Annotated in this window: 46 protein-coding genes (1 of these 46 cut by a window edge); 19 read left to right on the forward strand and 27 right to left on the reverse strand. The window is 42.5% G+C overall.

The genetic code is table 11. The annotated features are described in order from the left end of the window. The 4 genes in view from J0L83_02060 to guaA are tightly spaced (at most 26 nt apart) and all read right to left on the reverse strand, a layout consistent with a single transcriptional unit that may run on beyond the window. Window positions 1-352 carry the beginning of a ligase-associated DNA damage response exonuclease gene (locus J0L83_02060; GenBank protein ID MBN8663326.1) on the reverse strand. It extends 653 nt beyond the left edge of the window, so the window shows 352 of its 1,005 coding nt (coding positions 1-352); it begins with the start codon at window positions 350-352; the stop codon falls past the left edge of the window. Then, the gene (locus J0L83_02065; GenBank protein ID MBN8663327.1) at window positions 352-516 is read right to left on the reverse strand and encodes a DUF2256 domain-containing protein; all 165 of its coding nucleotides are present in this window, start codon (window positions 514-516) and stop codon (window positions 352-354) included. Before J0L83_02065 ends, J0L83_02060 begins: the two co-directional genes overlap by 1 nt. 26 nt (window positions 517-542) lie before the next feature. After that, entirely contained in the window at window positions 543-1,694 is a 1,152-nt protein-coding gene (locus J0L83_02070) for an ABC transporter substrate-binding protein (GenBank protein ID MBN8663328.1), read from the reverse strand. Window positions 1,695-1,718: 24 nt separating this feature from the next. Beyond that, the gene (guaA, locus tag J0L83_02075; GenBank protein MBN8663329.1) at window positions 1,719-3,254 is read right to left on the reverse strand and encodes a glutamine-hydrolyzing GMP synthase; all 1,536 of its coding nucleotides are present in this window, start codon (window positions 3,252-3,254) and stop codon (window positions 1,719-1,721) included. Window positions 3,255-3,326: 72 nt separating this feature from the next. Between guaA and J0L83_02080 the strand changes: the two genes are divergently transcribed. Continuing rightward, window positions 3,327-4,274 carry a phosphodiester glycosidase family protein gene (locus J0L83_02080; protein MBN8663330.1) on the forward strand — a complete coding sequence of 316 codons (948 nt, stop codon included), beginning with the start codon at window positions 3,327-3,329 and terminating at the stop codon, window positions 4,272-4,274. A 2-nt stretch (window positions 4,275-4,276) separates the two neighbouring features. Here the strand turns inward: J0L83_02080 and J0L83_02085 are convergent, their stop codons facing one another. Continuing rightward, entirely contained in the window at window positions 4,277-5,389 is a 1,113-nt protein-coding gene (locus tag J0L83_02085) for a lactonase family protein (protein MBN8663331.1), read from the reverse strand. Between the two features lie 363 nt (window positions 5,390-5,752). Between J0L83_02085 and J0L83_02090 the strand changes: the two genes are divergently transcribed. The 3 genes from J0L83_02090 (at window position 5,753) to J0L83_02100 (ending at window position 7,342) form a co-directional block, all read left to right on the forward strand. Continuing rightward, window positions 5,753-6,067, forward strand: coding sequence for an RNA-binding protein (locus J0L83_02090; protein MBN8663332.1), 315 nt, complete (start codon window positions 5,753-5,755; stop codon window positions 6,065-6,067). A gap of 69 nt (window positions 6,068-6,136) precedes the next feature. Continuing rightward, entirely contained in the window at window positions 6,137-6,718 is a 582-nt protein-coding gene (locus J0L83_02095; protein ID MBN8663333.1) for a Crp/Fnr family transcriptional regulator, read from the forward strand. 63 nt (window positions 6,719-6,781) lie between these two features. Then, window positions 6,782-7,342: a DinB family protein gene (locus tag J0L83_02100; protein MBN8663334.1), complete on the forward strand. Its 561-nt coding sequence runs from the start codon at window positions 6,782-6,784 to the stop codon at window positions 7,340-7,342. Here the strand turns inward: J0L83_02100 and J0L83_02105 are convergent. From J0L83_02105 to J0L83_02115, 3 genes are all read right to left on the reverse strand, one after another. Next, window positions 7,337-7,807 (reverse strand): YdeI/OmpD-associated family protein, encoded by a 471-nt coding sequence (locus J0L83_02105; GenBank protein MBN8663335.1) that lies wholly within the window; start codon window positions 7,805-7,807, stop codon window positions 7,337-7,339. The genes J0L83_02100 and J0L83_02105 overlap by 6 nt on opposite strands. 87 nt (window positions 7,808-7,894) lie before the next feature. Continuing rightward, complete coding sequence (locus J0L83_02110) at window positions 7,895-8,860, reverse strand: ROK family protein (GenBank protein MBN8663336.1); 966 nt, start codon at window positions 8,858-8,860, stop codon at window positions 7,895-7,897. A gap of 53 nt (window positions 8,861-8,913) precedes the next feature. Further along, window positions 8,914-10,518, reverse strand: a complete 1,605-nt coding sequence (locus J0L83_02115; protein MBN8663337.1) for an MFS transporter — start codon at window positions 10,516-10,518, stop codon at window positions 8,914-8,916. 135 nt (window positions 10,519-10,653) lie between these two features. Between J0L83_02115 and J0L83_02120 the strand changes: the two genes are divergently transcribed. The 5 genes from J0L83_02120 to J0L83_02140 all read left to right on the forward strand — a co-directional run bounded on the left by J0L83_02120 (window position 10,654) and on the right by J0L83_02140 (window position 17,772). Further along, on the forward strand, window positions 10,654-12,081 hold the full coding sequence (locus J0L83_02120; GenBank protein MBN8663338.1) for a glycogen synthase: 1,428 nt from the start codon (window positions 10,654-10,656) through the stop codon (window positions 12,079-12,081). 30 nt (window positions 12,082-12,111) lie between these two features. After that, the gene (locus tag J0L83_02125; protein MBN8663339.1) at window positions 12,112-13,395 is read left to right on the forward strand and encodes a glucose-1-phosphate adenylyltransferase; all 1,284 of its coding nucleotides are present in this window, start codon (window positions 12,112-12,114) and stop codon (window positions 13,393-13,395) included. Window positions 13,396-13,491: 96 nt separating this feature from the next. Beyond that, window positions 13,492-14,832: an SLC45 family MFS transporter gene (locus J0L83_02130; GenBank protein MBN8663340.1), complete on the forward strand. Its 1,341-nt coding sequence runs from the start codon at window positions 13,492-13,494 to the stop codon at window positions 14,830-14,832. A gap of 44 nt (window positions 14,833-14,876) precedes the next feature. Continuing rightward, a complete protein-coding gene (locus J0L83_02135) occupies window positions 14,877-15,914 on the forward strand; it encodes a hypothetical protein (GenBank protein MBN8663341.1) in 1,038 nt (345 codons plus the stop codon). 10 nt (window positions 15,915-15,924) lie between these two features. Continuing rightward, window positions 15,925-17,772 carry a glycoside hydrolase family 13 protein gene (locus tag J0L83_02140; GenBank protein ID MBN8663342.1) on the forward strand — a complete coding sequence of 616 codons (1,848 nt, stop codon included), beginning with the start codon at window positions 15,925-15,927 and terminating at the stop codon, window positions 17,770-17,772. 67 nt (window positions 17,773-17,839) lie between these two features. Here J0L83_02140 and J0L83_02145 read toward each other — a convergent pair whose 3' ends face one another. Together J0L83_02145 and J0L83_02150 are read right to left on the reverse strand one after the other, a co-directional pair. Continuing rightward, a complete protein-coding gene (locus J0L83_02145) occupies window positions 17,840-18,577 on the reverse strand; it encodes a GLPGLI family protein (protein ID MBN8663343.1) in 738 nt (245 codons plus the stop codon). A 12-nt stretch (window positions 18,578-18,589) separates the two neighbouring features. Beyond that, window positions 18,590-21,355, reverse strand: a complete 2,766-nt coding sequence (locus J0L83_02150; protein MBN8663344.1) for a TonB-dependent receptor family protein — start codon at window positions 21,353-21,355, stop codon at window positions 18,590-18,592. A gap of 155 nt (window positions 21,356-21,510) precedes the next feature. Between J0L83_02150 and glgB the strand changes: the two genes are divergently transcribed. Next, window positions 21,511-23,475, forward strand: coding sequence for a 1,4-alpha-glucan branching protein GlgB (gene glgB / locus J0L83_02155; GenBank protein ID MBN8663345.1), 1,965 nt, complete (start codon window positions 21,511-21,513; stop codon window positions 23,473-23,475). Here the strand turns inward: glgB and J0L83_02160 are convergent, their stop codons facing one another. The 4 genes from J0L83_02160 to mutS form a co-directional block, all read right to left on the reverse strand. Continuing rightward, complete coding sequence (locus J0L83_02160; GenBank protein ID MBN8663346.1) at window positions 23,476-24,051, reverse strand: Crp/Fnr family transcriptional regulator; 576 nt, start codon at window positions 24,049-24,051, stop codon at window positions 23,476-23,478. Window position 24,052: 1 nt separating this feature from the next. Continuing rightward, entirely contained in the window at window positions 24,053-24,703 is a 651-nt protein-coding gene (locus J0L83_02165; GenBank protein MBN8663347.1) for a gluconate 2-dehydrogenase subunit 3 family protein, read from the reverse strand. A gap of 2 nt (window positions 24,704-24,705) precedes the next feature. Then, on the reverse strand, window positions 24,706-26,445 hold the full coding sequence (locus J0L83_02170) for a GMC family oxidoreductase (protein MBN8663348.1): 1,740 nt from the start codon (window positions 26,443-26,445) through the stop codon (window positions 24,706-24,708). 105 nt (window positions 26,446-26,550) lie between these two features. Next, on the reverse strand, window positions 26,551-29,178 hold the full coding sequence (gene mutS / locus J0L83_02175) for a DNA mismatch repair protein MutS (GenBank protein ID MBN8663349.1): 2,628 nt from the start codon (window positions 29,176-29,178) through the stop codon (window positions 26,551-26,553). Between the two features lie 114 nt (window positions 29,179-29,292). On the opposite strand from mutS, the gene J0L83_02180 reads away from it, so the two are divergent. From J0L83_02180 to J0L83_02200, 5 genes are all read left to right on the forward strand, one after another. After that, the gene (locus tag J0L83_02180; protein MBN8663350.1) at window positions 29,293-29,808 is read left to right on the forward strand and encodes an RNA methyltransferase; all 516 of its coding nucleotides are present in this window, start codon (window positions 29,293-29,295) and stop codon (window positions 29,806-29,808) included. Between the two features lie 3 nt (window positions 29,809-29,811). Beyond that, window positions 29,812-30,684, forward strand: a complete 873-nt coding sequence (locus J0L83_02185; protein ID MBN8663351.1) for a UbiA family prenyltransferase — start codon at window positions 29,812-29,814, stop codon at window positions 30,682-30,684. Next, a complete protein-coding gene (ruvX, locus tag J0L83_02190; protein ID MBN8663352.1) occupies window positions 30,684-31,097 on the forward strand; it encodes a Holliday junction resolvase RuvX in 414 nt (137 codons plus the stop codon). The genes J0L83_02185 and ruvX overlap by 1 nt, the downstream gene beginning before the upstream one ends. 66 nt (window positions 31,098-31,163) lie before the next feature. Then, a complete protein-coding gene (locus J0L83_02195) occupies window positions 31,164-31,742 on the forward strand; it encodes a peptide deformylase (protein MBN8663353.1) in 579 nt (192 codons plus the stop codon). A 35-nt stretch (window positions 31,743-31,777) separates the two neighbouring features. Next, the gene (locus tag J0L83_02200) at window positions 31,778-32,671 is read left to right on the forward strand and encodes a hypothetical protein (protein MBN8663354.1); all 894 of its coding nucleotides are present in this window, start codon (window positions 31,778-31,780) and stop codon (window positions 32,669-32,671) included. A 56-nt stretch (window positions 32,672-32,727) separates the two neighbouring features. Here J0L83_02200 and J0L83_02205 read toward each other — a convergent pair whose 3' ends face one another. From J0L83_02205 to J0L83_02225, 5 genes are all read right to left on the reverse strand, one after another. Beyond that, complete coding sequence (locus J0L83_02205; protein MBN8663355.1) at window positions 32,728-33,753, reverse strand: hypothetical protein; 1,026 nt, start codon at window positions 33,751-33,753, stop codon at window positions 32,728-32,730. 37 nt (window positions 33,754-33,790) lie between these two features. After that, window positions 33,791-35,182, reverse strand: coding sequence for a hypothetical protein (locus J0L83_02210; GenBank protein MBN8663356.1), 1,392 nt, complete (start codon window positions 35,180-35,182; stop codon window positions 33,791-33,793). Then, window positions 35,182-35,718 carry an RNA polymerase sigma factor gene (locus J0L83_02215; protein ID MBN8663357.1) on the reverse strand — a complete coding sequence of 179 codons (537 nt, stop codon included), beginning with the start codon at window positions 35,716-35,718 and terminating at the stop codon, window positions 35,182-35,184. The genes J0L83_02210 and J0L83_02215 overlap by 1 nt, the downstream gene beginning before the upstream one ends. 140 nt (window positions 35,719-35,858) lie before the next feature. Continuing rightward, on the reverse strand, window positions 35,859-36,968 hold the full coding sequence (locus tag J0L83_02220; protein ID MBN8663358.1) for a carboxylate-amine ligase: 1,110 nt from the start codon (window positions 36,966-36,968) through the stop codon (window positions 35,859-35,861). Between the two features lie 15 nt (window positions 36,969-36,983). Further along, window positions 36,984-37,937: a hypothetical protein gene (locus tag J0L83_02225; protein MBN8663359.1), complete on the reverse strand. Its 954-nt coding sequence runs from the start codon at window positions 37,935-37,937 to the stop codon at window positions 36,984-36,986. Window positions 37,938-38,078: 141 nt separating this feature from the next. Here J0L83_02225 and J0L83_02230 point away from each other — a divergent pair, with 141 nt between their 5' ends. Beyond that, window positions 38,079-38,897, forward strand: a complete 819-nt coding sequence (locus J0L83_02230) for an esterase (GenBank protein ID MBN8663360.1) — start codon at window positions 38,079-38,081, stop codon at window positions 38,895-38,897. Between the two features lie 67 nt (window positions 38,898-38,964). On the opposite strand, the gene J0L83_02235 is transcribed toward J0L83_02230, so the two are convergent. Both J0L83_02235 and J0L83_02240 read right to left on the reverse strand, forming a co-directional pair. Continuing rightward, window positions 38,965-42,321, reverse strand: coding sequence for a carboxypeptidase regulatory-like domain-containing protein (locus J0L83_02235; GenBank protein ID MBN8663361.1), 3,357 nt, complete (start codon window positions 42,319-42,321; stop codon window positions 38,965-38,967). Between the two features lie 164 nt (window positions 42,322-42,485). Then, complete coding sequence (locus tag J0L83_02240) at window positions 42,486-45,758, reverse strand: TonB-dependent receptor (protein MBN8663362.1); 3,273 nt, start codon at window positions 45,756-45,758, stop codon at window positions 42,486-42,488. A 181-nt stretch (window positions 45,759-45,939) separates the two neighbouring features. Between J0L83_02240 and J0L83_02245 the strand changes: the two genes are divergently transcribed. Next, window positions 45,940-47,145 (forward strand): bifunctional 3,4-dihydroxy-2-butanone-4-phosphate synthase/GTP cyclohydrolase II, encoded by a 1,206-nt coding sequence (locus J0L83_02245; protein ID MBN8663363.1) that lies wholly within the window; start codon window positions 45,940-45,942, stop codon window positions 47,143-47,145. Between the two features lie 39 nt (window positions 47,146-47,184). Here J0L83_02245 and J0L83_02250 read toward each other — a convergent pair whose 3' ends face one another. From J0L83_02250 to J0L83_02265, 4 genes are all read right to left on the reverse strand, one after another. Next, window positions 47,185-48,015, reverse strand: coding sequence for a hypothetical protein (locus tag J0L83_02250; GenBank protein MBN8663364.1), 831 nt, complete (start codon window positions 48,013-48,015; stop codon window positions 47,185-47,187). Between the two features lie 151 nt (window positions 48,016-48,166). Next, entirely contained in the window at window positions 48,167-49,135 is a 969-nt protein-coding gene (locus J0L83_02255; GenBank protein MBN8663365.1) for a PhoH family protein, read from the reverse strand. A 164-nt stretch (window positions 49,136-49,299) separates the two neighbouring features. Beyond that, on the reverse strand, window positions 49,300-49,950 hold the full coding sequence (locus J0L83_02260; protein ID MBN8663366.1) for a ribulose-phosphate 3-epimerase: 651 nt from the start codon (window positions 49,948-49,950) through the stop codon (window positions 49,300-49,302). Between the two features lie 49 nt (window positions 49,951-49,999). Continuing rightward, window positions 50,000-50,809, reverse strand: coding sequence for a tetratricopeptide repeat protein (locus tag J0L83_02265; GenBank protein MBN8663367.1), 810 nt, complete (start codon window positions 50,807-50,809; stop codon window positions 50,000-50,002). 92 nt (window positions 50,810-50,901) lie between these two features. Here J0L83_02265 and J0L83_02270 point away from each other — a divergent pair, with 92 nt between their 5' ends. Both J0L83_02270 and J0L83_02275 read left to right on the forward strand, forming a co-directional pair. Further along, the gene (locus J0L83_02270; protein ID MBN8663368.1) at window positions 50,902-51,975 is read left to right on the forward strand and encodes a PD40 domain-containing protein; all 1,074 of its coding nucleotides are present in this window, start codon (window positions 50,902-50,904) and stop codon (window positions 51,973-51,975) included. A 123-nt stretch (window positions 51,976-52,098) separates the two neighbouring features. Then, window positions 52,099-52,533 carry a hypothetical protein gene (locus tag J0L83_02275; protein MBN8663369.1) on the forward strand — a complete coding sequence of 145 codons (435 nt, stop codon included), beginning with the start codon at window positions 52,099-52,101 and terminating at the stop codon, window positions 52,531-52,533. Between the two features lie 47 nt (window positions 52,534-52,580). Here J0L83_02275 and J0L83_02280 read toward each other — a convergent pair whose 3' ends face one another. Continuing rightward, window positions 52,581-56,921 carry a PAS domain S-box protein gene (locus J0L83_02280; GenBank protein MBN8663370.1) on the reverse strand — a complete coding sequence of 1,447 codons (4,341 nt, stop codon included), beginning with the start codon at window positions 56,919-56,921 and terminating at the stop codon, window positions 52,581-52,583. A gap of 72 nt (window positions 56,922-56,993) precedes the next feature. Then, window positions 56,994-57,491 (reverse strand): metallophosphoesterase family protein, encoded by a 498-nt coding sequence (locus J0L83_02285; protein ID MBN8663371.1) that lies wholly within the window; start codon window positions 57,489-57,491, stop codon window positions 56,994-56,996. Window positions 57,492-57,671: the final 180 nt, after the last annotated feature.

A 57,671-nucleotide genomic window follows, 5' to 3' on the forward strand; every position in this document is an offset into this window, starting at 1 on the left:
TAATACCATCGTTCTCAGTTTTATAATCGCCACTTACTACCCATACTTCGCCTTTATACTCCACACGAATTTGTGCTGCACCAATGATATGTCCGGATGGATGCAGGCTGATACGCACGCCATTGATCCATACGGACTCATTCCAATCCACGCTTTGATAAGCGTACTGCCCCAATCTTAGCTGTAGAATGGGTAAGGTTAAATGATGGCAGAGATAATGTTTGCTACCAGCCCTTGCGTGATCGCTGTGTGCATGGGTAATCACCGCACGATCTACAGGGCGCCAGGGGTCGATATAGAAATCACCTGCGGCACAGTAAAGGCTTTTATCCGTAAAATCAATCAATGCCATCAGTTAGCAGATTTGGCTTTTTGGCTTCTGCATTTATCGCTGCAGTATTTTACCGATTCCCAATTTTTCGCCCAGCTTTTACGCCAAGTCATGGGCCTGCCACAAGTTACACAAAGCTTCTGTGGTAAAGATTGCTTATTGCCTTTGAAACCAGATTGTTTCATGGCTCAATAACAGGTGAGAAGGAGAATTAGTTGACAGATTTAATAGCTCCATTCAGTTTCCGAACAAAGTAAACTTTCTTGTTCTCGAAATAGTCAACGGTATTGCTGCGTTGATTCATATTGGGCTTAAAATCGTATTCATGGAAAAAGCTGAACGACTTATCTGAGAGATTTTGTTTCAGCTGACTGCCATGATACAAGAGCAGTTTGGTAAAATGATAAGTATTCTCGAAACCTCGGAAATACATATCGCTTGGGCGGCCATTGTATCTTCTTTTGTATTGTTCATTCAGGTATTGATAGAATTTGCCACTTCTCGGCAGATTGAAAGGAGTTGAGTATATTAATTCTACATCCCGACAGTCTTCCTTATTCAATTCGCGCAGGGTTTCCCAGGTAGGCATGCCAGTGATGCTGGTTTTGTATTGCTTATATGGACTCACTGTACGTACCAGCTTTAAACCAAAGGATTCATTTAAACTGCCACAAATAATCAGGTTTTCCTTTGTGCTGTCGAGCAGTGGTAAAAGATCCGGTGTTTGAAAGCTGTCGATTAGCTCTACCATTTTTATTTTTAAAGGTGCAGCAGGGGTGTTTTTATTCAGCTCAGTAAATGTTTGCTTGATTAGATCCTCACTACTGCCTTTGCGTGTTACATAAATGGTATTGTGTAGCGGAAAATAGCGTTGTAAAAAGCGATGCATGGCTTCTACATGGGTATTCAGTGTAGAATTGATCATGTAGAAGTATGGATTTTCAGCAACACCTCCATCATTTGGATAAGTAGCTGAAATGAGTGGTATACCCAATTGTTTTGCATAATCAGCCAAGGGCTTAACCTCATTACGTGTATTGAATGCGGCAATGATGAGCTGTACACCCTGCAGTTCATTTTTACTAATAATGGTATTGATAGGCTTTGTGACACTTTTGGTATCATAAAACAATACCTCAACCTGTGTCTTCTCCGCATTCAGTGAATCAATGGCGGCGATCATCCCATTGTAAAAGTCCAAGCCAGGCAATAATTGCTTGGGCAGGTAACTGTTGCCCAATTTGTATTGTTCTCCATTGAATGCAGAATCCAGATATACTGGTGCGAATACTGCAATCTTCGGTATTTGCCCAAATGCTTGATGAACTAACAAAAAGAGCACTATCGTAACCAAACGCTTCATGGAATCAAAATACGATTATTTGATTTATTCCCATTCAATGGTGGCGGGTGGTTTACTGCTGATATCGTACACCACACGGTTGATGCCTTTTACATTATTAATGATCTCGTTGGAGATGTGTGCGAGAAACTCATAAGGCAGGTGCGCCCAATCGGCCGTCATGCCATCAACAGAAGTTACAGCACGCAAAGCAACTGTAAATTCATAGGTTCTTTCATCGCCCATTACACCTACACTTTTTACTGGAAGTAAAATTGTTCCTGCTTGCCATACTTTATCATACAAACCATGTTCTTTCAAGCCCTTGGTGTAGATATGATCTGCTTCTTGCAAGAGGGTTACTTTTTCTTCTGTAATCTCACCCAGAATTCTGATGGCCAAACCTGGTCCGGGGAATGGGTGACGATACAATAATTCATATGGTATACCCAATTCCAAACCTACTTTGCGTACTTCATCTTTAAACAAGTAGCGGAGTGGTTCTACCAAGCCTAATTTCATGGTATCTGGTAAACCACCCACATTGTGGTGCGACTTGATGGTCTGAGAAGGGCCATGTACACTTACGCTTTCAATTACATCTGGGTATATGGTGCCCTGACCCAGCATTTCAATGCCTTCCAGTTTGTGTGCTTCCTGATCGAATATTTCGATGAAAGTGCGACCAATAATTTTACGTTTTTCTTCAGGATCAGTTTTGCCAGCAAGCTTGGTATAAAAATGCTCGCGGGCATCTACGCCTTTTACATTCAGATCAAGTTGACGATAAGTATCCAACACTTCCTGAAATTCATTCTTGCGCAACACGCCATTGTCTACAAAAATGCCAAACAGATTTTTGCCGATAGCTTTGCTGATCAAAGTAGCAGCAACAGTACTGTCCACACCACCACTTAAAGCCATGATCACTTTTCTGTTGCCGATGGTTTCTTTTAATTGTGCAACTGTTTCACTCACAAAATGCGCAGGTGTCCAATCGCAGCTGCAACCACAAACATGTACCAGAAAATTCTTGAGTATTTGTTTGCCCTCAGTAGAATGATACACTTCCGGGTGGAATTGTAAACCATACAAAGGCTTTGTATCAGTTGTTGTTTTTCTAAAAGCTGCTACAGGAATTGAATCGGTGGTAGCAGTTACTTCAAATCCTGATGGCAGTTCTACAATGGAATCGCTATGGCTCATCCATACTTGTGTTTTTTCCGCCACATCGCGCAGCAAAACATCTTGTTGCTGTTGTTGCAGAATGGCTCTTCCGTATTCTCTTTTATTGGATTTGTCAACACGTCCGCCAAAAGTCTTGGCAGTTAACTGTGCGCCATAGCAGATGCCCAAAACTGGGCGCTGCTGAATGAATGCAGCAATATCTACAACAGGCGCTTTTTCTTCATTTACACTGAAGGGAGAACCGCTTAGGATGATTCCTTTCAGGGAGCTATCTACTTGAAATGACTGGTGGTAGGGGATGATCTCGCAATACACATTGGCTTCGCGAACTGCACGGGCGATCAGCTGGGTGTACTGACTGCCAAAATCGAGAATCAGGATTTTTTCTGTCATGGGCGCGAAGTTAACTGAAATTTGCTCGGTGGCAAGGATGTGCAGCCTCTTTGGAAACCGTATCTTTAAATCATGCGAATAGGATTGATTGTAAGCTTGTTATTGCTTTGTTCCGCCGTTCAGGCTCAGAAAATACAGTGGCAGAATGTGGATAGCCTTTTTGGCCCCTTGCCGGCATCTGTACATGTATTTAAAACAACCACTCCGCTGGAGAAGGGTAAGGCCAATCTGGCTTTTTATGTGGTTGCAGATTTAAAAGATCCGTCCTTGGTTTTTACAACCGATACAACAGATGGCAGAAGGTTGTCGCCTGCGGGATTTTATGCCAAAAATGAACAGCCATTGGTGGTGATGAATGGTACTTTCTTTTCCTTCGAGACTAACCGAAACCTGAATCTGGTCATTAAGGATGGGAAAGTGGTGGCGCATAATATTGGCTCGGTGTATGATAAACGCGATGAAGTTTATTACTATGTAACCAGATCAGCCATAGGCATTGATGCATCAGGTAATGCGGACGTGGCCTGGATTTATTCAGATAGTGCCAAAGCACAGGCTTATGCGCTTCGTTTTCCTGCCAATCGCTGGGGTAAAACGCCTGCTCGTTCTGTTAAAGAGATTGCTGCTAAAACAGATATTCAAAAATGGTCCATGCAAACTGCGATTGCCGGCGGGCCATCCTTGATCCGTGATGGACATATTTGTATTAGTAATGAGCAGGAGCGGATGTTTCGTGGAAAGCAGATTGATGATAAGCATCCTCGAACAGCCATGGGATATACTGCTGACGGGAAACTGATTTTACTGGTTGTTCAGGGCAGGATGCCTGGTGTGGCTGAAGGGGCTAGCTTGGGAGAGCAAGCCAGAGTCTTAAAAGAATTAGGTTGTTATGAAGCGCTTAATCTTGATGGCGGTGGCAGCAGTTGTTTATTAGTGAATGGTAAAGAAACGATTCAACCCTCCGATAAAGAAGGGCAAAGGCCTGTTCCTGCAGTATTCATGATCAAACAAAAGCGTTGAGCTTAACGCATTTTTGCCCATTTCAAACACACAGGACTGGATACAGGAATGCGTTGGTCGGTATCCGTTAGCATACCTGTTTTGGAATCTCTTTTGAAGATGACAATTTCATCTGTTTCCTGATTAGCTACTAATAAGAATTTGCCACTGGGATCTATGGTGAAGTTTCGTGGTTTTACTCCCTTTGTGTCCTGATGGTTCAATAAAGTAAGCATACCACTTTTTTCATCAATACGGAATATCGCCAACGTATTAGATGTCCCTCTGTTTGATGCATACAGAAATTTACCGTCATTACTTATGTGTACATCGGCACCACCAATACTACCTTTAAATGCAGGTGGCAGGGCAGAAATTCTTTGTACACTTTTTAAACCACCATCTTGGGTTCTTCTAAATGCATGGATGTGTCCGCTTAATTCTTCTACTGCATAAACAAAAGGAGCAGAGGGGTGAATTTCTACATGCCTTGGCCCAGCACCTGGCGGAGATATGCCTGGTTGATACATTACCCATGGTTTGCCGTTTTTAGCATCAAAGCGATAAACCATTATTTTATCAATGCCTAAATCTGGTACTAATAGAAATGCATTGTCAGGTGTAAAATAAGTTGCATGCACATGCGGTGATTTTTGGCGAGTGGTATCTGGTCCGCTGCCTTTGTGCTGAATGGTATAAGCTGCTGTGTCGATACTGCCGTTTGCCAAAACTTTGAATATGCTGAAATTGCCACTGCTGTAATTGCCTGCTGCAACCCATTGTCCTGTTTTATCTGTGGCGATATAGCAGGGATGATCTCCTTTGCTGTCTCGCTTGCCAAGAAATTGTAGTTTGCCATTCGCTTTATCAAAACTGTATGCACTTACCGCGCCAAGGCCATTACCATCTTCATTAACAGCATACACAAATTTTTCATTTGGAGATACTGCTAGAAAAGAAGGATTGGAGCTATTGATACTACCGCGTTCCTGAAAACTACCATTAAGGCTGTTGAATTCGTAAACATAAATGCCTTTACTGGCTTTCTGTGTGTAAGTGCCAACAAGCAGATAGTGTTTGTTCTGAGCTGAACTGCTAAAGCAGATAAAAGCTAAGAGTATTGAAATGAAACGCATATAAGGGCTATTATAGCTTGAAATTACAGAAAGCTGCAAACAAAAAGTGCGACCGAAGTCGCACTACTGAAAGTCCTTAAACGACCCTTAAGGAGGTTCTCAGCGATGCAAAACTGCAAAATATGACTGATTTTTTGTGTCATAAATTTGTCAATGCTTAACTGTAAGCTGAGAGAATTAACATTTGAGATCTAAATAAAATAGGTGGTACCGACTTTATAGCATAGCTTTGCTTGGTCAATTTGAGTTAATCAGTTTTTGGTCAGTACAATTATATATCTGCTAAGTTTTTTCCGCCGATAGTTAGTTCAGTCCCTGCCTCTGCATTGTCTCAAGTATTTTTCAAATTTTAAATGTTTCAAAATGAACATTTACGTTTCTAATTTAAGTTATGCCGTTCAGGACGAAGACCTGAGAGGTTTTTTCGCAGAGTATGGTGAAGTTAGTTCTGCAAAAGTTATCATGGACAAATTCACTAACCGTAGCCGTGGTTTCGGTTTTGTTGAAATGTCTGATGACGAAGCAGCTAAGAAAGCTATCGCTGAATTGAATGGCGCTATGGTTGATGGTCGTAGCATTTCTGTAAACGAAGCTCGTCCTAAAGAAGACAGACCCCGTACAGGTGGTGGCAATGGCGGTAACCGTCCTCGCCCTTCTTACAACAACAGTCGCTGGTAATTTTTAGCAGTGCACATTTTTGATCCCTCCGTAGTAATGCGGGGGGATTTTTTATTGTACATTCCCTCTATGGATGCGCTGCAGCAATTAAAGCAGATGATGGATGCGCGGTTTCGCCTTCCTGATGCCGTATGGCAGGATTTTTCTGCTGCCTGGCAGCCTGTTGCTTTCAAGCGAAAAGCAGTGATTACAGCAGCAGGCGAGGTGGAGCGGTATCTCTATTTTGTAGTAGAAGGTATTCAGCGGGCTTATTATCTCGCAGAGGATGGAACGGATGTAACTGTTGTGTTTACATATCCGCCATCATTTTGCGGGGTGCCGGATTCTTTGCAATTGCAAACACCTGCACATTATACGGTAGAAGCTTTAACTGCAAGTTCCATGCTGCGCATGGGCTATCAGCAATTGCAGGATTTGATGGATCAGCATCGCTCACTTGAGCGAATGGTTCGGCTGGCTACAGCTGCGGCTTTATATGGGGTGATGCATCGTCAGGCAGAGATTATGGCTTTCAGCGCAGAACAAAAATTCACCACCTTCCTCCAGCGAAGTCCGCATTTGTTGAATATGGTGCCACACAAGTACTTGGCTTCTTATCTGGCTATTGATGCCAGCACTTTCAGTAAATTATTGAGTAGTGTACGCATATAAATCTTGGTCTGCACCAAGATTTTTGGGTTTCAGGTCCTGGAATTTTGTTCAAAATTGATCGATATGCCACAATACAGCATAGCTTCAGAACAAAAGCGATTATTAGAAATTGTACAACAAGTACAGCAGTTTATTAATCGTATAGACACACTTAGTGAATGGCAGTTATTACAGCAGCCAAGTTTTGGTGGTTGGAGTCTTGCTCAGGTAATGGAACACCTGAATGTTTATTGCAGACATTATTTACCCCTGATTGATCAAGCAATCCAGGAGGAGCGAGGTAATAGTGGTAATTACCATTCAGGTTGGCTGGGGGAGTTCTTTGCCAAACTGATGCAGCCTCTACCAGATGGAACGCTATCTAAAAAAATGCAGGCTCCTGCCAAAGCGCAACCTGTGCAAGCATTGAATGCTGTTGCGGTGAAAACTGAATTCCGATTACATCAGGAAAAATTAATGCTGTTGCTGCAAAATGCACATTTCGCCAATTGGCAAAAGCAAAGAATCCCTACTTCTCTGAGTAAATGGATCAGCTTGCGTTTGGGTGATACACTTCGTTTCTTTGTAGCGCATGAATACAGGCATTTACTGCAGATGCAACGCATATTGCTGCAAATGTCATAGCGTTTTCTTGAGGATGATTCTTGGATCGTTGATGCCTGCTTTAATTCTGCTGGCAATTAGTAAAGCCCGCTCAATTTGTTTGTCTGTAGATTTTACCTGTTGTACCAGATAGATTAGGCTGCGTCTTTTGCCTGGAGTAAAGGCTTCGAAAATGGCTTTGGCTCTTGGGTCTGTTTGCAACACTTCATCCAATACCTCAGGCATCGCGAATTGATGCTCGGTGTTGTCTTCCTCAAATTGTATAGCTACCTGATCTCCTGTTTTTAAATGCAGTTTTTTCAATAAGGGTTTACTGAGGTGTACATAAAAATCTCCCGACTGAGTTGGCTGAACAGCAGCGTGAATGGTTTCTGCGCCAATGATGCAGACAAGCCTTTTAGGCTTACCCATTTTGGCTACTTGTTTTGCAGGAATGATGGCACCATGAATGCCTGCATAAATATGTTCTATTCTGTACTTAGCCATGCATGCATGACAATTCAAATGCGTATTGGTTGACAAAAAAAGGGAACAGTAATGTTCCCTTTCGGTTGAATATCTTTTGAATAATCTTTATTCCCAAACCAAAGCACTGGCACCTAGAATGGCGGCATCCGCTTCTTTCAGGTCGCTGAAAATCAAATTCACCTTATTCCTGAAAATAGGGAGCACATTTGCTTCCATGGCCAACCTCGTTGGTTTAATCAGCATTTCGCCTGCAGCTGTAACACCACCAAATAAAACGATGGCTTCAGGTGAGCTGAACATTACGAAATTAGCCAGAGCCAATCCAAGTATATTGCCTGTGTATTCGAAAACTTCCTTGCATAAGCCGCAGCCCTGCATGGCAGCATCGTATATAGCTTTGCTATCGATATCTTCTGCTTTGATTTTGCGTAAAGGGGTATCTACATCAGGATTTTTTTCCATTAATTCCAAAGCAGTTAAGCGCATGCCTGTTGCACTGCAATAGGCTTCTAAGCTGCCCTTCATGCCGGTACCCCAATGCTCACGGCCATCTGGAATTACAGTAACGTGACCAAGTTCGCCTGCAAAACCATCATGGCCATAGACGAGTTGTCCATTCACGATGATGCCGCTGCCAACACCCGTTCCCAATGTGATTACGATAAAGTCTTTCATGCCCTTGGCAGCACCATACATCATTTCACCTTGCGCTGCAGCATTGGCATCATTGGTGAGGATTGCGGGTATGCCAAATTTTTCGTTTACGATAGTCGCAATGGGCACAATGCCTTTCCACTTAAGATTGGGCGCATATTCAATAGTGCCTTTGTAGTAGTTGCCATTGGGGGCGCCCATGCCAATACCTTTAATCTTATCGATACCGCCAACTTTTTCAATCATGGGCTGCAGCTTTTCGTAGAGTTCTTCCACGAATGTGCCTACCTGCTCATGGTCTGTTGTACGCATCCTGTCCTGATACCAGATATTACCACGCTTGTCTACTAATCCAAATTTGGTATTGGTACCGCCTATGTCTACACCTATGGCAAAAGAAGAAGGTTGTTCTGTCATATACTTCAAATTCAACAGGTAGTCATGCACTACCTGTTACTGTGAAAAATCTATTAATGTCCTCCTCCGATTTGTTTATCGAAATCAAGTCCCTGGCTCTTAAGTACACTTTTCAGCTTGAGCGCTAATAAAGCCAGTAAGCCAAAGCATGCTGCAGCAATCAGGTAACTCTTATGCAATCCTAATACGCCATCGCCAAAAGCTCCCTGCAATGGAGGAATAACTGCACCACCCAAGATCATCATGATCAGCAGGGCAGAGCCTTCGCTAGTGTATTTGCCCAATCCACCAACACCCAATGAGAAGATGCATGGCCACATAATTGAACAACACAGACCGCCTGCAATAAACGCGTATACTGACACAATACCTGTGGTAAATGAACCAATCAGCATGGCTACAGCGGCAAGAACAGAAAGTGTAAGCAAAGTTTTTACCGGCTTTTCTTGACCGTAGAAGAAAGCAGCAATGGCAATAGCAATGCAAATCGCATAAGGGAGCAAATTGCTTACATCGCTACCGTGTAAACTGTTGGCTGCGAGTACCACTGCAAATGCGATGAATGGAACAACGATGGTCGCGATTCTTTTGCTGGCTGCAGAAAGGTTAAACACAGAGATGGCTCCGGTCCAGCGACCAATCATCAAACTACCCCAATACAAGGAGATATATTGTGATATCTGGCTTTCATCCAAACCTGTTTCGTTGAAATAGCCCGGTTGCTTTAACAGCGCACCAAAATTGTTATCGATGGTTACTTCAACACCAACATACACGAAGATGCCGATCATACCATAGATCAACTGTGGGTATTTCATGGCACCCCAGCCTTCACTGGATTGTTCAGCCTTGCTATTACTGTAGAAGAGAATTAATATAACAACTAGCATAATGGCAATCAGTAACCAGAGTTTGGGTACTTCTGTAAACTGTCCAACTGCGATGATACCCAAGATAAGCAAGGTCATTACGCTCAAGGAGCTGGCCGCTTTGCCGGCTTTTTCAAATGGTTCATTGTTCTTGCCTTCCGGTAGTTTGGAGAACTGGAAGAATAATGCAACAGCTGCAAATACCACTGCAACAATCAGGTATAGATTATTGATGTTTTTTACGGTTACTTCTACATCAGAAGATCCTACTGAGCCAAATAGGAAAAAGCTGACGATGATTGGTCCGAGTGTAGTACCTAATGAATTCACTCCACCACCCAGATTCAACCTGTGTGAACCTGTTGCGGGGTCGCCAAGTGCGATGGCAAATGGCTGAGCGCAGGTTTGCTGGAGCGAGAAGCCTAGCGCCACAACGAATAATGAACCCAAAATGGCATTGAATGAATTGGCGTTGGCTGATGGGATGATCAGCAAAGCGCCAACCACAGAAATGGCCAGACCATAAATAATGCCCTTTTTGTAGCCAATATGGTTTACAATATCATAGCCCAAGAAATTAGAAAGAATAAACAGGATAAGCGAGCCGATGAAATAGGCGCCATAGAAAGCAGAGCCTATTAATTGCGACTGTAATTGAGTGAGCTCGAAATGGGTTTTACAGAAAGGAATCAAGATACTATTAGAAGCAGCAATGAATCCCCAAAAGAAGAATACGGTAACGAGTGTAGTTAGCGCGCCCTTGTTGGTTTCTTGGGTAGCAATGTTCATGGCGATCGTTGGTTTGATTTTGAATGCTGAAAGTATAAAAAATTATGCTATGAAAATTTTTATCCTTCCATTGCAAGTAATTGTTTTTCATCCTATCTTGACACCTGTAGCTGGTTTTTCCCCTAAACATTCATTATGGAAATTGTACACATCAGTGCAGAAGCATATCCCATGGCAAAAGCAGGTGGCTTGGGCGATGTGGTAGGTGCTTTGCCAAAGTACCAGACAAAAGCAGGGCATGTGGCCAAAGTAGTGATGCCCATGTATCGTACTAAATTCTTGTACGATAACCAGTGGGATGTAGACTTTAAAGGAAAAGCCTGGCTGGGCGACTGGCAATTTGATTTCACCATAATCAAACTCTCGAGTAAGGATCTTGGGTATGATTTATTTCTGGTAGATATCAATGGGCTGCTCGATAGACAAAAAGTATATGGCTATGATGATGATGCCGAAAGATTCACGGCTTTTCAGATAGCTGTACTGCAATGGATGGTGCAGTGGCAGCATGTTCCGGATATTGTGCACTGTCATGATCATCATACAGGCCTGATTCCTTTTATGATGAAACACTGTTATGCTTACAGAAATAAGTTAAGCAATGTGCCCAGCGTGCTTACCATCCATAATGCACAATACCAGGGTTGGATGGGCTGGGATAAAAGCAAGTACATACCTGAGTGGGATAGCTGGCGCTGGGGCGATCTGGACTGGGCCAATAGTATCAACCCACTTGCTAGTGCGATTAAATGTGCCTGGCGTGTTACTACGGTTAGCCAGAGCTATATGGATGAACTTCGTTACAACAGCAATGGATTAGAGGCTTTGTTTGAGTATGAAAAGGGGAAGTGCAGCGGTATTCTGAACGGTATTGATTATGATGTCTGGAATCCGGCAGATGATAAATATTTGACGACACATTACGATACCAATAGTATTCAGAAAGGTAAACAGGCCAATAAAGAGCAGCTCTGCGAGCGCTTCCGATTGGATGCATCCAAGCCTTTGTTTGTATTTATTGGCAGACTTGTTGGAGAAAAAGCTGCTGAAATACTGCCCGATACCATTGCGACAGCCATTCATCAAAGTGCAGGGGCGGGACAGTTTCTGGTGCTGGGCAGTGGTGACCCAACTGTAGAAAGACAGCTGAATGACCTGAAGTTCGATTCATTTGTTGCACAGCACTATAATTGCTATATTGGATACGACGAAGCGCTAAGCCATGTGATGTATGCCGGGGCTGATTTTCTACTCATGCCCAGTCGAGTGGAGCCATGTGGCTTAAATCAAATGTATGCACTCCGTTATGGTACAGTACCCATGGTGAGAAGTACCGGAGGTTTACAAGATACAGTAGTGGATATGGGTGATTGGGAAGGCTTTGGTATTCGTTTTACACATGCTACAACCAGCGACCTCCTCCATGCAATTGGTAGGGCTTTGGAAGTGTATGGCGATAAAGAACAAATGGATAGAATGCGTCAGTACATGATGCAGATTGATCACAGCTGGGAAAGCTCAGTTAATGCTTACCTGCAGTTGTATCAATCCTTAAAAGCTTAAATAGTTTTTCAAATCATATAACAGGATATTATGCAGAATATTTCAAGTCAGGTACTAGCAGTGATTTTGGGTGGAGGAGCAGGTACTCGTTTGTACCCACTTACCGCAAGCAGATCCAAGCCGGCTGTTCCGATTGCCGGTAAATATCGTTTGGTGGATATCCCCATCAGCAACTGTATCAACTCCAACATCAACAGGATGTTCGTCTTGACGCAGTTCAACTCTGCTTCACTCAATAAGCACATTAAGAATACGTATCAGTTTTCCGTATTCAGCTCGGGTTTTGTTGACATCCTTGCTGCTGAGCAAACACCTGATAATCCAGGTTGGTTTCAGGGCACCGCTGATGCAGTAAGACAATCTCTTCGCCATATTTCTAATCTGGATTTTGAGTATGTACTCATTCTGAGTGGTGATCAGTTGTATCAGATGGATTTCACAGACATGCTGGCCGCACACAAAGAAAAGGGAGCTGATATCAGTATCGCTACTATTCCGGTAGGCGACAGAGATGCGCCTGAATTTGGTATCATGAAAACAGATGAAGCCAATAATATCACTGCATTCGTAGAAAAACCAAAGAAAGAAGTGCTTGGCGAGTGGGTCAGTGATACTGGTGCAGAAATGAAGGCACAGGGGCGTCATTACCTGGCATCTATGGGTATTTACATCTTCAATAAGCAAGTGCTGAAAAACCTCTTGTTGGAAGTACACCCGAATGCAACAGATTTTGGTAAAGAAATCATTCCTAACTCTATTGAAAGCGGTAGGGTTGTTAGCTTCCAGTATGATGGTTATTGGACAGATATCGGTAATATCTATTCTTTCTATGAAGCCAACCTGGCACTGACTGATGAGATTCCTCCATTCAACCTGTTCGATAATAATAAGCTCGTGTACAGCCGTGCACGTATGTTGCCTCCGGCCAAAATAAGTGGTACTACTTTAGAAAGGACAGTCATTGCTGATGGCTGTATCATTCATGCTTCCAGACTGGAGAATTGCGTAGTAGGTATTCGCTCCAGAATTGGTCATGGTACAACGGTTGTAAGCACCTATATCATGGGTAACGATTATTACGAAACCATAGAGCAAATGGCTGAGAATGTGAGTAAGGGTAAACCGAAAATCGGTATCGGTGAGCGCTGCTATATCAAAGATGCGATTCTGGATAAGAATTGTCGTATTGGTAATGATGTTCGCATCAACGGCGGTAAGCACTTGGAAAACACAGATCATGCCCTTTATGCCATTAAAGATGGTATTGTTGTAGTGAAGAAAGGAGCAGTACTTCCGGACGGTTTTGTGATCTAATCACACACCCAAAAAACTAATTAAGCATCTCGTAAGGGATGCTTTTTTATTGTACTTTTAGACATCATGTAATTTGTACATATTCAATCGATTGCTATGGCCCTTGGACAAGCCCCCAATAACACTTCATCCGCCAATAAACCCCTCTTAAGTTTCTGGCAGATTTGGAATATCAGTTTCGGTTTCTTAGGTGTTCAGATTGGTTATTCTTTGCAGAATGCCAATACCAGTCGTATCCTCTCCGCTTTGGATGCTGATCCGCATCACCTGAGTTTGTTCTGGCTGGCAGCTCCCTTAGCCGGATTGATTGTCCAGCCAATTGTTGGTTTGTCCAGCGATAAAACCTGGACCAAGCTTGGCCGTAGAATTCCGTTTATTCTGGGCGGTGCCATTGTCTCAGCAGGAGCCATGTTCTTTATGCCCAATTCAGAACACTTTGCCGCTTTACTGGCTCCATTGATCTTTGGCGCCACCATGTTATTGCTCATGGATACTTCTTTCAATGTAACCATGCAGCCTTTCCGTGCTTTGGTAAGCGATATGGTACCAGATAGCCAGCGAAACAAAGGCTATTCTATTCAAAGCTTTTTGATCAATGCCGGTGCAGTAGTGGGTTCACTCTTGCCGTTTATTTTAACCAGCATCGGTGTAGCCAATGAGCCTGCTGAAGGACAGAAAGTGGCACCTACGGTTATTTGGTCGTTTTACTTTGGTGGTGCTGTATTGTTGTTAAGTGTGTTGTGGACATCCTTCCGTACCAAAGAATATCCTCCCGAAGAATATGCGAAGTACAATAACATCTCAACAGAGCAGGAAGAGAAGAAAAGCTTTATGCAATTGCTTGCCAATATTCCCACAGCTATGTGGCAATTGGCAGTAACCCAATTTTTCTCTTGGTTTTCTTTATTCCTGATGTGGGTGTATACTACGCAAGGTATTGCACAGCATATCTGGGGTGTAACGGATCCAAAATCAAAAGAATTCAACGAAGCAGGTAACTGGACAGGTGTGATCTTTGCAGCCTACAGTGTATTTGCGGCTTTGTACTCTTTGGTCTTAACACCGCTTGCGGATAAGTTTGGCAGAAAAAATACTTATGCGGTGTCTTTGCTGGCAGGTGGTTTGGGATTGATTTCTATGGTATTTATTGAAGACAAGAATCTCCACTTTCTTGCAATGGTAGGTGTTGGCGTGGCTTGGGCGGCTATTCTGGCCATGCCTTATGCTATTTTATCTTCATCGTTGCCCGCAAAGCAAACCGGTGTATACATGGGGATATTTAATATCACCATTACTGTTCCACAGATAGCTGCAGGGTTATTAGGTGGTGTGGCATTGAGTTTATTGAACGAACAAGCCATTAACGTGATTGGTTTGTCTGGTGTGTCTATGTTGCTGGCAGGCATTTTTGCAAAACTTGTAATCAAATCTGAGTAATAACTTTGTATAGCAGTCCCCCGGCTTCACTTAAACCCATAATCATGAAAAAAATTCTCTTTTCTGTTTTAATGCTGACCGGTGCTTATACTTCGCAGGCACAAGATTTTGATGTTATCATAGCAGGCTCTAAGCCTGATGCAAACAAGTATCTGGAAGGGTACCTAAGACCATTCGGTGAAGGCCAGATTTATAACATGGCTCGTGGCTGGAGCAGTACAGCAAAAGCCCATAAATTTCTAGGATTTGATATCTCAGTTAATATGCAGGCGGCAATTGTGCCGGATAAGTTGCAGACATTTAATTTCCGCAACAGCGATTATTCTACCTTCTCTTTAGCAGGAGGAGCTACGAGTACAAATCTGCCTACTTTCCTTGGTGGTAAAACAACACAGGATATCAATGTAACCACTACTATAAACGGTCAAACAGCCAGAACAACTTTTCGTGCGCCAGACGGTATTGGTCAGGATATGAAAGATGCTATTGGCTTTGTAGCAGTGCCTCTTCCTGTGGCACAGGTTGGTATTGGATTTATTAAGAATACTGATATCAAAGTGCGCTACTTTCCACAAACCAGTTTTGATGGGGTAAAAGTAGGTGTGTTTGGTGTGGGTTTGCAACATGAGTTTTCTTATTTGCCGATTATTAAAAAAGCACCATTCCTGCGCTTGGCTGGTTTATTGGCCTACAATAAAGTAAGCTCAGAGTATGATTTGTCTGATGGTGGATTATCTGGTAGTAATCAACGTGCGCAAGTAGATATTTCAGCTTTAACTATTCAGGGTATGGCTTCTGTGAAGTTTCTGATTTTTGAAGTATATGCTTCAGCCGGCTTTATTGCTGGTAACAGCAATATTGGAATTAAAGGAAGTTATACGGCAACTTATACTGGTCCGCCACCAGCTAACTTACCTGTTACATCAACCATTGTGGATCCTGTGGATTTGAAGTATACCCAAAGTGGGTTTACCAATACTTGGGGGCTTCGACTTAACCTCGCATTCTTGAAAGTGTATGCCGATTATACTTTTGCAAAGTACAATGGAGCAGGCGCTGGTATTGCATTGAGTATTCGTTAAAAACAATCATATGTTAGGGAAAAGAGCAGGCATTATCTTGTTGGCATGTTTGCTAACAGGGGGGCTGTATGCCCAAATCAGTGTATATCCAACCAATTGGTGGGTGGGTATGAAGTGGAATAAAGTGCAGTTGCTAATCAAAGGCAGCAGTAAAGATTTTGCCGCTTCCAAATTTAGTGTGAATTATCCCGGTGTGCAATTGAATAAAGTATACCAACTGGATAATCCATTGTATATCGCAGCGGATATTACGATTAGTCCTGCTGCAAAACCGGGAATAGTGAATCTGGAGTTTGCCGGTAAACAAGGCAAGCAAACTGTTTCGTGGGAGTTGAAACCACGCCGTGCAGGTAAGGGAACAGCATTTGCGCAAGGTGTACAACAGAAAGATTTTGTTTACCTCATCATGCCCGATCGTTTCCGTAATGGAGACTATAGTAATGATCGTATTGCTGGCTTGCGCGATCAAACCCTGAATCGTGATTCTGTGTATCACAGACATGGAGGCGATATCCAGGGTGTTATTGATGGTTTAGATTACTTGCAGCAGCTGGGTGTAACAACAGTATGGATGACGCCTGTGCTCGAGAATGATATGCCCGACAGAACAGAGCATGGCTATGCGATTACCAATCATTACAAAGTGGATCCTAGGCATGGCGGTAATCAAGCGTATAAAAAATTAAGTGATGAACTGCATAAGCGCGGCATGAAATTGATTCAGGATGCGGTGTACAATCACGTTGGTGTGGAACATGAGTTTGTTATTGAACAGCCAACAAAAGATTGGTTGAATCAATGGCCTCAGTATACCAATACCAATTATAAGGATCAGGTATTTTTTGATCCCTATGTGGCACCTTCTGAAGCAGCAATCATGGAAAAGGGTTGGTTTACCAAGCAAATGCCTGATCTGAATCACAACAACCCCCTGGTAGCTAATTTCCTGATTCAGCATGCACTTTGGAGTGTGGAAGAATTTGGTGTAGACGGATGGAGAATAGATACCTATATCTATAACAATCTCGCTTTCATGAATCGTTGTAATAAAGCTTTACTCGATGAATATCCTAAGATGACCATGTTTGGTGAAACCTGGGTGCATGGTACAGCCAATCAGGCATATTTTGCAGACAACAATTTTCAAACTGCATTCAAGAGTAATCTTCCGGGTGTAACAGATTTTCAAACGCTCTTCTATGGGATACTGCCTGCTTTGAATCAGCCATTTGGGTGGACAGAAGGGGTGAATAAGCTCTATACTACATTGAGTAATGATTTCCTGTATAAAGATCCTTCTCTGAACTGCATATTCCTGGATAATCACGATTTGAATCGTTTCTTTTCAGAAGTGAAAGAAGATGTAGGTAAGATGAAGATGGGATTAGCCTGGCTGCTGACAAGCAGAGGTATTCCGCAAATGTATTATGGAACAGAAGTGCTGATGAAAGGAGAGAAGAATCCGAATGATGGTTGGGTGAGATTGGATTTCCCGGGCGGCTGGAAGGGCGATCAAAAAAGCGCTTTCTCCGGTACCGGTTTAACTGCTGACGAACTAGCTGTTCAGCAGTATACAGCCAAGTTGGCGAATTTCAGGAAGCAGTCGAGTGCGATCACAACCGGTAAAATGATGCAATATCTGCCCGTTGATGGTCTGTATGTTTACTTCCGGTATGATGCAAAGCAGACTGTAATGTGTGTGATGAATACTGCGGATAAAGAAATGAAAGTAGACTTTGCAAAGTATGCTGAAAGAACCAAAGGATTCAGTAGTGCAAAAGATGTGGTAACAGGAAATACACTTGGTAGCAGTTTTAGTATTCCTGCCAAGCAAATGTGGGTATTGGAACTGAAATAGATGAATACAACCTTACATAGAAAAGCCCCGCAATCGCGGGGCTTTTCTTATTTGTATCGTGATTAGGTTATAAAGAGAACTTCCACATAAATGCGGCACCCTCCTTGCCCCAATCTTTGATCGCTTTCTGCATATCATTACTCATTTTGGCCCAGGTGGTTTTCTTGCCTTTCTGCACGGGGTTTAATTGTGGACTGGTAGGCGTGGTTAATTCCACCTTGGTGGCAAACCATGTAACGGCTAATCTGGGTACAGCCAAACCGAGAATCATACCCGGCAAACCGCCAAAGCTTTCGGGGCCGCTGCTAACCAATATTTGATCTGTGTAGAAAGCAACGATATAAACGGAGTCGCAGATTTTGGTTACAGCTTTTCTACACTCAAAACCAGCAATCTCTCTGGTTTCTTCTGTAATACGCCATTCAAGGTTGCGCGCACTATCCTGTAAAAGATAGGTTTGCTCAAACACATCTCTTTGTATCGATACTTTCTTATTATTCAAGTCCTGCACCAATACATCGGATTCACTAGGCTTGGCATTCCAGAGATATTTATTATCTGTATTCTCTTTTGCCAATTTATACACAGACTTATCGGTAGTAAACTGCAACTCAAATACGTCAGAAACAAATTTGGGTATGGTTTTCTTAAGCTCTTTTATCCACTCGTTGTCGCCTTCAGCATCCAATGCGCGGTGCTGATTGGTTTTTCTTTCATACTCAATTCTGCCACTACCGATAAACCTTGATTGTGCACTACTGATAAGTGCAGTAAAGAGACATAATGAAATGAATAAGTATTTCATAATAAGCTTGATTTAGAATCCTTTTGGCTCAGCACCGTTTTTATTGAAGTTGTAAGTAAGCGAGAGTATGCCGAATCTTCTGATGGATTGTTGAGTGGTTTCAGAAATAAAGTTGCTGCTGATATTACGGTTGATGCCCAGGTTCTGATTCAGGATATCATTGACCCTGAACTGTATCTGCCAGTTCTCTTTTTTATCAATGGATTTTCGAACAGAACCGTTTAATAAAACAACATTACGCTGATTGGCAAATACCGTAGTTCTTTGATACATCTCAATATCAGCTTCGAAATTAACATACCACTTCTTTGGAAGCTTCATCTCTATATTGGCATTGGTATTGTAATTCCAGAATCGGGTAGTATTGTTTGGATTGATTGAAGATTTAGAGAAATTATTGGTTGCACTGAGGTCGAACCAGTAATTTATCCATTTGTCACCCCAATAACCCGATCCAATGCTGAAGCGCATATTTCTACTGTCGTTAATATTCTCCTGTCCGTCTACAATATTGATGAAGCGATTAATTGACGGATTGAAGTTGAAGTTCAGGTTAAATGAAGGAAAGAGTTCAAATCCGTAGCTTGACCACATGTTAAAGTTGTAATTGCCATTTACATTCACCGCCTGATTGATACGTTTACCTGTTGCTTTGTCAATTGTATTCGCATTGGTGATGGCATTGTTTACATAGCTGTAATTTGCGCTGAGGTAAATGTTTTTACTCTTCAATACCTTGTAATCGCTGAAGTATAATTCAAAGTTGTTTCGGAATTCCTGACCCAAATTAGGATTACCAACCGTTAGGTTTAACGGATCAATATTATCAATAATTGGGTTGATCTGCTGCAGACTTGGGTTTCTGGTACTACCGTTATACCTAAAGCCCAGCCTGGTTTGTTTTTTCAACTGGTAATTGAAATTGGCTGATGGTAGAAAGTTGGTGAAATTGGCTGAGCGATTTCTTGCCTTTCGCAAGTCTTCAATATTGAACTGTACATTACCAACACCTGTTCCTACGGAGAAATTAATTTTCTTGTAGTTGTATCGGATATTGAAGCCACCTATATGTCCGTAATTGTTGAATACAAAGTGATTACTGAGTGAATCAACCATAGTCTCATACTTACCTGCACCATTCACACCGCCTTCCAATGTATTTCTTTCTGCGTTGTTCCGGTTGTTCTCAAAGCGGTAGTTTAATTCCAGTGTAGTTGTTTTTGAAAGTGGTTCAGTATAAGACACTTTAGTACTCAAGCCAGAGATGTTTTCATCATTGGTCTTTTTCTGATCAATTCTTGTTGTGGTTGTGGCGCCCGTAAAGAAGGTATTGGTGGCAAACAGAAAACCATCACCAGTTCTCCTGGTACTGTTCACATCAGCTGTAATTGAAATAGTTCTGCCTTTTTTCTTGAAGCGTTTCCGCCAGAAAATATTGGCAATCAGGTTTTGCTCATCCGACTCGTTGATGGTCTGTCTAGATGTTTCATTTAATTTAAAGCCCTTGCTATCCAATGAAGCACCTTGGAATATACTATTGCTTCTATTATTAATGATAGAGCCTGTACCAATAATCTTAAGGTTACTGGTAGAGTCAATCTGCCACTCATAAGTGCTTCTTAAGCGGTTTCTTCTTCTAAGGTTATCAAACTTCTGGTCACTATTGTTGACAAAGAAACTACCATCAGGTAAGAGAGTTTGTGTTGTACTGGTATTCTCACCAGTTACACGCAAATCGTTGAATTGGTAAGTGTTTACACTGTTGTGTTTGTCTTGATTCCATTTATTACTGAAATGCAGACCTCCAGTAGTAGAGTTTGGTAAACCACGGCCCCAGCTGAATTCATCTCCGTTAGACCATATACTAACGCCACCATCATCAGAAATCTGGGTTTGAGTATTCAAATCCTCGCCATAGTTACGTCGCTCATTCCAGTTGAGCGTTTCATAGCGCGTATTGTCTGTTGTTATATAGGCGGCAGCTTTTTTCTTTCCTTTAAATGAATTCAGCATGCCTTTTCCATATCGGTATTTACCAAAATCACTGCCGGCTTCCAATTTGCCGAAATAGCCTTTCTTCTTGTCTTCTTTCAATACAAGGTTTAATGTTTTGGTCTTCTGACCATCATCAATACCTGTAAATACGGCTTGGTCACTTTTCTTATCAAAGGATTGCACTTTCTCCACTGCATCAGCCCTAAGATTTTGTGTTACAACTGCTGGGTCATCACTGAAGAACTCTTCACCATCTACCAGCACTTTTTCAACCTTTTGTCCCTGCGCAGTGATTTCTCCCTTACCATTTACGGATATGCCCGGTAGTTTGCGTAATAACTCCTGCACATTGGCATTCGCGCTTACTCGAAAACTATCTGCACGATACTCAGTAGTATCGCCGCGCATTCTAATGGCAGATATTTTCTGTTTTACGATTACTTCTTCAAGTAGCTTGGCTTTTGTAATCAGCGGAATATTACCTAAGTCTTTGGTTGCATTTGCATCAACTGTAAGCTGATCCAGATAATCAGCGTAGTTGGGGTAGCTGACCAGTATCAATAGTTTCCCTGATGGTATACCACTGATTTGGAATCTTCCTTGCTGATCGGTTCGCACATATTTGATGAGCACGGAATCTTTTGGTCTTAATAGCGACACAACTGCATTGTGCAGTTGTTGTTTGTTGAGTGTATCGGCTACAGTGCCTTTTAACACAGTTTCCTGTGCGCTAGCTGTCAGCACGACGCCGAGCAGCCATAATAATGCAGCAGTTTTTCGCATAAGCAGGTTTAACTAAATAATTAGTTTAGTGCAAAATGCACAAATAATCTTTAGATTACATACCGTTAATCAGATTTAACAAAAAACTGTAGGTATATTTCTAACAGGTTTTGCCAAACATGGCCATACGGGTTTCAACACAAAGAGTACGAATCATGAAAAAAGTTGCAGAGAAAGCACCAAAAAAATTTGAAGAGCTGCATTTTGTAGATACACAACAGCCTGTTTGGAACTATTCCTTATTTACGGAAGCGGATATTCGCAATTTTCAGCAGGGTACACATTATCGACTTTATGAATTATTTGGTAACAAACAAATAACGGTGTTGGATACAGCAGGTACTTACTTCGCTGTTTGGGCACCCAATGCAACAGCAGTATCCGTCATTGGTAATTTCAACAATTGGACACCTGATCTGCATCCGTTGAAAGTACGCCTAGACAGTTCAGGTATTTGGGAAGGTTTTATTCCAAACATTGGGAGAGGAGAGTCGTATAAGTACCATATACATGGATATAAGGGTATTAAGCTGGATAAAGGCGATCCATTTGCACATTTTTGGGAAAAGCGTCCTTTAACAGCCTCTATTACCTGGGATACATTTTATGCATGGAAGGATGAAGACTGGATGAAGACCAGGAAAAAGCACAATGCTTTGAATGCGCCTTACTCTGTGTATGAAGTGCATTTGGCTTCCTGGATGCGCCCCAATAAGCATGATGAAGAAACTTATAACAGTTATCAGGAAATAGCCGCTAGGTTAGTGCCCTATGTGCAGGATATGGGTTTCACACATGTAGAGTTTCTACCTGTTATGGAACATCCTTTTGATGGAAGTTGGGGCTACCAAGGCATCGGTTTTTTTGCACCTACCAGTCGCTTTGGTGCACCACAGGATTTCGCTTTTCTGGTAGATGCTTTGCATCAGGCAGGTATTGGGGTTATTCTGGATTGGGTTCCCTCGCATTTTCCGTATGATGCACATGGGCTGTTCATGTTCGATGGCACACATACTTATGAATATGCAGACATGCGTAAGGGGTATCATCCCGATTGGAACTCCTATATTTTCAACTACAAGCGTGGTGAAGTAAAAAGTTTCCTGATCAGTAGTGCTCGCTTCTGGTGCGATCGTTTTCATGCAGACGGCTTGCGTGTGGATGCGGTAAGTTCTATGCTGCGTTTGGATTATAGTCGTAACGAAGGTCAGTGGGAGCCGAATGAATTCGGTGGTAATGGTAATCTGGAAGCCATTGCTTTTATTAAAGACCTGAATGAAACATTGTATCGCGATTTCCCCGATATCCAAACCATTGCAGAAGAAGCCACCGATTGGCCGGGTGTAAGTAAACCAACGTTTGAAGGTGGTTTGGGTTTTGGTATGAAATGGATGATGGGTTGGATGCATGACACTTTACGCTATTTTAAGCGTGATCCAATCTTCAGACAGTTTCATCAGGATGAGTTTACTTTTAGCATGATGTATTTCAACGATGAAAACTTCATGCTGCCGCTAAGTCATGATGAAGTAGTGCACGGAAAGAGTCCAATGCTCTATAAAATGCCGGGCGATGAATGGCAAAAGTTTGCAAATCTCCGTTTGCTCTACACCTATATGTTTACGCATCCAGGTGCCAAGCTCTTATTTATGGGGGATGAGTTTGGTGCAACTAGTGAATGGAATTACAAGAGTGAATTGCAATGGGAGCTATTGGATTTTGTTAGCCATGGTGGTATGCGCTTTTGTGTGAAGCAGTTGAATGAATTGTACAGAAACGAGCCGGCTTTACATGAAAAGCAGTTTGATCCGGAGGGTTTTGCTTGGTGCGATCTGAATCACAGAAGTGATTCAGTGGTGTCTTATATCAGAAAAGGCTTAAAGCCAAAAGACGACGTATTAGTGATTCTTAATCTTACACCAGTTGTGCGTAATGATTGGGAAGTGTATGTGCAGGGCAAATCAGCGTGGAAAGAAGTCTTCAATAGTGATCGAAAGGAATACTGGGGTACAGGTGATGTGTTTAACCCATCAATACCTTCCAAGCTGCACGATAAAGCTTCCAAGACCTATCAATTGAAAGTGCATTTACCCGCGCTCTCTGCTGTTGTATTGCGATAATCATTTTACGGCTGCGCGCATACGGCTGAGCGTTTCCTGAGTAATGCCCAGAAATGAAGCAATATAGGAGAGTGGAACCCTTTGAATCAACTCGGGTTGTTCTAGTAGCAAGCGCTCGTAGCGTTGTTGTGCTGTCTCAAACAAAATACTGTCCATTCTTTCTTGTGAGAGTATTAAGGCGCCACTCATGGCATGCCTGAACCAAGTTTCTATAGCATGGTGCTTGGCTGCCATTTTCATCAGTGTATCGTGGTGTATACCATAGACTCTGGAAGGTTCCAGCACATGAATGCCCAATCTGCTGGGTGTTCGATGAAAAAAACTGGTGATGGATAAAAAGAATCCGGGCGACATAGCAATCCATTCGGTGATTTCCTTGCCATGCTTGTTGTAATAGATACGTGCTATGCCCGTTGCTGCAAAATAGATATGGTTAGATACTTCACCTATACGCAACAAGCTGTTATCATTACCTGCTTCTTGCACTTCCCAGGCATCTGTAAAAGCAGTCAGCAGACTTTGGTCTGTAATCGGACTGATTTTTTGAATATATGTTTCCAGTAAGCTCCGGATCATTTTATGGGAAGCTGATGCATTCTTTGAGTTCCTTCTCCGTATAGGCTAGGCCATATTGCTTGAGTACATCTTCGGGTACTCCATTCCATTGATTAGGTGTATTACCCACATAACCCACATCTTTCACGCCAATTTCTGATGTGTAAAAACCGGTAGCCACCAAATTGCGAATAGTATTGAAAAAGCTAACACCCTGTGCCATCTCTGGCTTGGCTTTCTCTGGATAGGCAATCTCGTCCACCATCTCAATTTGCTCTTTGGCAGAACAGTCAACAAAAGCTTTATTGAAGCGCTTGAAGCACTGAAGATCTAGCCAGCGCAAGCCACCACGCATGGGTGTTTGGTGCGATGGCATATCTTTTACAATAAACTCTATAAACTCTGGCACTTTTGCATCACTGGCACTGCCACTCACTTCGTCTTTAGGTATGATGATATCGCCCAATACAGTAATGGTAGCCATTTCATGTGGCGTAAAGAAAGTCTTGCTAGTTACTTCGTTGTAACGGGCAATTTCTTCAGGCTGACGATCAATAGTGAAATTGCCAGCTGTAATAGCTTCTTTTTTCTCTTTTGGCTGGCAGGCTTCAACCAACACACCGCTGGCCACACCGCCAATCAGTAAAGCTTTTAAGGAACTTCTTCTATCCATGACTAGAGGTTTTGCTTTTTGAGTTGATCAATGATGTATTCACTGGCACGCATACTCAAGGCGAGGATGGTCCAGGTGATATTCTTATCGGCCTGACTGACAAACTGTCCACCATCTACACAGAACAGGTTTTTGCAATCATGGGCCTGACTCCATTTGTTCAATGCAGAACGCTTAGGATCATTACCCATACGAACAGTACCTGCTTCGTGAATAATTCTGCCGGGTGCTTCCAGTCCATAATTATTGTCTGGTCCATCATCGCCCCAGGTTATCACAGCCCCCATATTGTGCATGATCTCTTTGAAGGTTTCTTTCATGTGTTTGGCCTGATTGACTTCATGCTCAGACCATTTGTAATGAAAGCGCAAAACAGGAATGCCATATTTGTCAACCACATTCGGATCAATCTCACAGTAATTAGATTCCAAAGCAATGGCTTCACCTCGGCCGGCCATCCCAACGCCTGCACCCCAGAAATGACGATAGTCTTCTTTGAGTGAAGCTCCATATCCACCAGCAGGTTTTTGTTTGCCATTCACTACGTATTTACCATTGAGGTTTTGAATATCCCAGCCAAATCCATAAGCAGGCTGGCTCATGCCACCCCAATACTCAATATGATAACCACGAGGGAAATCCAGTTTCTTATTATCCAACCACCAGGGACTGTACACGTGCATACCGCCTACGCCGTCTTCATTGTAGCGCTTTCGGCCAAACAGGCCAGGGATGATGCCACCCATGGCAGCGCCGGTAGAATCATGTAAGTACTTGCCAACCACATTGCTACTATTGCCTAATCCGTTGGGATGTCTTTGTGATTTAGAGTTGAGCATGAGTCGCGCACTTTCACAGGCGCTGGCAGCCAGGATCACTACGCGGCCACTCACCTGATACTCCATCATGTCTTCCTTATTCACATAGCTCACGCCAGTTGCCAAACCTTCCTTATCTGTCAGCACTTCTCTTGCCATCGCATTAGCTACTACATCAACATTGCCTGTTTTTAAGGCAGGGTAGATGAGTACATTGGATGAAGAGAAATCTGCTTTTGCCATACTGCAGTTACGGTTACACTGTCCACAGAAAAAGCAAGCACCACGATCTTCATTGATCTTCTTGGTAAGAATTGATAAGCGTGATGGAATTACCGGCACACCTGCACCTACTGCTGCTTTCTTGATAAACAGTTCGTGTAGTCTTGGTTTTGGCGGAGGCAGAAAATAACCATCGGGATCATTTTCCAAACCCTCGTTGGTGCCGAATACACCAATCATTTTATCAATGCGGTCGTAATAAGGCTTGATGTCTTCATACCCGATTGGCCAATCGTCGCCAAGGCCATCAATACTTCTGCGCTTGAAGTCTTTGGGGCCAAAGCGCAGCGATATTCTTCCCCAGTGATTGGTTCTGCCACCAATCATACGGGCACGCCACCAATCCCATTGGGTATTGTCTTTGTGTGTATAGGGCTCGCCATCAATTTCCCAACCCCAGTAACAGGCATCGAAATCGCCGAAGGGACGAAACTTGGTACTGGCACCGCGGCGGGGCGATTCCCATGGATTTTTTAACTGTGTGATATTCTTTTGCGGATCATACATGGCACCTGCTTCTAGCAGACACACTTTTAATCCTGCATTTGCCAATACATATGCAGCCATACCACCTCCGGCGCCTGAGCCTACAATAATGGCATCGTACTGCTTGCTTTGTTTTTTGATTTGAAAATCGCCCATGCAATCGTTTTTGTTGGGTTGAAAATGCGCCAACAATTTAAGTAATCTGTTCGGCTAATTGCAAGTATGTGTATGGGCGGGGGAAATTTTTTCTCCAGCTGAAAACTATTTCAATTTGCCTTTGATTTCATTTAGTTTCATCAAGGCTTCTACAGGTGTAAGCCTGTTGATATCGATGCCATTCAACATGGTTCTAATTTCATCAAAGGTTTCAGAATGCGCATCAAAAATGGATAGCTGCATTTTAGGTGCACTTAGTTGCTGCACTGCTTTACTGAGGTCTTTGGTATGTGGCTGACCCGATGTTTGTGCATCGCCAACATGCTTATCCTCCAACTGCTCCAAAATTTCATTGGCTCTTTGAATTACCGCAGGCGGCATACCGGCCATTCTGGCTACGTGGATACCGAAACTGTGCGTGCTACCGCCCGGCGCTAGTTTACGCAGGAAGATGATTTTGTTGCCAATTTCTTTGTTGGTAATATGGTAGTTCTTTACCCGTGGTAACTGCGCCTCCAGTTCATTTAATTCATGGTAGTGTGTAGCAAACAGAATCTTGGCATGGAATTGATGGTTGTGTAAATATTCCACCATGCTCCAAGCAATGGAAATACCATCATAAGTAGATGTGCCTCGGCCAATTTCATCTAACAGGATTAAGCTTCTGGTAGATACATTGTTGATGATGCTGGCTGTTTCATTCATCTCTACCATGAAAGTAGATTCACCACCGCTCAGGTTATCCGATGCACCTACGCGCGTAAAGATTTTATCCGTCAAAGGAATTTTCGCACTGGCTGCTGGCACAAAGCTGCCCATATGCGCCATGAGGGTGATCAAAGCAGTCTGACGCAGGATTGCGCTCTTACCACTCATGTTGGGTCCGGTAAGGATGATGATTTGTTGTTGATCTGGATCTAAACTGATATCGTTTTCAATATAATTTTCACCGGCAGGTAAATGCTGTTCAATTACCGGGTGGCGACTGGCTATTAATTCCAATGCCAATCCATCATGCAGTTCCGGCTTTTTATAATTGAAACGAATAGCGTTATCAGCAAAGCAGCAAAGACAGTCTAAGACAGCTAGTACATGTCCGTTTATCTGAATAGCCGCGATATAATCTTGCAGTGCCAGTAATAATTGATCGTATAGCTCAGATTCGATGCGCAAGATTTTCTCTTCAGCACCGGTGATCTTTTCTTCGTACTGCTTTAGTTCTGGAGTGATGTAGCGCTCAGCATTGGTGAGTGTTTGCTTACGGATCCAGTCTGCAGGCACTTTGTCTTTATGCGAGTTAGTTACCTCAAGAAAATAACCAAATACATTGTTGAAGCCAATCTTTAAAGAACTGATACCTGTTCTTTCTGCTTCTGCTTGTTGTATGCGAACCAAGTATTCCTTACCACCTGATGCAATGCTGCGCAGCTCATCCAGTTCAGCATGAATGCCTACTTTAATTACATCACCCTTATTCACCATGGCGGGTGGATTCTCTTGAATTTCGTTCAGAATTTTCTGCTGAATAAAGTGACAGGGATTAATGGCGTCGGCTAAACGCAAGAGATAAGGATTGCTTGCCTTTTTACAAGCTTCCTGAATCCATTCTACATGTTGTAAACCCTTTGCGAGGTGTAATACTTCACGCGGGTTGATTTTCTTTAGCGGAATCTTACTCACTAAACGTTCTACATCACCACACTGCTTGATCCAGGGCTGGAGTTGTTTGCGTAAATCTGTTTCTTTGATCAGGTAGGCAACAGCTTCCAGTCTTTCATTGATCTTCTGTTGATCGCGTAGCGGCAATACAATCCATCTTCTCAACAAGCGTGCACCCATGGGAGAGATGGTATTGTCCAGCACTTTTAGCAATGACCAGCCCTGGTCATTACCTGTATGGAGCAACTCCAGGTTGCGGATGGTGAATTTATCCATCCACAAATGTTCCTCCTGCTCAATACGCTGGATATTGGTGATATGCTGTAGGTTGGGGTGCTCGGTTTCTTTGAGGTAATAAAGAATCGCGCCTGCCGCAATAATGGCATGTGCTAAGTGCTCAACGCCAAATCCTTTGAGTGAATGGGTTTGAAAATGCTTGAGTAAACTTTCTGTTGCGAAGGGCAAATCAAAAATCCAGCTCTCTAGTGTGTAGGTATAAAAACGGGTGCCAAAAACTTCTTTGAAAGTTTTTTGATGACTTCTTTGGAAAATTACTTCAGCAGGTTTCAGACTCTGCAGCAGTTTGTCTGCATATTCCTGATTGCCTTCGGCTACAAAAAATTCACCGGTGGAGATATCCAGGAAAGCCAGGCCAAAACGATCTTCATCCATATGCACAGCAGCCAGAAAATTATTGCTGTTGTGTTCTAGCAATTTATCGTTGGTGGCTACACCTGGCGTCACCATTTCAGTAACACCTCTTTTCACAATACCCTTTACCATCTTGGGGTCTTCCAACTGATCACAGATGGCTACGCGATAACCGGCTTTCACCAGTTTATGTAAGTATGTATCTAATGCATGATGCGGGAAACCGGCCAATTCAGAAGAAGCTGCAGCGCCATTGTTGCGCTTAGTGAGTGTGATACCCAATACACGGGCAGCAATAATGGCATCTTCGCCAAATGTTTCATAGAAATCGCCCACCCGAAATAGGAGCACGGCATCCGGGTATTTCTGCTTAATTGCCCGGTGTTGCTGCATTAATGGGGTATCTGCTCCTGATTTAGCCATGGCCGACAAATTTAATCGCCCTCAGCCAAGGAAGCGGGTTTTAGTAGGAAAGATTTTCCCCGCTTGTGGATACTGATGGCAGTCCTACATTTGCTTGATATGCGCAAACTAAGCATGGATGAGCTGGGCCGTAAATCGGTGGACGAGTTTAAATCGGCCAACAAACATCGAATTGTAGTGGTGCTGGATAATATCCGCAGCATGCACAATGTGGGCTCGGTCTTTCGTACCTGCGATGCTTTCCTTATTGAAGCCATTATGCTCTGTGGCTACACGCCCCAGCCACCGCATCGGGATATTCATAAAACTGCATTAGGTGCTACTGAAACGGTGGATTGGTTATATTTTCCATCCACCAAGGAAGCTGTGCTCGCGTTGCAGGAAAAAGGCTATGCTTGTTATGCTATTGAGCAGGTAGAGAATAGTACTATGTTACAGGACATGGTCTTAGGAGATACACCCATTGCACTGGTGTTTGGAAATGAAGTTGAGGGGGTAGATGCCGAAGTCTTACCCCTGATGCAAGGCAGTATTGAAATTCCGCAGTGGGGCATGAAGCATTCATTGAACGTGTCTGTAGCTACAGGTATCGTGTTGTGGGAAATGGTGCGCAAACAAATGAAACAATAGGCGATGAATCAAGTAAAGAACTACCTCAGTCTGATCAAGTTTTCGCATACCATTTTTGCGATGCCTTTTGCCATGATTGGTTTTGTACTTGGTTTGAAAGCGGAGACCTCCATTTTTTCAAATGGAAATGAATGGATCATCAAGTTTGTGCTGGTGGTTTGCTGTATGGTTACAGCACGCAGTGCTGCTATGGCTTTCAATCGTTATCTGGATCGTTCTTTTGATGCTTTAAATCCGCGAACAGCAATCAGAGAAATTCCTGCCGGTATCATTTCAGCCAATAGTGCTTTGTGGTTCACCATTGTGATGTCTGCTTTGTTTGTTTTTGGTGCGTGGTTGATTAATCCATTGTGTTTTTATCTATCTCCTGTGGCTTTGTTGGTGATTCTGGGGTATAGTTTCACCAAGCGATTTACCGCGCTTTGTCATTTGGTACTTGGACTAGGACTCTCGCTAGCACCTATTGGCGCTTATTTGGCGGTAACAGGCGTATTTGCACTATTGCCCATCTTGTTTTCTTTCGCTGTATTGTTCTGGGTAAGTGGTTTTGATATCATTTACTCTTTACAGGATGAGGTATTTGATAAAAGCCTGCAATTACATTCTATTCCGGCTGCATTGGGTAAGCAAAAAGCACTGGCCGTTTCTCGCGTGTTGCATGTTTTGAGTTTTTCAGCTTTGTTGGCGGCAGCTTTTCTGAGTAATTGGACTTGGCTCTATGGTATAGGTCTTGCCGGCTTTGGTGGTATGCTGGTGTATCAGCACTCATTGGTAAAACCACACGACCTAAGTAAGGTCAATATTGCTTTTATGACAGCCAATGGCATAGCCAGTGTGGTCTTTGCTATCTTCGTGATACTTGATCAAATTATCTGATGGGCAGAATCCTTTGCATTGATTATGGCTCCAAGAGAACCGGTCTGGCAGTCTCAGATCCGCTAAGGATGATTGCTTCTCCTTTAGATACCCTCCATACCAAGGATTTATTTGATTTTCTACAAAAGTATATTCCCTCAGAAGGGGTTGACCTTATTTTGATTGGTTATCCCACCAATCTAGATGAAACAGCTACCCATGCCACACCATTGGTGCAGGCCTGTATCAATCGATTAAAGAAACTTTTTCCTGCTATTCCCTTGGAAACCGTGGATGAACATTTTACCAGCAAGCTGGCATCCAGGGCTATGATTGATATGGGGATGAAGAAGAAAGATCGCCAACAGAAAGGTAATATTGATCAGATAGCTGCGGCGATTATGTTACAAGAGTATATGCAATACAAGCTCTAAGCTGCTTGTTAATTCATTTGTTGATTGGCGCTTTTGCGGGTACTTTTGCTGTATAGAATAAGTATTATGATTCTTCCAATTGTTGCATACGGAGCCGATGTGTTAAGAAAGATCGGCGAGGATATTACGCCTGATTACCCCGGTTTATCGAAACTCATTGAAGATATGTGGGAAACCATGTATGCTAGTAATGGGGTAGGTCTGGCAGCTCCTCAGATAAACAGAAATATTCGCTTGTTTGTGGTAGATAGTGCCCAGATTTTCGAGCATCAGGAACCTGAGGAAAAAGGTAAGTATTCTGACGAACCTGGTATCAAGCAGGTGTTCATCAATGCACATGTGGTGGAACTGGCTGGAGAAGAATGGCCTTACAATGAAGGTTGTTTGAGTATACCACGCATTCGTGAAGACATCATGCGTCCGGAGTCTGTGACTTTGGAATACATGGATGAAAATTTTGTACAGCATACCAAAACTTTCCATGGTATCACTGCAAGAGTGATTCAACATGAGTACGACCATATTGAGGGCATGCTGTTCATTGATTACCTGAAGCCATTGAAGCGAAAACTCCTCCATGGTAAGCTGATGGATATTCATAAGGGTAAGATTAAAGTGGATTATAAAATGATCTTCAACAAGTGATCAGATCTCTCTTAGTATTGCTTTGTCTGTGTAGCATGCTTTTTCTTAGAGCACAGGATACGACTGTGATCATTGATGAGGGTAGAATTACACTCGCCGAAGTTGTTGTTAGAAATAATTTTGATTACAAGAAACTGCTGGCGCAGATCAAAGCAGATACCAGCTTTTACAAAGCATTTAAAAATCTGCGTGTATTAGGTTTTTCTTCCTACAATGATATCAGGATGCTTGATAAATCTGGCACTACCAAAGCATCCTTGTATAGTAAGACAAGGCAAAACAGGGTAGATGGTTGCAGAACCATGGATATCCTTGAGGAAAAAGTAAGCGGTGATTTTTTTAATAGCAAGCGAGAATATAATTACCTCACCCCGGAGCTGTACGCTTCCTTGTTTTTTACCGAAGGCAAAATATGTGGTGAAACCAATATTGTTAGTCAGAAGAATAGAACTACAGCCAGTAAGAAGGGGTTGGAAAAACACAAAGAACAATTGAAGATGCTCTTCTTCAACCCGGGAAAGAAAATTCCGGGTATTCCATTCATCGGTGATAAGCTTGATTTGTATGATGCACGTGCACACGAATTCTACGATTACAGACTGGGTATAGAGGAATTTAAAGGCCAGCTCTGTTATGTATTTTCTATCAAGCCAAAAGAAACACTTGATGCAAATCAGAAAGACCTGATTGTAGTGGATGAGATGACTACCTGGTTCGATCAGCGTACACTGGAAGTGTTAGGCCGTAATTATTCCCTGAGTTACAAAGCAGGTGTGTATGATTTTGATGTTACCATGGAAGTGATCATGCGTCGATTTAACGGACTCATTGTTCCTGAACTGCTCAGATACCGCGGTAATTGGGATGTGATTTTCAAAAAGCGCGAGCGCGCTGTGTTCACAGCTACTTTGTTCGACTTTAAGCAATAAAAAAAGAGAGGGCTACTTGCGTAACCCTCTGCCCCCGTAATGCTTCAGCAGTGTGGCTAATTCAGCTGCTGAAGAAAATCTTTCACTTGTTGCCAGTTGCTAATGCGTGGTTCAATCCGCACCAGATCTGGTGAAGTGATTAATCTGCTTTCTGTTACACCCATATAGGTGTCATTGCCAATAACCGATAAGGATACTAGTTTAAACGGGATGTTTTTAGGCAAAGCAGGGTAGTAAAATGTTTGAATGGCTGCTTCGTCCTTAAGTTGTAAAACAATATTGCTGCTGGTACTGATCGCGTACACAACTGTATTCTTGTTGGTAAAATTCAATGGAAGCCTGATGTTAAGCCTGGTTGTATTGCTGGTATCAACCCAGTTGCAACTGCCCAGCCAGCCGGTGAATTGCGTTTTTAACTCGTAGAATTTTTTATAGCTACCGCCAGGTACGTAGATAGAATCGCCTTTATAGACTTTATTGTCATGGTTGGTGATATCCTTCCATATATGTACGCTGTCTCTGCCAGATGCAAGCGTAATATCTTTAAATAGAATTCGATCTGATTTGGGTGCTTTGTGTTTGATGCGTGCAGCAATTTTTGCACCGCCAAATAGATCTAAAGGCTGATTATTTTGCCATAATTTGATTCCCACCAACATATCTGTTTCGAATACCTGCATGGTAGTACCGGCAGTTGTTAGTCCAGCTTTAAGTATGGCGTCTTTAGTGGTTAAGATGGTAAGTTCTATCCTGATTTTACCGCGTATGCGATTGGCTGCAGTACCAGGCTGACCGGCAATGCACATACCGCCATTATTGGTTTCGTATTCAAGTTTTAGAGAGTCGCCAAATGCAATGCCGCCATCTCTGTCAGCATCAAATGAATCGACCAATGGTGCTGGTAATTCACTACGCAGGGTAGTTAGCATCTGTGTTAGCGCAGGTGAAACCGTTGTTGTTGTCCAGGTGGTATCATTCAGCGGATTATTTCTGCTCACGCTGAATTCATCAGAAAATTCTTTCTGGCAAGCACTGAAAGCAGTTGCAAAGAATAATGCGGTAAATAATGTCCTTAGGTTCATCCTGCTATGTAGATGCTTGGTGTACATATTGTGCTGCCTAGTTCAATTTCCATTTTATACCTAATTGCAATCCTGCTGAAGAAAATCTTTGTGTAAATGCCGGCTGCCTGATTTGCATACTGGAGAAATTGGTTCTGAAAAATGGTTCTGCGTATAACTCTACTCCAGGTCTGATGGGTTTAGTGATTCGGATACTGCCAAATCCGCTCAAGCCAATCTGTTGTTGATAAATTCCGGATTGGCCTTTGGAACTCAGTGTAACAATCTGATTGGTGGTGTCCAGAATTTCCCCACTATACCACGATGTGGCTGTGGCAATCACACCCGCATTAATACTGAATTTGATTTGTTCATCACCCCATTCATAGCCAAGTATCAAGGGAATTTCGATGCTTCTGTAGCGATTCTGTGTTTTTCTGGTGAGATAACCAATCTGCTGCATCGTTGAGGTGTCGCTCACATAGATGGTATCTCCCGGTGCTCTAACCAATGGTCTTGTGGTGACAACCGTGATGGTTCTGCGTTCATTTTCCAGTCGCATTGCAAAGCGCTCATTAATCTGTGCGTACTGAATACCTGTTCTGATTAATAAATGTTCACCAATATTGGCACTCAAACCTATGCCAGCAGTAAATCCACCACGCATACTTTCTGAACTATCCTTTCTGTTCAGGTAAGTTGCTGGCAGATTGCCGCCATTGATGTTTTTAGTAGTGTATTCAGGATTGAAGTATGCTTCTGCATACCAGTCGTTTCTGATACGTGCTCTTCCAGTAGGAGGACAATCAATTGGTTTGCCAATTCCGCTAATGTTGGAAATCAATAAAGGTGATTGAAGCGCTCTGTTTCTTTGAAAACGGAAGAGTTCAGCACTTGAAAAATTAGTGGCAGCTTCAGTGTTGTCGTCTTTCTTTGATTCGATGCTTGTTTCACTAGTTGCAGGGTAGCGGGTAGGTTCAAGAATTGTCGCAAAGCTGTTTACTGTTCGTTTAGCATTAACTATAGAACTGCTTCTTTTTGATTTGTCCCTCAGTATTTCGGAGCTGCCAATTTCAGTATTTCCGGAAATGTTGTTTTTGGTAATTGCTGTGCTTGTAGCAGTTGCGTCAACTGCTAATGGCTTTTCAGAAATGCTTGATGTTTGCTCATTCTTTTGCTGTAGCGGTTGCTGCACTGATGTTTTAACCGTTGTACTTGAATTTGACTGGTTTTGTACCAAAGCAATCACATTGGGATAAAAAAGGTAAGTGAGGCTGCTGGTTAGTAAAATGGCTGTAAGCAGGATGCCCAATTTAGTATTGAACCAAAACAAGAAGGGCCTTTTTTCAGGCTTTTCCTGGATGATCCGAGACCACATATCTGCAGGCACATCTGCCTGATGATCGTGTAATTTGTTCCGGAAGTATTGGTCGAATAGATGTTCGTTCATCAAACAGCTATTTTTTGTCGTTCAAGAATTTGTTGCTGCAACATTTTACGGGCTTTCACCAGCTGGCTTCTGCTAGTGCCTGCTTGAATTCCCAGCATCTCAGCTATTTCTTCATGACTATAGCCTTCAATCACATTGAGGTTAAACACTGTTCTGTAGCCATCAGGAAGTTGTTGAATTAGTTGCATTAGTTCTGCTTCGCCCAGATGGGTGTACACATATGGGTCCATTCTGGGTGCATCTTCGTTTCTATCTGTTATTTCCTGAAAATGCATTTTCCTTTTTTGCAATCTTTTGAGCGCTGCATTAACAACAACTCGTCTGATCCAGCCTTCGAAAGAGCCTTCAAATTTAAACTGATGCATGTTGCTGAATACGCGTATAAAGCCATCCTGTAACATGTCCTCAGCTTCCATTTGGTCCTGGGCATACCGTAGGCACACAGCCATCATTTTGCCCGCGTATTGTTCAAACAAAGTACGCTGGCAGCGGCTGTCATTCCTGATACACCCTTTAATGAGTTCGTATTCAGTCAAAACGGGGCTGGTTTGGTATGCAGTGTTAGATAATAGATTCCAACAAAGGTTAAGTCGTTGCTTGTAGAATTGTCTTTTGTTAACAAAATTTATAAAAAAATACCCGCCATTTGGCGGGTATTTAACTTTTTCTACAAGATTCAGACAGCTAAGAACTGCCCGGTGATATAGTCCACCACACTGGTGAGACTATTGGTTTCTTTATAAACGGCTAATTGTCTATCGGCACCCGTTCCAAATTCCAGCATTTTGTGAACGTGCTGAATAACATGGCGTGAGCCCAGTTCATCTACCACATCATCCACAAAATCAAGCAGTTCATAAATCAGGAGGCGGGTATTGACTTCAGTTTCCTTGCCAAAATCTATCAATGTGCCATCAATACCATAACGGCTGGCTCTCCATTTATTTTCATTGATCAGGGCACGCTGATACAACATGAAATTCATGTTCTTGCTACGTAGTTTGTACAGTTTGGCACATATGGCCTGGAAAAGGGCAGCAATGGCGATGGTATCCATCACATTCATGGGTACATCGCAAATTCGAAATTCAACTGTATTGAAGAAAGGATGTACACGCAAATCCCACCAGATCTTTTTTGCGTTGTCGATACAATTGGTTTTGATCAGCAGGTTTACGTAATTATCATATGCTTCAATGCTTTCGAAATAATCTGGTATGCCTGTTCGGGGGAATTTGTCAAAGACTTTTGTTCGGAACGATTTATAACCAGTTTGACGGCCTTCCCAGAAAGGTGAATTGGTACTCAACGCATAAACGTGTGGCAGAAAATAACGAGCTGAGTTTGCGATATGAATGGCCATCTTGCGGTCTTCCATCCCAACGTGTACGTGCAAACCAAAAATCAGGTTACTACGGGCAGCTTCCTGCAGTTCATTCACGATCTGATTATAGCGAACGTGGTCTGTTATAAGCTGACTTTCCCAATGACTGAAAGGGTGGGTGCCCGAAGCTCCAATGGATAGACCGATATCTCCCGCAATCTTGGCGATGGTGCCTCTTAACGTGAGTACATCCTTATAGGCTTCGTCCACATTAGCGCAGATATCAGTACCCACTTCTACCACTGCCTGGTGCATTTCTGCCTTAACCTTATCCTTAATTATCTTTTGTCCTTCCTGTACAATACGTTGTTCATGGCTTTTCAATTCGCGTGTCTGCGGATCAATCACCATGTATTCTTCTTCCACACCAAGTGTGAAATGTTTGAAACTGTAGTTAGCCATACATCAGTAATTTGATCAGTACAACACTTGTTTACTGCTGCTACGTTTAATGTATTCACCCCAGGTAAGATTGTCTGCATTGGGGGTATGTGCCTGTGCTTTTTCGATTGCGAAATTGGCTGCAGTTTCAACTACCCATGCAAAGTTCTCTTCACCTACACTGTTTTTATCTGCATCAGGAGCAGGGTTGCAGAAATCGATAGCATAAGGCACGCCATCTCGAACAGCCAGTTCTACAGTATTGAAGTCATAACCCAGGTATTGGTTGATACGTAAGACAATGTCTTCCATTTCTTCCAGCCTTTTCTTAGAAGGCTTGAAGTCTGCAACATAGCGCAAGTGATGCGGGTTGCGTGGTTCATAAGACATAATACGTACATGTTTTCCGCCAATGCAATAGCAGCGGTAATATTCTTCGAATATGATTTCTTCCTGAAGCAACATAACCAGTTGTCCCGTTTCTGCATGCTTCTCAAAGAAATCATCCATGCTTTCAAGTTTATACACGTTTTTCCATCCGCCACCTGCGAAAGGTTTCATGTAAGCAGGGAAACCAACATAATTAAAAATGCCTTCCCAGTCTAAAGGATAGGAGAGATTGGCAAAGGATTGGTCGGTGGTATCATCAGGATGATCGCGTGAAGGTAGAATCACTGTTTTAGGAACAGGCACATTGATCTTAGTGGCCAAACAGTTGTTGAAGAATTTTTCATCTGCGCTCCACCAGAATGGATTATTAATAACGGCTGTACCACACAAAGCTGCATTCTTTAAAAATGCTCTGTAGAAAGGAACATCCTGACTGATGCGGTCTACAATGACAGCATAATCCGTTGCAACACCTTGCATCACTTTTTCTATGCGAACAGGTTCTGCAACAATGCCGGGAATGTTTTTACTGTTGATTCTTTCCACAAATGCATCTGGAAAGCTTCTTTCTCTTCCATGGAGGATACCAATCTTTTTCATATAGATTTTTTTGCTTGCTAATATTGATCAGAACCTGAATATAAGTAAACTAAGGCTTACGACAACAGAATATCCACCATTTTGTGTGCAACTTATCAGCACAGAGCGTAATTTTTTGTGCTGTATTCCTTATTTTGGCCCATGACCGAAACCCAAACGCTTTCGCCTTCCCGTTTGCTGGTAGAACAGTTCACCATACTGTCTGAATACTTAGAGCGGGAGGTAACCATAGATGCATATTTACCCAAAGAAATTCCGGTTCCTGAGCAGCTTAGCCTGCTATTGATTAATGATGGACAGGATTTGCCTAAAATGCCTTTTATCACTATACTGGAAGATTTGCTTGCAGCAGGTGAGATCGAACCTTTAATCTGTATTGGTATTCATTGTGGGCCAGAAAGAAAAATGGAATATGGCACTGGCTATTCAGCAGATTTCAAAGGCAGAGGTGCTAAAGCAGGGTTATATGGTAAGTTTATATTCGATGAGTTGCTCCCGTCTATCCGGAAGCGGTTTCATATGCCACATTTCAAAGACAAATCATTTGCCGGCTTTTCACTTGGAGGCTTAAGTGCATTGGATATTGTCTGGAATCATGCGGGTGAGTTTGTGCGAGCCGGTGTATTTAGTGGCTCGCTCTGGTGGAGAAGGAAGGCTTATGAAGATGGTTACGATGATGAGCAAGATAGACTCATGCATTTACAAATCAGGAAAGGTGGTTTCGCTCCATGGTTGCGCTTCTTTTTACAATGTGGTGGTTTAGATGAAGCGGAAGACAGAAACAAGAATGGTGTAATAGACTCAATTGATGATGCTTTGGATTTGATTGTAGAGCTTAAAGCAAAAGGTTATACCGACGAACATATTCATTATGTAGAATTGCCTGAGGGCAAGCATGATGTGCCTACCTGGGCTGAGGCATTTCCTGCATTTTTGAAATGGGGATGGGGTAGAAAATAATTGAAATGATTAATAAAAGAAAAGCTCCTCATTGAGGAGCTTTTCTTTTATTAGCTTAATCAGTTGATTAATTGAAATTGTAGCGAAGGCCCAACTGCATACCCCATACACTACCTGTGTTGTAGCTGTATTCATATGGTTTTGTTGGTAAGCTTCCGTTTACAACACGCATCCTGTATACAGGCTGACCTGCTGGGAAACTGGTGAAGCCAGTTTGGCCACCAACGCCTGCTAATACGAGTGGATCACCAACCAGAACAAACTCGCGTGTGCCCCAGTTCTTATTCAGGAAGTTCAAGACATTGAACATGTCAAGGTTGAACTGCAGTACATTTTTCTTTCCTGACTTGCTGGTGAAGAAAGCAACATCTTGTCTGAAGCTGAAGTTCAAGCTGTGGAAGTAAGGCAGGTAAGCAGCGTTACGCTCAACATAACCACCTTTCTTCTTTTTTAAATAGTAGTTATTATTGATGAACTGGTTAAATGCATCAATTTGTTGTTGTGCACTGAATGGTGTTGCACCTGTAATTGGCGCAAAATTCAGCTGACTTGCATTGGTTGGCACATACAGCAGATCGCCACCGTTTTGACCATCATTGTTCATGTCGTTGTTGTAACGGAAACTGAAATTACCCATGCTCGCATAATCGTAGAAGAAAGTAAAGGTTGATGCGAAATGCTTGAAGTATTCTTTTCTGTATGAAAGTAATGCTACAACTCTATGTGGTCGTAAATCACTGTTATCACCATACTCTAACATGTTTGGAGTACCAACACCTGCAATACCACCCCATGCACTACCAGCTTGTGCACCAGGGTTTCCTGTAAGCTCAGAAGCTGATGAATAGGTATAGGCAACAGATGCATATAATCCACTCTTCCAACGCTTATTCGCAGAAACTGTCATGAAAGTAGAAAGACCCTTGCGAGCTGTGTTCTCTAAAACAATTGCCTGCTGAATGTTAGGATAAATTCTACGCAGTGAGTTGTTCAAACTTGTATTACCACCATTGTCGTAGCGGGGTCTGCTATCCATGCCCGTGAAAGTTGCATTGGGTGCTTTCAAAGCAGCGTTTCTCATTTGTACTGCATTGATATCAGTAGCAATAGAGCCTTCCAGTGTCAGGTTTACATCGTTCGGTAAACGCTTGTCAATGGCGAAATAGGTTCTCCAGATTTGAGGGAACTTAAATTGAGGATCAATCAATACAAAGTTAACTGGAGCGCCGCTGGCTGGTGTTGGCAATAAGCTTTTCCATCTGTCAAGTCTTGGATCAAAGCGGATGCCGGCCAATGTTGCTGCACCTGCAGATGAAGAGTTGGATATGGCGCCCTGGAACTGAGCAGTACCAGCGTTTGTTGGCATGTTTGTAAGCCAAACAAATGGAATGCGGCCAGTAAATACGCCTGTACCACCTCTGATGACGAGTGATTTATCACCTTCTACATCCCAACGAACACTAACTCGTGGTGAGAGTAAAAGGCGTTGCTGAGGCCATTTGTAAGTAGAATAGTTGCGCATTTGTCCATCTTGTCCAGGGAACTGTAATGCGTCAATATTTGGATTACCCAATGGACCTTTGAAGTACACAGGTAAATCACCTCTTAAAGCCAATGTTACTTTAAGGTCTTTGTTTACATTGATTTCGTCCTGAAGATATCCACCCCACTGTCCAACTTTCAATTCAGCAGAATATACCTGGCTTTTGCCTGGTACAAGCGAGTATGTATAGGCATAAAAAACAGGCGCCTGATCAGTCAGGAAATCACGTAAGCTGTTGAATGCATAATAGCTTTGTGCGCCAGGCATAAAGCTGTTACCTACATACTGCTGTTCGTAAGTAAGACCAGCAATCAAAGTATGCTTACCAGCAGTATAAGTTGTGTTATTTGTAACGCTGAAAACACGGTTGATTACATCGTTATTGTAAGAAAATGGTTCCAGACCAAAACTGAGTTGGTTCTGACCATTGCCATTGAAGATATCAACAAAAGGAAAATCTACAGATGGTGTTGTACGTGTAGCTCTTGTATATGAGAAAGTAGCAAGAAACTGGTTAGACAGTTTGCCTCTTGTACTATTCAATTCGAAAGTACCACTGCGCACAATGTTTTTAAATCTGTAGATAGAGTTTGCAAAAGACATAGAGAATGCGCCAAAGCGGCTATTGGGCAGCGATGTACCAATAGAAGTAGGGGTATTGCCTATACGCTGTACATTAAAACCACCTTGGTTGATGATTGAGTTACCGTTAAGCTGTTCGTCATTATTGTTTACATAGTCTGTATAACGGAACGTGGCTTTGTGCATACTGTTGATGTTCCAGTCTATTTTAGCTACAATCTTGTAGTTGTCGGCCTTATAGTTAGGGAAGTTGTCGAATGCGCCTGTATTGTAGCCATGTCTGGTGGACAAATAATTGGACAAAGCACGGAGTGAGTCAATAGGAACATTGGATTGATTCAGTCCGCCTGTACCACCTTGAGCACGCCAGATAATACCTGGGAATTCACGTCTTTCCAATTCACCGTTTACAAAGAAGAACAATTTGTTCTTGATGATTGGACCACCGAAGGTTACACCATAGAAGTTTACTTTATTCACCTGCAATGGAGGCAAAACAGAGTCGCGCACTTTTTTACCATTCATGTCCTGTGTACGCTGGAAAGTGTACAAAGAAGCTTTGAAGTTATTGGTACCGCTCTTAGTAACTGCGTTGATACCTGCTCCTGTAAAACCTGATTGGCGGATATCAAACGGCGCAATATTCACAGAAATTTCTTCAATCGCATCCAAAGGAATAGGAGAAGAAATAGAACCACCAGGCAGTGGGTCGCTGCGCAAGCCAAAGTTGTTATTCAGGTTGGCACCATCAATCTGGATATTGTTGTAACGACCATCACGACCGCCAAAGCTATTGTTTGCGCCAGCTTGAGGTGTTAAGGCTGTAAAATCTACCAGGTTTCTGGAGAAGTTCGGCACATTCCTTAACTGTTCTGAACCAATCACAGTAGAAGCACCGGTTTTATCTGCTTGAGAGCGATAACGTCTTGCAGCACCTGTTACAGTTACAGATGTAAGCTCTTTGAAATCTTCTCCTGCAACTACATTCACAGAATAGGGCTCACCCAGTTGAAGGGTAATGTTTTCCAGAGTTTGCTCTTTGTAACCGGCAAACTGGAATAAGATTTTGTAAGGTCCGCCAATACGGGCGTTGGAGATGGTGAAAACACCGCCTTTGATCGATGCTGTCTTGTAAACAGTACCAGTAGGGAGGTGGGTTGCCGTAATGGTGGCTCCTTCCAAGGCGCCGCCTTTGGGATCTTTGATAGTTCCTGTGATGGAACTGTTGGTTACCTGTGCTACTGCAGCAAATGGCAGTAAGAACAGGATGATGAGTTTGATGATTTGCTTGCTCAGCATAATTAGGTTTTTACGCTGCAAAGAAACCCTATTCTCAGAGAAGCGCGCTAACAAAGTTTTAACAGTTGGGCATAAGATGTATGAAATAGATGCAGCGTTTTGAAAGTTTTGTAAAACAAAAAGAGCCTCTTTTGGAGGCTCTTTTTGGCGTGAGGATATGCTAATTAATTGAAATTGAAGCGAATACCCAGCTGGCTGATCCAACGGTTAGAGAACTCAGGTACTACAGATGTACTGTTGTTCCAAGGGTTCACGATAGTTGGGTTGAAAGAGTAAGTTGGGTTGAGTGTACCTGTCTGGTATCCACGGAACTGGATCAGACCAAACTGATCGTTTGACATGAAGTAAGTACGACCCCAGTTTCTGTTCAGCATGTTTGTGAAGTTGGCAACTTCATAAGTTAACTGGAACTGATAACGCTGCTTGCCCATCTTGATATTGAAATCCTGAGCCACTTTCAGGTTCAGAATATTGGTGAAAGGCAGACGTGAAGCGTTTCTTTCTGCAAACTTACCTCTGTTATTGTTGAGGTAGTTATCTTTTGCGATGTATGAGTTCAGGGCTGCTACCTGCTGAGCACCAGTATAAGTAACACCAGCTACAGTTGTAGACAGAATCTGACCACCTGCCAACAGTTGCTGTAAATCACCAGCAGTTGGGATGTAGATCAAATCATTACCACCTGCAGGACCATCATCACGAGTCATAGAGTTCTGAGCATACACATAGCTGAATGGGTTACCAGACTGACCTTGATAAGTCAGGGTGATAGTTGTAGCCAGCGCTTTGTTTGCATAAGTGAACTTCTTGCTAGCGATAGCAAAGATTCTGTGACCCTGGCTGAAATCAGAGTTTGAACGGCCAATAGTATTTCTGCCATTTACTGTTTCCATGAATCTCCACTGGCTCAGGTTAACAGAGCTTGTTGCTTCATTCACCACTACAGAGTTACCAAAGCTATAGTTCGCTTCGAAGAAGAAACCATCGCGGGTACGCTTACTTACGGTAGCTGCCAGGTTGTAAGCAAAACCTTTAGGACCGTTGTTGTTTGTTAACAGGATAGCGTTATCATAAGGGTTGCTAGTACCAACAATTGGTAATGTAACAGGAGCAGGGTAAACTGTTCTTGCGCCAGCACCTGTTGAAACACCCTGAGGTTGTCTCAGGTTGATGTTTGTATAGTAGATCTCATTAATGTTCTGGCTGTACAAACCTTCCAAAGTCATGTTCCAGCCGTTGTTGAACTTCTTATCGATAGCCAATGAAGTTCTGAACAGCTGAGGCATTCTGAACTCTTCAGAAATCAGGTTCAAACCACCTTTAGAAGTAGAGATACCTACTTCGCTAGGTAACCACTGCTGGTAAGGATTAGCTCTGAAGCGAATCTGGTTCCAAGCTGCTACGTTCTGGCTTGAGTTAGCTGTATAACCACTCTGGAAGATACCATTGTTGTTGAAGATACCACCAGGCCATACCAAAGGAATACGACCAGTGAAAATACCCATACCACCACGGATCACTACGTTCTCTTCTGGAATCTTATAAGTGAAACCGAAACGAGGAGAGATCGCGATTGGGAACTTAGGTCTCATACCTGAGCGAGCACCCTGGAGATCGTAATTAGATGCAAATACTGGTAAAGCTGTCGTGTTTGTGAAATCGTCTGTCCAAGGAATAGACAATAATCTGTAGTAGTCTGCTCTGATACCAAAGTTCAAAGTCAGGTTTTCGCTTGGTCTGATTTCATCGTTCAGGAAGAATGAACCCTTGGCAATCTTGAATCCGGCACCTGCTTTTGTATCATCAGTAAATACACGGTCGTAAGGTACGCCCAAAGTATAAGTCTGAGGTCTTGCGCCAGTAAGGAAATCGTTCAGGTTAGCAAATGTGTAGTTGCCGAAAGTGTTTTGTACGAAAGCGTTGAACACATCATTGTATTCATAATCAACACCTGTACTCATTGAGTGTTTGCCAAGGTTGAATTTGAATATATTAAAGATGCTGAAGTTCTTTTGCTTAAGCAAGTTGATGGTTGAGCTGTTGTCTGGGCCAAAAACGAAAGCACCAGAACCATCGTTGATACGAACACGTGGGAATGGATCACCGATAGGATCACGATCATCCAATACATCTGTGTAAGTAACCAATAAACGGTTGCTTGCGCCCTTATTGCCAACCAAGCTCTTCAATTCCAAAGAAGTTGAGTTAGTTCTGTTGGGGAAGTAGAAACCGTTGTTGTAGAAGTTGATTGTACCTGCGTTACTACCTGAAGTATTGAAACGCTCCAGTTTAGTGTAACGGTTAGATGCAGACAGTTTGTGTCTGTCGTTGATGTTCCAGTCCAAACGAACTGTGATACGATCAGCATTTGTCTTCTCTTCGTTATTCAGGAAACCACCTGGATCATAACCATAGGTAGTCTTCAGTGTGTTCACCAGACTATTAATGGTGTTGATGTCTTTGGTGTTACCAGTATACTGAGAGAATTCAAAAGGCTGAGGACGTGTGTTTCTTTCTAATTCAGCGTTGATGAAATAGAACAGTTTGTTCTTCTTCAATGCACCACCTACACGGAAACCATACAATGAGTTAGTAAAATCTGGGAGCTTGGTAGCGAGTTCTTTTGCAACCAATGGGTTTTTACCAGCCAGATCCTGGTTTCTTGTAAAGTAGTAAACAGATCCCTCGGTTCTGTTTGTACCAGAACGGGTTACTGCGTTAATGCCACCACCGGTAAAATTACCGAGAGAAGCATCATAAGGAGAAATTACTACCTGGAACTGGTCAATCGCATCGATAGAGAGCGGAGACAAACCAGTTTGACCACCGTTGGTACCGTTTGCAGACAAGCCAAATACATCGTTGTTTACAGCACCATCTACATAGAAGGAGTTGTAACGGTTGTTCTGACCTGCAATCGTAATACCTTCACCGCTGGTTACTTTAGCCTGAGGTACATTACGCAAGAAATCGTACAGGTTACGACCTACTGAAGGCAGGTTCTGCATTTTCTCACGGCTGATCAGCGTTTCAGTACCGCCTTTACCAGAAATTTCAGTTGTTTTTCTAGTACCGGTAACAGTTACGTTGCCGAGTTCCTTGGCTTGGTTGAACATGACGAAATCAACCTTGTAGGTTTCACCAAGGCTCAGGTAAACATCACCTTTCTTTTCTACTGCAAAATTCACGAAGCTAACCTCTACAGTGTAAGGGCCGCCTGCGTTCATATTGCTAATGTCAAAACGTCCACCCGTACGGCTCTGTACGCGGTATTTCGTTCCTGTGGGTTCATGTATGGCAGTTACTGTTGCGCCAACGAGAGGCTCTCCAGAACTTGTTTTTACTGAACCACTCATGCTACTGGTCGTGTTCTGTGCCCAAGCTAAAGCGGGGAGCATAACAGCCAGTAAAAATTGTAATAACTTTCTCCTAAGCATAGTGTAAATTTTACGGGTGCAAAGAAAATGAATAAAATTGGGTTATCGGGCCGCTTGTATTAACAAAATATTAATAGGAAAGTTTTTATCCATTTTTTCGCAATTTGGTTGAATAGAAAGTGCTGATTAGCACTGCTTTAGCTAAACAGGTCCGAAAACAGTAGTTTTGCAGCCCATGAGTATGTTAAACACCATTTCCTCAGCTATTGAGGCCATCCGGTCAGGAGAGATGATCATCGTTGTAGATGATGAGGACAGAGAGAATGAAGGCGATTTTATCGTGGCAGCACGATTTGCGAGCCCTGAAGTCATCAATTTTATGAGTAGGGAGGGGCGTGGCCTAATTTGCGCAGCGCTTACGGAAGACCGATGCAGGGAGCTTCAGTTGGAGCCAATGGTGCGTTCCAATACCTCTTTGCACGAAACAGCTTTTACCGTTTCAGTTGACTTAATTGGTCAGGGAACCACAACCGGGATTTCCGCAAGCGATAGATCCAAGACCATTCAGGCGCTGATTCATCCGGAAACCAAGCCAGAAGATCTTGGCAGGCCAGGGCATATATTCCCCCTTAGAGCAAAAGACGGGGGTGTTCTTCGCCGGGCAGGCCATACAGAGGCAACAGTTGATCTGGCAAGGCTTGCCGGATTGGAACCCGCCGGTGTTTTGGTGGAAGTGATGAATGAAGACGGTACTATGGCCCGTTTGCCGCAATTACTAGAGATTGCCAAGAAGTTTAATCTCAAGATTATCTCGATAAAGGAGTTAATTGAATACAGACTTAAAACTGATTCACTCATTGAGGAAATTGTGCGCGTAGATATGCCTACTCAGTATGGCCATTTTACGCTGGCGGCTTTCAGAGAAAAGCAAACTGGTGCCGAACACCTAGCACTTGTAAAGGGAAGCTGGAAGGAAGGAGAGCCTGTACTTACCAGAGTGCATAGTAGTTGTTTTACTGGTGATATTCTGGGTAGTTTCCGTTGTGATTGTGGAGATCAGTTGCACAAAGCCATGCAGATGGTGGAAGCTGAAGGAAGGGGTGTAATTCTGTACATGAATCAGGAAGGCCGTGGTATAGGCCTGATTAATAAATTAAAAGCCTATCATTTGCAGGAACAAGGCTATGATACCGTTGAAGCAAACCTAAAACTGGGCTTCGGTATGGATGAGCGCGATTACGGTGTTGGCGCACAAATACTGCGCTATCTCGGTGTTACCAAGCTCAGATTAATGAGTAACAATCCACGCAAGCGTGCAGGTTTGAAGGGGTATGGATTAGAATTGGTGGAAGTAGTGCCTATTAAAATACATGCAAATCCTTACAACGAAAAATACCTTAAGACCAAGCGTGATAAACTTGGCCATGAAATAATGGATGAGAAATGAACATAAAAAATCCCCTCACAGTACTGTGAGGGGATTTTTTTATTGCTTTTGCAGTTTTGATTTGGTTTCGTCTAACTCTTTTTTGAGTTGAATAACGTACAAGGTTAGCTCTTCTACTTTCTTTAATAAGAGGGCATTCATTTTGCCAAGGTCAACACCGTCTTTCACAACTTCAGCAGTGGTTGGTATATCTGGAAGATGTTTGTTTTGTTGAATGTATTGCTCCAACTGCGGCAGTGGCATTAAAGGATATTGTTTGTCGAATACATGATCAAACCAATCAGCGGATCCCTTAACAGCAACTTTTACTTTTTCTGTAAGGATACCTTGTTCAACGTAAAGCTTGTAGCCATCGAATCCTGTGGGAACATTACCAATTTTCACCCTTCCCTGATAAGAGTCAATTGAAAAGAATTCTTTTTCCTGAGGATCTGTTGGTCCTTTATAGCTGATCTTGAAGGTTTGTGGTGTTTTCAGTTTATTATCGCCGGACACGCGTGCGCCAATTGTCCAAAAGCTATTGTTCTTGGGATTGTTGTCGCCATTAGAGAACATAATCGAAGGTTCGTTCTGTCCTTGTGCTGCCCACTCATTACTCAGCTTGAGCAATACATTTTTGTCCTTTACATTACCTGCACCTCTTTTGATTTCCAGTAAAGCGGTAGGAGTTCGGGTACCGATACCTACAAAACCTTTCAGCGGGAAAATATGATCACCCAGGGTGTCAGCAGCAATTGCCTGCTGATCCTTATCAGTTAAAGTACCCGCAAATGGGTTTGGTTTACCTGTTTTGGTGGCAGGAGGGGGAGTTGTCTGTGCTGAGAGCGCAGTAACTGCCATAAAGCAAATCGCACTAAAAACGGTTTTCATATGCTATGTGATTCAGGTGTAACTCAAAGTTATTCTTTCAGGCAGCATTCAGCAAAGAATTTGCCCTATAGCGATGAAAGAACGTTTTTTCACGAATATTAGTATGTAAAAAAGGCAGTCTTTGTAACTGCCTTTTGAAAACTTTAAGAAACTATTCTTTTTCTTCTCTTTCCTTCTCTCTGTCGTAGGCTTTGATAATGGCTTTTACCAGTCGGTGTCTTACTACATCTTCCTCGTCCAATTGAATATGCGCTATGCCATCGATGTTTTGTAAAATGCGAATGGCCTTGTTCAAACCACTATGTTGGTTTCTGGGCAGGTCAATCTGAGTAGGGTCACCTGTAATGATGGCTTTTGCATTGGCGCCGATACGAGTCAAAAACATTTTGAGCTGCAGATCATTGGTGTTTTGCGCTTCATCCAGAATGATGAAAGCATTGTCCAAAGTACGGCCACGCATGTATGCCAGAGGTGCGATTTCGATGGTGCGTGTACTCATGTAGTAGCCGAGCTTATCTGCTGGTATCATATCATCCAAAGCATCATACAGCGGACGCAGGTATGGATCAATCTTTTCCTTCAAGTCGCCTGGCAAAAAACCAAGGCTTTCGCCGGCTTCAACAGCAGGTCTTGTGAGGATGATTTTCTTAACCATCTTATTCTTCAAAGCACGTACGGCCAATGCAACAGCAGTATAGGTTTTACCAGTACCGGCAGGACCAATCGCAAACACAACATCATTCCTGTCTGCTGCTGCCACCATTTTCTTTTGATTCTGTGTTCTGGCGCGAACAGTTTTACCATTGGGGCCAAATACAAGAATGTCATTGGGGTTACGGTCAACAAAATTGTCAATTGTTTCAGCATCGTCGCCGCCAAGAATTTGCTCAAAATAGTTTTCGCTCAGATGTCCGTTTCTTTCCAGATACTGCACAATGAGACCGATCTTCTCCTTAGCAGATTCAATCTGCTCAGGCGCACCACTCAGTTTGATCTGAGAGCCTCTGGAGAGGATTTTCAGTAGTGGAAATTTTTTCTTGAGTAAATCGAGCTTGCCGTTGTTGACACCAAAAAATTCAATGGGATTAACCGTTTCGAGGTTGATAATTGTTTCTGTCAAACTACTGCCGTTTAGAATGAATAATCGGATTCCTGTTCGATACGTACTAACCTAACCAAATTTAATCTTTTCACTTACGTATTTCCTAATACAGATTATACACAAATGTGGAAATAAAGCAGAAAGCTTTACCCCGTTTGCATTGCTGCAATATGAAGTTTTGGTTAACCGATTTTTTTGAGTGTAGCAATGGTTGCAACAGGATCCGCCGATTTGAAAACAGTATTACCGGCAACCAATACGTCTGCACCGGCAGCTATGATGGATGCAGCATTGTCTAAAGTAACTCCTCCGTCTATTTCAATTAATGCACTGGAGCCTGTTTGCTGAATCAGGGCTTTCAGCGATTTGATTTTTTGCAGTGTGTGCGGGATGAATTGTTGGCCGCCAAAACCTGGGTTCACACTCATCAGACAAACAAGGTCAATATCCTGTATAATGTCTTCAAGGCCGGATACGGGTGTGTGTGGATTTACTGCCACACCTGCTTTCATGCCCAGCGATTTGATTTGCTGAATATTTCTGTGTAGATGTGGGCAAGCTTCAACATGCACCGTAAGTATATCGGCACCTGCTTTTTTGAAAGCTTCTGCATATTGACCAGGCTCCAGAATCATCAGGTGTACATCGCAGATTTTTGTGGTGGCTTTTCTGATATGCTCAATCACAGGCAATCCAAAACTAATATTGGGTACAAATCGTCCATCCATCACATCCAAATGAAACCAGTCAGCTTCGCTTTTATTCAGCATCTGACAATCGGCTTCCAGTTGAAGAAAATTCGCACTCAGTAAGGATGGGGCAATCAGGGCCATGGGAGCATATTTAAAACGCAAAATTAATTGGTCCTACTTGAAGCAGTATTTATTTTTTCAATCTGTCCAAAGCTTCACTTGCCTGAGTCATTTTTGGATCTATCAGTAGCGCAGCTTCATAGTGTTTGATAGCCGCATCTTTTTGCCCAGCTTGTTCCTCGCATTTGGCTCTCCAGTAAAATAAATCAGGATCTGTTGGAATCAAAGGCTGCACTTTCGTTATGTAGGCCAACGCTTCAGGATACTTGCCCTGATCGTAATCAAGGAATACCATCTCAAGATGTGCACGTGTATATCGGAAATCTGTATTGATGCAGGATTGAAAAAACTGCTTTGCTGCTTCTGGTTTACCGGTTCTTGCGTAAAACAAACCACGAATAAAGTTGGCATGGGTGTAGTAGGGCTGTCCAATTCTCAGTTGATCCAGCTCCTTGCACAGGTCAAGGCAGGATGGGTTTTTCTGCTCAGCAAGTAAATGTGCCAAGTATAATAATGCTTCAGGATTCTTGTTGTAAATTTTGAGTGAGTTGATATAAGCTTTTATCGCCAGCCCAGTGTCTTTTGCTTTTTCGGCTAAGCCTGCGGTGAAAAACCATAATCCTGCATTTAGGGAGTCTGAGCGTAATAAGATTGCTGACTGCTCCAGCGCTTTCGGATATTGTGCTGTACTGTCTAAGTATTGGACATATTGAGCCCTAATTTCATTGCTGTCTGGAAATTGTTGCAATAATTTTTCAAAAGCAGCCACTTGCGGATCCTGATTTTCAATCTTTGTTTTATTGCTCTTTTTTTCAGCTTCTACTGAACTATTCTGGCAGGCTGCTAAAGTGAGTGTGCAATACAAAATCCATCTTTTCATGCCTTAAAATTAGGGGAGTGGTTAGTGGTGTGACAAAAATCTGACCTAAAAACCTGTTGAGGCGGCTATTTTTGCCGCATAATTAACAAAACATGCGTGTAAAAACCCTTTTGACGATCAGCTTTCTGATGCTTGTTTCATTGGTGCAAGCGCAAGGCTCAGACTCCTTGCAATATGCAGCTGAAAAGCATTTTAAGAATGTTCGTCAGCTCACTTTCGGTGGTGATAATGCCGAAGCTTATTGGAGCTATGATGGTAAATATGTCATTTTTCAAAGAACCAACCCTAAAGAGGGATTGCAGTGCGACCAGATTTTTATCGGTAAAGTGCCACAATCTCCTAATGAACCTTTTACATATCGATTGGTGAGTACAGGAAAGGGTAGAACTACTTGTGCATATTTCCTTCCTGATGGTAAGCATATCATTTACGCTTCAACACATGATGGGGGTAATGATTGTCCGCCAGTGCCAGATAGGAACAAATATGGCAATCGTTATATATGGCCGCTGTACAATACCTATGATATTTTCATGGCTGATACTTCCGGTAAGATTGTGAAGAAGCTCACAACAGCCAAAGGTTATGATGCAGAAGCAACACTTTCTCCTGATGGTAAGAAAATGATTTATTGCAGTGATAAGGATGGCGATTTAGAGTTGTATGTAATGGATTTGAAAACAGGTAAAGAAAAAAGAATCACAACTGCATTGGGTTATGATGGTGGTGCGTGGTTTAGCCCAGACGGGAAAAAGATTGTCTGGAGAGCCAGCAGACCTAAAACGCCGGAAGCAATTAAGGAGTATCAGGAATTGTTGAAAGATGGCATGGTGGCACCTACGAATATGGAAGTTTGGGTAGCTGATGCAGATGGTAGCAATGCCAAGCAGATCACTGAATTGGGGCAGGCAAACTGGGCGCCAAATTTTACACCTGATTCAAAGCATATCATTTTTTGCAGCAATCATGAATACAAGCGTGGATTTCCCTTTAACATGTATATGGTAGACCTAGATGGAAAGGGAATGGTAAAGATCAGCCGCGATAAGGGGTTTGATGCTTTCCCTATGTTCAGTCCTGATGGCAAAAAAATCATTTTCGCTTCTAACAGAAACAATGGCGGCACAAGGGATACCAATCTCTTTCTTGCTGATTGGGTAGATTAATTAGTTGCAGCAGCTATCATTGAAAGCCCCGGCAATTTATAGCTGAGGGCTTTTTTTATGCAAGGCAAGGAATTTGTCTGTTGCTGCTAAGCTTGTAATATTGCAGTAAACAAATCAAATCATATGTACAACGGAATCCTTCATTTGCACAACTTGCTCAGGTGGATTATCCTCATACTCCTGATAGTTAATCTGGTAAATGTTTTCGGTGGAAAAAAGAATGTTAAGCTGAGTCTCTATCTGATGATCAGTGCACACTTGATGCTGGTAATTGGCTTATACCAATACATTGCCGGCGATCTTGGAATGGCTACTTTAAAAGCTGCCGGTATGGGTCAGGTGATGAAGAATGCAGCTGCTAGGTATTGGGCTGTGGAACATATTACCGGTATGGTAATCGCTATTGTTTTGATTACACTGGGCCATGGTAGAGTAAAGCGTGATGCTGATACGAAAAAAGCAAAGCTGTATTTTTCTCTGGCATTATTGCTGATCTTGTTGATGATGCCTTGGCCATTCCGTGAGGCTATTGCACGCCCCTTGTTTCCTGGTATGTAATCGGAGTTTTTAAATAAATCAAAAGGGCACCAATTGGTGCCCTTTTCTTATGTGTTTAAGGTGACTTTCACTTCGCAACCTTTACCTGGTGAGGAAGAAATATCAACCCGTCCATCAAATAGAGATGCTCTTGTGCGCATATTGAGCAAACCAATACCACTTGTTCGTTTCTTGGTATCAAAGCCAATGCCATCATCTTTGATATTAATGTCAATGGTTTTAGACGATTCATGGTGGATAATGGAAATCCAGATATTGCTTGCTTTTGCGTGCTTGTAAATATTATTGAGTTGAATTTGAATGATGCGGTAGATGTTCATCTTTAGGTTGTGCGAAACATCATAGTCGTCAAAATTGATAATGTCCTTATGTATTTGAATTTCTGTATTGCCCTTCAGTTCGTAAACGATTGTGTCGATTGTTTCTGAGAGTTTGGAGTTGATTACGGAAGGTAATACCAGTAAGTGTGAGAGCTTTCTAATCTCATCAATCGCATTTTGCAATATCTGCTCTGTTTGCTGATAGCTTTCTTCATCATTGCGAGAGAATTTCAAGAACATCTTTGCACTCGCTAAAAGCTGATTGATATTATCGTGTAATTCTCTGCCTATTTGCGTTCTTTCTTTTTCCTGTGCGGCAATAATGGCATCGGTCATCTTTTTCTGGAATTCGCTTTGTTCTTCTTTCAGCTGTTTTTCCAGTAATACCTTTTCGGTGATATTTTCCTTAATGGCAACATAGCTTACCGTCTTTCCTTCATTGTTGATGATTGGTGCAATGGAAGCAGATTCCCAATACAGGTCGCCATTCTTTTTCTTATTGCAGAGAATGCCGCTCCATGTTTTTCCAGCTTTCAGATCATGCCACATTTCTGCATAGGTGCTGTCTGGTGTTTTACCTGATTTGAGTACACGCGGATTTTTTCCAACGACTTCCATATCTGAATAACCTGTCGTATGACAAAAAGCTGGATTTACATATTGTATGCTGCCATTCGTGTCGGTTACCACAATAGAGGAGGGGCTCTGCTCAACCATTTGTGAAAAGATTCTTAGGTCTGCCTGTATTGATTTCACTGAATGGATATTCTGGAATACACCTACTAGTTTGATGGTACTGCCATTGGCAACAATCGGTTGGCCGATAGCTCTTACCCACAGTTCTTTCCCCTTGCCTGTAATGATTTGAAGTTCCAGATCAAATTCTTCTTGTTGCTGTACCGCCTTTTCAATAGCCTGTCGAATCATGATTCTGGAAAGCCCTTCTTTGTAGAAGTTTACTGCAGTGTCTAATTCTGGTGAAAAGCTGGGACTTACTTCATGAATTTCCTTAACCATTTCTGACCAGAAAAGCTGGTTAGTAGTCAAATCTAATTCCCATGCGCCGATTTTTGCAAGGCGTGCAGCTTCTTCGTATAAACGCTCTTTTTTCCGTTTTTCTGTGATATCTGTGACTGTAACAACCCTAAGGGTTTCTCCATTTTCGCCAACAAATAATTTTGTTGTTAGAAATACATCTACCAGCGTGTTATTTTTTCTAAGTGCAGTCCATAAGTTTGGTATCCCATCTTTATCGCTCATGCTGCTCTTGTTAAATGCAGCAGCTTTTTCTCGCAATTCGTCTGGTAGTAAGTGCGTAAAATTTGTACCTATCAATTCTGCTTCTTCATAGCCAAATATTTCACAGAATTGTGGGTTAATTTTTATTAGTTTATCATTATTGTCAACAACACATATCCCCATGCCAGCACCATCGAAAATTGACTTCAGCATCATTTCGGCTGAAGCTAGTTTGTTAAAGGTGTCAATATCTTTCGTGACATCTAGTAGTCCAACGGAAATAACCGAGATTTCTTGTTGTTGATCCAGAACCGGTGTGAAATTCACCATTAAGTGAATTGGCTTTTCACTCTCTTTTTCTTTGAATATGTATTGGGTATTGATGTTCTGGCCAAGCAGACATTTCTTAAAGTTTTCAATAAAGTCGGGTAATAATTCGGCAGGTATGTAATCAATGATTGAGTGCTCTTTATGCAGGTTGTTTTTGCCTGTTCGGGTCACCAGTTTTGTGGCTTCTTCATTAAAATCTATGATGGTGTAGGTGTGGTCAATGAGAATGAAAGACTGTAAAGTGTTTTTCAGCAATGCCTGCATGTTCTTTCTCGCATTCTCTAACAAGCGCTCTTTTAAGCTTAATTCTTCGTTATTGGTTTTTAATTCCGCATAAGCAATCTGAATTTCTTCATTGGTTGACTGTAGTTCCTCATTGGTTGTTTCCAATTCTTCATTGGAGGATTGCAGCTCTTCATTTGTGGATTGCATTTCCTCATTTAGCGACTGCAATTCTTCATTGGTGGTCTCCAGTTCTTCGATATAGGTCTGTAAGTGCTCTTTGGTGGCAGCAAGCTCATGTTCTAGTTCCTTGATTCTGCCTGAGCTTACTTCGCTGGATTCAATGCCTGTTTTTTCTGTATAAATGGTCATGTCTTCCATGTCCATTTCTTCAAAGATGACAAGCGATAGTTTATTTTGGTCTCCGGCAGAAAGTAAGGGTTTTATGATAAGGCGTATATAGCTGTCTTTTTCTCCGTTCTTGATTTTTTTGATACCGCTTTTACACTCATTACCTTCTTTGTTTGATTTTGCGAGCAGCGAACGTAGCTCGATGAGTAAATCCTGACGAATCATTTTCAGGATATTGACATTCATACTGCCAGCAGGCAGGCTCAGGAAATTTTGAACATTGCCATAAATCTCTATGATGTCAAAACTGTCATTAACCAATACATAAGGGTGATCGTAATTAATGTACAATGTTTCTTTAATCAGATCTGGTATGCTGGTTTCATTTTTCTGCGGCTTATTGATTACTGGTTGATGTGGTAATCTGCCGGTTTTAAAAGAACTGAGCTTAATTGTATGCAATGCGTTCCCAATCTTTCGCTGAAACAGTTTGCTTTTACCGTCAAGCGTAGAAAACAGATCACTGTATTGTCCAACGGTTTCTGATTTTCCAAGGAAGAGGTACCCGTTGGGGTTTAAAGCATAATGGAAAACTGGTATAATATGTTTTTGCAATCCAGCGCCAAAATAGATCAGCAGGTTTCTGCAGCTGAGCAAATCTAATTTCAAGAATGGTGGATTGCTGACAAGGTCATGTCTTGAAAATAAAACCAATGATCGGATGGGTTTAATCAACTCATATTTATCACCTCTCCGTATAAAATAACCCTTGATGTATTGAGCGGGTAGACCCTTTACACTTTGTTCATCATACACTGCTTTTCTAGCATGTGCAATGGCTTCTTCATCTATGTCTGTTGCGAAAATCTGGATATTGAATTCATGCACTCGATGCTTGAGTAAATCAGTCAGCAAAAGGGCAATGCTGTAAGCTTCTTCGCCCGTGGCACACCCAGGTACCCAGATACGTATGTTGTCGCCCGTCTTTTTACTGGTAATGATCTTTTCAAGAATGGGCTGAATAGCCATATAGGCGTCATGATCCCTGAAAAATGAGGTAACGCCAATGAGAATACTGTTGAATAAAGCTTCTGCCTCTCCTGGCGTTTTCAGCAAATAGTCAACATAGTCCTCTATGTTTGAAATCTTCAAAGCCACAAATCGCTTTTCCAGTCTTCTGCAGATAGTGGATGGCTTATAGTTTGAGAAATCTGTTCCAGCTCTTTCAGAAAGTATTCTGAATATTTTTCCGAGAGGAGTATTATCGTCTGGTATGCTGTTTACAATTACCCTTTTGGCTCCCGGGTTTAACATGGCTTCTCGAATTTCTTCACCCATTTTATCGGGTGCCAACACTAGGTCTACCATGCCAGTCTCAATTGCGGCCAAGGGCATGCCATTGTACTTTGCTGTATGCGGCTCTTGCACTATGGTGAGTGCTCCAGCTTCTTTTAACACTTTGATACCTGCTGCGCCATCTGTACCGGTGCCTGATAAAATTATGCCAACACTGTGCAGCCCTACAGATGATGCCATAGATTGGAATAAGACATCCACGCATGGTTTGGGGCCTGTTGGCATCAAGGTTTTACGCAGTTCTATGAAATTGCCTACTATAGCGATATCCTTATCAGGTGGCGTGATGTAGACTTTCTTTGATTCTATAAGTTCCCCGTGTATGGCTTCTGATACACTCAGTTGGGTTTCTCTGCTAAGCAATTGCACCAGCATGCTTTTGTGTGTGGGACTCATGTGCTGGGCAATAATAATGGCAAAATTATTGAGGTCGGAGGGTAGGTTAGATAAAAACTCTTGTAATGCTTCTAATCCTCCCGCAGATGCGCCAATTGCAATTAGGTATAAGTCGTTATTGGTTGCAATGTTTTTGGCTGGCTTTACTGCTTTATTGGTAGCGGGCTTTGACATATTCAGAAATATAGCAATGTCAATTTAATAACAAGGAATTATATGTTATATGATTAATGTCAGAAAAAAGCATCAACCGCTTTTTTTGTATTCTTTGATCTCGCAATGTTGAATTTCATTGCCATCAATCTTAAACCTGACAAGGGTTGCTACCTGATGCCAGCCTTGTTTACCTGCTGCACCAGGGTTCATGAATAAACAGGACTGAGCATGATCATACTGGATATTTAAAATGTGTGAATGTCCTGTAATGAACAATTGGGGTTGGTGGAGGGCTAGTAGTTTTCTTGCTGTAGGATTGTATTTAGGTGGCTTACCACCGATATGGGTCATAAACACTTTTACTGCTTCGCAATGCCATACAAGATCTTCAGTTGTTACACTTCTGATATCTTGTCCGTCGATATTGCCATAAACAGCTCTCACTGGTTTGAAAGCCCTTAGTTGCTCCAGTAATTCCAGATTACCAATATCACCGGCATGCCAAATTTCATCACAATGCTGGAAGAATGGAAAGACCTGATCGCTCAAGTGGCCATGTGTGTCTGAAATCAGTCCAATGCTGGTCATGTGTTTTGCCCTATTTTTACGCTACGATTGCCAAATTAAGCGATTCGGCCATGCCACTCTGCAGAAACTTTACGTACTGGATTGATAAGCGCCGCTGGAAATATGTGTTCCTGCTGGCTACACTTGAATTGTCTTTGCTGATGTAGTTGTAACGGGTAACCATTCATTACTCGCTACACT

The sequence above is a fragment of the Chitinophagales bacterium genome (assembly GCA_017303835.1).
In the GTDB taxonomy this organism is placed as follows: domain Bacteria; phylum Bacteroidota; class Bacteroidia; order Chitinophagales; family Chitinophagaceae; genus JAFLBI01.

Coding starts and splice junctions, on each gene's coding strand:
- J0L83_02065 (MBN8663327.1), bottom strand. CDS start 516: ATGAAACAATCTGGTTTCAAAGGCAATAAGCAATCTTTACCACAGAAG.
- J0L83_02070 (MBN8663328.1), bottom strand. CDS start 1,694: ATGAAGCGTTTGGTTACGATAGTGCTCTTTTTGTTAGTTCATCAAGCA.
- guaA (MBN8663329.1), bottom strand. CDS start 3,254: ATGACAGAAAAAATCCTGATTCTCGATTTTGGCAGTCAGTACACCCAG.
- J0L83_02080 (MBN8663330.1), top strand. CDS start 3,327: ATGCGAATAGGATTGATTGTAAGCTTGTTATTGCTTTGTTCCGCCGTT.
- J0L83_02085 (MBN8663331.1), bottom strand. CDS start 5,389: ATGCGTTTCATTTCAATACTCTTAGCTTTTATCTGCTTTAGCAGTTCA.
- J0L83_02090 (MBN8663332.1), top strand. CDS start 5,753: ATGAACATTTACGTTTCTAATTTAAGTTATGCCGTTCAGGACGAAGAC.
- J0L83_02095 (MBN8663333.1), top strand. CDS start 6,137: ATGGATGCGCTGCAGCAATTAAAGCAGATGATGGATGCGCGGTTTCGC.
- J0L83_02100 (MBN8663334.1), top strand. CDS start 6,782: ATGCCACAATACAGCATAGCTTCAGAACAAAAGCGATTATTAGAAATT.
- J0L83_02105 (MBN8663335.1), bottom strand. CDS start 7,807: ATGGCTAAGTACAGAATAGAACATATTTATGCAGGCATTCATGGTGCC.
- J0L83_02110 (MBN8663336.1), bottom strand. CDS start 8,860: ATGACAGAACAACCTTCTTCTTTTGCCATAGGTGTAGACATAGGCGGT.
- J0L83_02115 (MBN8663337.1), bottom strand. CDS start 10,518: ATGAACATTGCTACCCAAGAAACCAACAAGGGCGCGCTAACTACACTC.
- J0L83_02120 (MBN8663338.1), top strand. CDS start 10,654: ATGGAAATTGTACACATCAGTGCAGAAGCATATCCCATGGCAAAAGCA.
- J0L83_02125 (MBN8663339.1), top strand. CDS start 12,112: ATGCAGAATATTTCAAGTCAGGTACTAGCAGTGATTTTGGGTGGAGGA.
- J0L83_02130 (MBN8663340.1), top strand. CDS start 13,492: ATGGCCCTTGGACAAGCCCCCAATAACACTTCATCCGCCAATAAACCC.
- J0L83_02135 (MBN8663341.1), top strand. CDS start 14,877: ATGAAAAAAATTCTCTTTTCTGTTTTAATGCTGACCGGTGCTTATACT.
- J0L83_02140 (MBN8663342.1), top strand. CDS start 15,925: ATGTTAGGGAAAAGAGCAGGCATTATCTTGTTGGCATGTTTGCTAACA.
- J0L83_02145 (MBN8663343.1), bottom strand. CDS start 18,577: ATGAAATACTTATTCATTTCATTATGTCTCTTTACTGCACTTATCAGT.
- J0L83_02150 (MBN8663344.1), bottom strand. CDS start 21,355: ATGCGAAAAACTGCTGCATTATTATGGCTGCTCGGCGTCGTGCTGACA.
- glgB (MBN8663345.1), top strand. CDS start 21,511: ATGAAAAAAGTTGCAGAGAAAGCACCAAAAAAATTTGAAGAGCTGCAT.
- J0L83_02160 (MBN8663346.1), bottom strand. CDS start 24,051: ATGATCCGGAGCTTACTGGAAACATATATTCAAAAAATCAGTCCGATT.
- J0L83_02165 (MBN8663347.1), bottom strand. CDS start 24,703: ATGGATAGAAGAAGTTCCTTAAAAGCTTTACTGATTGGCGGTGTGGCC.
- J0L83_02170 (MBN8663348.1), bottom strand. CDS start 26,445: ATGGGCGATTTTCAAATCAAAAAACAAAGCAAGCAGTACGATGCCATT.
- mutS (MBN8663349.1), bottom strand. CDS start 29,178: ATGGCTAAATCAGGAGCAGATACCCCATTAATGCAGCAACACCGGGCA.
- J0L83_02180 (MBN8663350.1), top strand. CDS start 29,293: ATGGATGAGCTGGGCCGTAAATCGGTGGACGAGTTTAAATCGGCCAAC.
- J0L83_02185 (MBN8663351.1), top strand. CDS start 29,812: ATGAATCAAGTAAAGAACTACCTCAGTCTGATCAAGTTTTCGCATACC.
- ruvX (MBN8663352.1), top strand. CDS start 30,684: ATGGGCAGAATCCTTTGCATTGATTATGGCTCCAAGAGAACCGGTCTG.
- J0L83_02195 (MBN8663353.1), top strand. CDS start 31,164: ATGATTCTTCCAATTGTTGCATACGGAGCCGATGTGTTAAGAAAGATC.
- J0L83_02200 (MBN8663354.1), top strand. CDS start 31,778: ATGCTTTTTCTTAGAGCACAGGATACGACTGTGATCATTGATGAGGGT.
- J0L83_02205 (MBN8663355.1), bottom strand. CDS start 33,753: ATGAACCTAAGGACATTATTTACCGCATTATTCTTTGCAACTGCTTTC.
- J0L83_02210 (MBN8663356.1), bottom strand. CDS start 35,182: ATGAACGAACATCTATTCGACCAATACTTCCGGAACAAATTACACGAT.
- J0L83_02220 (MBN8663358.1), bottom strand. CDS start 36,968: ATGGCTAACTACAGTTTCAAACATTTCACACTTGGTGTGGAAGAAGAA.
- J0L83_02225 (MBN8663359.1), bottom strand. CDS start 37,937: ATGAAAAAGATTGGTATCCTCCATGGAAGAGAAAGAAGCTTTCCAGAT.
- J0L83_02230 (MBN8663360.1), top strand. CDS start 38,079: ATGACCGAAACCCAAACGCTTTCGCCTTCCCGTTTGCTGGTAGAACAG.
- J0L83_02235 (MBN8663361.1), bottom strand. CDS start 42,321: ATGCTGAGCAAGCAAATCATCAAACTCATCATCCTGTTCTTACTGCCA.
- J0L83_02240 (MBN8663362.1), bottom strand. CDS start 45,758: ATGCTTAGGAGAAAGTTATTACAATTTTTACTGGCTGTTATGCTCCCC.
- J0L83_02245 (MBN8663363.1), top strand. CDS start 45,940: ATGTTAAACACCATTTCCTCAGCTATTGAGGCCATCCGGTCAGGAGAG.
- J0L83_02250 (MBN8663364.1), bottom strand. CDS start 48,015: ATGAAAACCGTTTTTAGTGCGATTTGCTTTATGGCAGTTACTGCGCTC.
- J0L83_02260 (MBN8663366.1), bottom strand. CDS start 49,950: ATGGCCCTGATTGCCCCATCCTTACTGAGTGCGAATTTTCTTCAACTG.
- J0L83_02265 (MBN8663367.1), bottom strand. CDS start 50,809: ATGAAAAGATGGATTTTGTATTGCACACTCACTTTAGCAGCCTGCCAG.
- J0L83_02270 (MBN8663368.1), top strand. CDS start 50,902: ATGCGTGTAAAAACCCTTTTGACGATCAGCTTTCTGATGCTTGTTTCA.
- J0L83_02275 (MBN8663369.1), top strand. CDS start 52,099: ATGTACAACGGAATCCTTCATTTGCACAACTTGCTCAGGTGGATTATC.
- J0L83_02280 (MBN8663370.1), bottom strand. CDS start 56,921: ATGTCAAAGCCCGCTACCAATAAAGCAGTAAAGCCAGCCAAAAACATT.
- J0L83_02285 (MBN8663371.1), bottom strand. CDS start 57,491: ATGACCAGCATTGGACTGATTTCAGACACACATGGCCACTTGAGCGAT.